Genomic DNA, 57,671 nt, shown 5'->3' on the forward strand with positions numbered 1-57,671 from the left:
AAAAACAAGCTAAAGCAGGCTAAAACCTCGTGAAGTGCCAAAATAAATAGAAAAATAAACGTTCCGTGATTTTTTATCGGACAACAATGATTATTAATAGATTTAAATTGTTAATTAATTGGATCCTGCCTTTGGATACGGGAATTATTAAAATGTTACAAATTACAAAATATTTTTTTTTAAATAATTGATTAGTAAACAGCAAACCTCAATAAACACGAGGTCTAAAATAAAAAAAGAAACACAAAAAAAATCCAAATTTCAACAATTGTTGAAATTTGGATTTTAATATTCCTTGTAAAGACGCAATGCAGTGCAACTCTACCATTCGTCATATTCCTATTAACCAACCAAATTAATAATTTTCCCTGGAACGATAATCACTTTATTTGGTGTCCTTCCTTCTAATTGTTTGATGGTTCTTTCGTCTTTCATTACAATTTCCTCGATTTGATCTTTGGTTAAATCCAAAGGTAAAACCATAGTGAAACGCATTTTTCCATTGAAAGAAACCGGATATTCCTTGCTGCTTTCCACTAAATGTTGCGCATCGAATATTGGAAAATCAACCGTTGCAATCGAACCACTATTTCCTAATAATGACCATAATTCCTCGGCGATGTGTGGCGCATAAGGCGAAATCAAAATCGCTAATGGTTGCAAAATTGCACGAGAATGACAGTTTTGAGTTGACAATTCATTCACACAAATCATAAACTGAGAAACCGAAGTATTGAAAGAGAAATTCTCGATATCCTCCGCTACTTTTTTGATGGTTTTGTGTAAACTTTTTAAGTTGTCTTTTGTGGGTTCATTATTGGTAACAATCAAACCATTTTCATCAAAATACAAACGACATAATTTTTTCAAGAAACCAAAAACTCCCGAAATTCCAGCAGTATTCCAAGGTTTTGCTTGTTCCAATGGTCCTAAGAACATTTCATACAAACGCAAGGTATCTGCTCCGTATTCGTTACAAATATCATCTGGAGTAACTACATTATATTTGGATTTCGACATTTTTTCGATTTCGCGTGAAACAAAAATTTTATCATTATTATTAGTTACAACTTTTCCATTTTCTCCAATAAAAATGGAATTCTTGTATTCACTATACAAAGGATCATTAATAAACTTCTCAATATCCAATTCATTTGTAACTTCATTAATTAATTTAATATTTACATGAATTACCTGTGCGCTTATTTCAATAATTTCTTTGCCGTTTACCTCTAAAATTTGCTCTCCATTTTCAAATTCTAAATAACAACCTCCCTCAATTTTTGTTTTCATTTTTGGCTGATTATTCGCAGATACAAAAACAAATGTTTTACCATCAAGGTTAATATTATAACGTCTAATCATCGCACTCATTCCCAAAATCATTCCCTGATTAATCAGTTTTTTGAAAGGTTCTTCCGTTGGTGCAAAGCCTTTGTCTTTTAAGAATTTATTCCAAAAACGGGAATACAACAAGTGACCGGTTGCGTGTTCGCTTCCGCCAATGTATAAATCCACGCTTTCCCAATAAGCCAAAGCTTCTTTGCTTGCAAATTCGTTTTCGTTGTGCGCATCCATATAACGCATCCAATACCAAGAACTTCCCGCCCAACCTGGCATGGTGTTCAATTCTAAAGGGAAAACGGTATTATTATCTACTAAATCTGTATTGATAACTTCATTGTTTTTGGTATCCCAAGCCCAAATTGTTGCATTTCCTAAAGGCGGTAATCCGTCTTCGGTTGGCAAATATTTTTCTACTTCGGGCAAAATGATTGGCAAATATTTTGAATCAATCATTTGCGGCAAGCCATTCACATAATACACCGGAAATGGTTCTCCCCAATATCTTTGGCGAGAGAAAACCGCATCACGCAAACGGTAATTCGTTTTTCCTTTTCCTTGGTTTAATTTTTCTAATTCCTCGATAACTTTTTGAGTTCCTTTTTTATAATCTAATCCATTTAGGAAATCAGAATCTACCAATTGAAAACCTTCTTTAGCTCCAAAAGCAGCTTCAGATATATCTTTATCAAAAATGTTCTTGATTTCCTGCATTCCGTTTTGACCTTTGAAGAAATTCGCAAAAGCATAATCTCTTTCATCGCCACAAGGAACCGCCATAACAGCTCCTGTTCCGTAACCCGCCAAAACATAATCCCCAATCCAAACCGGAATGCGTTCTTTCGTGAAAGGATGTTCTGCATACGCTCCGGTGAACACTCCCGTAATCGTTTTAACATCGGCCATACGCTCTCTTTCAGAACGTTTTGATGTTTTTTCTATATAGGATTCTACTTCCGATTTTTGTTCTGGAGTGGTGATTTGAGCAACCAACTCATGTTCCGGTGCCAATGTCATAAACGTAATTCCAAAAATGGTATCAGGACGAGTAGTAAACACATCAATAAAAGAGTCTAAAGTCGAAGGTCCAAAGTCTGAAAGTATAGCGTCACTTTCGACTTTCGACTTTTGACTTTTGACTTTAAAGGAAACAGTCGCTCCAACGGATTTTCCAATCCAGTTTCTCTGGCTTTCCTTGATGCTTTCACTCCAGTCAATATCATTCAAACCTTGTAACAAACGCTCTGCATAAGCGGAAATTCGCATACTCCATTGTGTCATTTTTTTACGAACAACTGTAAAACCGCCACGTTCCGAAACACCATTTACGATTTCGTCATTCGCCAAAACCGTCCCTAATCCCGGACACCAGTTTACCTCAGTCTCGGCCAAATAGGTCAATCTATATTGTAAAAGGATTTTCTCCTGCTGTTCTTTTGCGAAAGCGTTCCATTCATTTGCTAAAAAAATCTCTATATTTTCATCGCAAACGGCGTTGACATTTGCATTTCCATCTTTTTCGAAAATCGAAACCAAGGTCGAAATATCTTCTGCTTTGTCGTTGTTTTTATTGTACCAAGAATTGAATAGTTGGATGAAAATCCATTGCGTATGTTTGTAATAATCCGGGTTTGAAGTACGCACTTCACGACTCCAATCGAATGAAAATCCAATTTTATCCAACTGTTTTCTGTATCCGGAAATCTTATTACCTTCCTTATCAACTCCTCCGTCAATATTGACTGACGTGGTATCTTCCGGACGCTGACCTGTCTGAATCGCATATTGTTCCGCTGGCAACCCAAAACTGTCATAACCCATTGGGTGCAAAACATTAAATCCTTGGTGTCTTTTGTATCTGCAATACACATCAGAAGCGATGTAACCCAACGGATGCCCAACGTGCAATCCCGCTCCTGATGGATAAGGAAACATGTCAAGTACGTAATGTTTTGGTTTTTCGGAATTATTTTGTGCGGCAAAAGTTTGATTTTCTGCCCAATATTTCTGCCATTTGGCCTCTATTTCGTTCGGATTGTATTTCATAATATAAGATTCAAAGTAACGGAGTTACTAAGTTGCTGCGTTTTTTAGTGGAAACGTTTATTTTAGGTGCCAAATTTACGTTTATTGTACGAAAGTTAAAACTTTGAGCGTTATTAACTTTAAATAAAGAAATTCTTTATTATTTTTACCCAATAATTTCAATAAACTATGAGTTCTTCCTTTGATAATTTTCAAAAACGTCGGTTAATTTCCTCTTATTTTTCAGTAGTACTAAGTGTGTTCTTAGTCTTATTCCTATTGGGAATACTTGGGTTTTTTATTATAAATTCTAAAAAATTAGCTAACGATTTCAAAGAAAATATTGCGATGACCGTATTTTTCAAGAATGAAGCTAATGACAGTATTTTGAAAAATTTTGGAACTGAATTAAAAGCAAGCCGTTTTGTAAAATCATACGATTACGTAGCCAAAGAAGCTGCAGCAAAACAACATACAGATATTATTGGTGAAGATTTCTTGGAATTCCTTGGCGAAAACCCGCTACAAAACTCCTTTGACATTCATCTAAAAGCAGATTATGTAGTTAAGGACAGTATCGCAAAAATCGAAACTGGCTTGCGCAAAAACACAATGATCTCGGATATCGTTTATGACAAACAATTAGTGAATTTAGTCAATGACAATATTAAAAAAGTAAGTATGTGGATTTTAATCGTTAGTGTTTTTCTAACCTTTATAGCCGTTTTATTAATTAATAGTTCATTGCGTTTATCAATCCATTCGCACCGATTTATCATCAAAACCATGCAAATGGTTGGCGCGACAAAATCATTTATCAGAAAACCATTTGTAATACGAAGCTTAAAACTAGGTCTTTTGGGCGCTGGTTTAGCTATTATTGCGCTGGTAGGTGTTTTAATTTATGTTCAAACTAATTTCCCGAATCTTGGCATTCTTGATGACAAAGTACTAATTGGTTTGGTATTATTAGGCGTTTTAGGAATTGGTATTTTAATTACTTGGTTGAGTACTTACTTTGCTACACAACGTTTCTTGAATTTGAGAACAGACGACCTTTACTAGTATTCCCTGTTCAGTCTCAGTGTTCAGTGAATAAATGCAAAAAATAATAGAATATAAAACATGAAAAATAACGAACAAAACCACGAATTCCTTTTTGAGAAAGTAAATTATAAAATTCTATTAATTGGGATTGGAGTCATAGCACTTGGTTTTATACTCATGTCAGGTGGTGGAAGCGATAACCCAAATGTATTTAGTGAAGACATCTTCAGTTTCAGAAGAATTAGATTAGCACCAACAACTGTACTTATTGGTTTTGGAATCACTGTTTATGCTATTCTTAAAAATCCAAAAAAAGTTTAAATGAATACATTACAAGCTATTGTTCTTGCCATTATTGAAGGAATTACGGAATTTTTACCCGTTTCTTCAACTGGGCATATGATTATTGCCTCTTCTTTTTTTGGCATTGCACATGACGATTTTACCAAGCTTTTTACCATTGTAATTCAATTGGGAGCGATCCTTTCGGTGGTAGTTTTATATTTTAAACGATTTTTCCAATCCTTTGATTTTTATTTCAAATTGCTAGTTGCTTTTATTCCAGCGGTTGTTTTTGGATTGCTTTTCAGCAAAAAAATAGATGCTTTGCTAGAAAGCCCTGTTACAGTTGCCGTTTCTCTTTTGATTGGAGGAATCATTTTATTAAAAGTCGATGATTGGTTTTCGGTTCCCGAAGTTTCTTCGCCAGTAAGCAAAGAAATTACCTATCTACAAGCCTTTAAAATTGGTTTGTTCCAATGTCTTGCCATGATTCCAGGTGTTTCAAGAAGTGGCGCCAGTATTGTAGGCGGAATGTCTCAAAAACTATCTCGAACAACTGCAGCAGAATTTTCATTTTTCCTTGCCGTGCCAACGATGTTAGGCGCAACAGCAAAAAAATGTTATGACTATTACAAAGATGGTTATGTGCTGACTCACGACCAAATCAACTATCTTATTATTGGAAATGTTATTGCGTTTATAGTGGCACTTTTGGCTATAAAATCATTCATAGAATTTTTAAGTAAAAAAGGATTTAAACTTTTTGGTTATTACCGAATTGCGGCAGGAATTATACTATTGATAATCCACTTTTTTATTCATCCCTTGACTATTATTTAATGACAGCCGAAGAATTCTTAGAAGGACAAATTTTACTCATTGACAAACCACTGCATTGGACTTCCTTTCAAGCCGTGAATAAATTAAAATATGCGTTAATCAATAAACTGGGACTTCCAAAGAAGTTTAAGATTGGCCATGCCGGAACCTTAGATCCTTTGGCAACTGGATTGCTATTAGTTTGCACAGGGAAATTTACCAAAAGAATTACCGAACTTCAAGGTCAAGCCAAGGAATATACCGGAACTTTTCACATTGGAGCGACCACGCCTTCGTACGATTTAGAAACAGAAATAAATCAAACTTTTCCAACGGAACATATTGATGAGGCTTTGATTCATGAAACCGTGACACAATTTTTGGGCGAAATAGATCAAAAACCACCTATTTATTCTGCAATAAAAAAAGACGGCGTTCGCTTATACGAGCATGCCAGAGCGGGAGAAACCATCGAAATTGCTTTCAGAAAAACTACAATCCACGAATTTGAAATTACCAGAATAGCGCTACCAGAAATCGATTTTCGAGTCGTTTGCAGCAAAGGAACTTATATTCGCTCATTAGCTTTTGATTTTGGAAAGGCGATGAATTCGGGCTCTCATTTGACGGTTTTACGTCGAACAAAAATTGGTGATTATGATGTAAATGAAGCCATTGATGTCACAGCATTTGAGGATAGTTTAGAGGCAAATGTCTAGTGTTTTGAAATCATTGAAAACCCTCACCCTTTTTTTGTTTTTATCTTTTTCCGTTTATTCTCAAAACAAAAAATTTACTTATATACAATTTGACGTTACAATCCCTATAAGAGGAAATCCAGATAGAAATGTCGAGAATCAATATACCCATGAAAAAGGTTCTTGGTTTCTACCCGATGGTTTGGGAACCAAAATTGGATATGGAATCCATTACAAAAAATGGATTGCACTAGGGATTCATTGCGGAATTAACTGGGAAGTTACTGACAAATTAGTTGCTGTTCCTGTTTTTGCCAATTTTAAATTGAGCCCAAATATTGGTGACGAAACAAGAATTACACTCCAACTTGGTTTAGGAAAAGCAATAGCTCTGGGTCGAGGCGACTTAATGGGAGATTACAAAAAAATAAGTCTTGGTATACAAAACTCTGATGATGTTATACTTTTTATCGAATTAAATCATTATTCTTTCCCCATAAACAATCAAAGAGATTCTGGAAATATAAGTTTAGGTCTATCTCTAGTTACTTTCTAAGTTAAATTAACTTTCTAAATCAGCCATTAAATTAATTAGTTCTTCTTGAGTAGTTAATCCTTTATCATGCAAATACCATAATTGCAAATCGGTTTTTGCCTTTTCATCAAGAGTTCCAAATTCTTTTTTATAGTTTTTGATTAAATCAGCTGCTCCTTTTGGTCTTGGTCCCCAATGTCCCAATAAATTTCCCGTTTCTTTATCAATGATGATTACAATTGGAATTGCTTTTCCTTTATTGGTTAAATACAAATTCATCAGATCTTCATTCTCATCGCGCAAAACGATTTTCAATTCTATTTTACCTGATTCTATAGCCATTTTATTGACAATAGGCATTATTTGTGCGGCATCACCACACCATCCTTCGGAAATAACTAACCAGATGTATTCTCCTTTTAAAGACTTTAATTTAAAACCGTTTTCGTCCGTAATATCCATCGTTTTATCTAAACGATTCATTCGGGTTTCATTTAGCGTACTGTAAAGTGTCAAATCCTCGGATTGCTCATTACCTGTTGATTTATTTTCAAGTAATAAATCGGAAACTAGTTTTCTATATTCTGCGTACGAATGACTATTAAATAATGCTTTAGCTATTTGGACTTTCATAATTGGAAATTTATTTTCACAAAGTTACCATAAAAATGGGGTTTAAATATGACATATATCACTTTCAAATGGACAAAAAGAGTATTTTTATCACAAATAAAGAAAATGGATTTAAAAACAAAATCAATTGGACTGATACTTTCGGGCGGAGGCTCTAAGGGGTTGGCGCATGCTGGAGCAATTAAATTTTTAGAAGAACAAAACATTCGTCCGGCTCGAATAGCTGGGACTAGTGCCGGATCAATTGTTGGCGCCATGTATGCTTGGGGAAAAACGCCTGAAGAAATCCTGGAATTTTTTAAATCGATCTATCTTTTCCATTGGAAACACCTTACTTTCAAGAAAGCAGGATTAATTGATTCCGAATCCTTCAAAAGTTATTTCTACTCTATTTTTAAAGATGCTACATTGGAAGAATTAAAAATCCCAGTACAAATAACAGCAACTAATATGGTAAGAGGGAAACTAAAGGTATTTGGCCCCCATACTAAAATTATTGATGCTGTTCTCGCCTCTTCAGCATTTCCTGGGATTATGTCACCCTATGAGATTAAAGGGGAATTATATAGCGATGGGGGCATTTTAAATCATTTCCCAACAGATATTTTACAAGGTCATTGCGACACTTTAATTGGTGTTTACGTTAGTCCAATTCAAAAAATCGAAGCAAAAGATTTAAATTCCATTAAAGCTGTCACGACCCGAGCTTTTGATATCCTTTCGGCAAATTCAAATATGCACAAGTTCAATAATTGTGATTGGGTAATAGAACCAAAGGCTTTATCTCTTTACAGCACATTCGAAACTAATAAAATTAAGATGGATGCTGTTTTTAATATTGGCTATGAAGCCGCCAAAAAATCCTACGAAAAACTTAATTTATAAAATTTAGGCAACACTATTTTAAAAAAACAGAATATGTCTATATTTGCACCAATCAACTCAACACAACATGAAATACAAAAGAATTCTTCTAAAACTAAGTGGGGAAGCCTTAATGGGCGACTTGCAATACGGAATTGACCCAAAAAGATTAGCTGAATATGCCGATGAAATCAACCAAATCCATGAAAAAGGAGTAGAAATAGCCATTGTGATAGGTGGCGGAAATATTTTTAGAGGAGTTGCCGGAGCAAGTGCAGGAATGGACAGAGTTCAAGGTGATTATATGGGAATGTTAGCGACGGTCATCAATGGTATGGCTTTACAAGGAGCGCTTGAAGACAAAGGAATGAAAACCCGTTTACAAACAGCCTTGAAAATGGAATCCATTGCTGAACCTTATATTAAAAGAAGAGCCGTTCGTCATCTTGAAAAAGGAAGAATCGTAATTTTTGGTGCAGGAACAGGAAATCCATATTTTACTACAGATACTGCTGCCGTTTTGCGTGGTGTGGAAATAGATGCTGATGTGATACTAAAAGGAACTCGAGTTGATGGTGTATATGACTGTGATCCTGAGAAAAATGCCTCTGCTGTGAAATTTGATTTTATTTCATTTGATGACGTTCTAAAAAAAGGATTAAACGTAATGGATACTACCGCATTCACTTTGAGTCAGGAAAACAAACTGCCAATAGTAGTTTTTGACATGAATAAAGTAGGGAATTTATTGAAAATCTGTGAAGGAGAAAATATAGGAACCGTAGTAAATATATAAAAACAAGAAAGCAGTTTTCAGCTAGAATTAAAACTGAAACTGAATACCGAACACTGAATACTAAGAAATTATGACCGAAGAAATTGAATTTATATTAGATAGTACTAAAGAATCAATGACTGGCACTATTGCCCATTTAGAAAAAGAATTCTTGAACATTCGTGCAGGAAAAGCATCACCGGCAATGCTAGGAAGTGTTTTTGTTGATTATTATGGTTCAGCAACCCCGCTTTCACAAGTTTCGAAAATTAGTGTTCCGGATGCCCGAACTATTACATTGCAACCTTTTGAAAAAAACATGTTGCATCATATTGAGAAAGCAATTATGGTAGCGAACATTGGTTTTAATCCAATGAACAATGGTGATTTAATAATCATAAGCGTTCCGCCATTAACCGAAGAAAGAAGACGTGATCTTGCAAAACAGGCAAAAGTAGAAGCCGAAGATGCAAAAGTAGGTATAAGAAATTCTCGTAAAGATGCCAATACCGATATTAAAAAATTGGAAAAAGAAGGAACATCCGAAGATATCTGTAAAGATGCCGAAGAAGAAGTTCAAAGTCTAACTAATACTTTCATTAGGAAAATAGATGAACTTTTAGTTTCGAAAGAAGCTGAAATCATGAAGGTTTAAGCTTGTAATAAATCCATAAAAAAATCCGTCTCATTTAATAATGGGACGGATTTTCATTTGTAACAAAATATTGTTTTAAATTAGTGCTTTAAAATCAAAACTGACGGAACTTCACTTAACCAATCACTTCTCGAATCGACTAAGGCTTTCCAGCTTTCGAGACTAATTAGCATTAAATTCTGCTTGTCTAAAAATTCCTTTTTGACATTTTCTTCTTTTATTAAACCTATATTATTAGGGTATTTTTGTTTTAATGAATTTATAGCACTTTCCATCACAAAATTGGTATTGACAATTCCATTTACATCCAAAATCATGATTTTTGAATCGTTATTATAAATTAATTTTTGCACGTAATCAATCAAGAATGAATCTTCAGGACTAAAAATGGGAATAAAAACTTGGTTTACATTTTGCAAATCTTTGTCAATCAAAATCCCCAAAGGCATTTTAGTTTTGGCAATAATCTGCCTTGTTCTTTCATCAAATGGGGAATTTTCAAAAAGTCCTTCTTTTCCGGTAAATTTATCAATTAAACGATCCGGATTGATAATCCTTGTGGTAAAACCAATTACTTTTCCAAGTATAGTTCCTTCAAAAATTGATTTTCCAAGACCTATTAACAACAAGTCATAATCTCCTTGATTAGCAACATCTGCAATCTCAGTTTCAATGTCCATGGTAGCTTTAAAAATAGTGGTAATGTCTTGATTCAGCAGTTGTGATTCTTCAACAATAGGGTAAAAACTATTTTTTTCTTTGTCTTCCATATTGAATTGGTGCATTTCATCACTTAATGACAAATGCATAACTGTAATACTGGAGGATTCTTTTTGTTTTTTTATAAAACTATTTGCCAATCGCAAGAGTGACTTTCCTTTTTCATTATTTCCAAAAGAAATTAATATTCGATATTTATTGTGCTGGGATGCTTCCAAGGCATCACTGCTATCCTTAGTTTTGAAAATATAATTGATCAAATCTAAAGCCGGACCGGTCATAAAAGTCGTCACCAAGGCCATAATAACCATCATCGTAAAAACTTCTGGAGTCAAAACTTTAAGTTCTAATCCTATGTTCAATACAATTAATTCCATTAATCCTCTAGTGTTCATCAAGGCACCAATAGTGAAGCTATCTCGCCAGTTCTGCCCTACGAATTTAGCCGCCAAAGCGCTTCCAAGAAATTTACCAACAACAGCTACCAAAATAATAAACCCGGTAACTTTCCATAAATATGGATCGTTGATTAGTCCAATTTCTGTTTTTAAACCCGTGAAAACAAAAAACAAAGGCAATAAAAGTATGACGGAAACATCCTCTACTTTTTCGATGAATATGGTTCTGAATTTAGGAACATCGGGCATAATCGCACCTGCCATAAAAGCTCCAAATAAGGCATGAATTCCTATAACTTCAGTTGCGTAAGACGAAAGTATAAGCACCAGAAAAAAGATTGCCACGACTGGTTTTATGATACTGTCTTTAGAACCATATAAATCACCAATTCTTTTCAAAAAAGGCTTCACAATAAACAGCATGGCAACAACATAGATCACCGCTAGCATAATAATATATAAGGAGCTGACAAAAGTTCCCGCTTTTACAATCGCAATTACCACCGCAAGGATACACCAAGCCGTAATATCATCGGCGGCGGCACAAGTAATTACTATGGCTCCAAGTCTGGTTTTATGGATTCCTCTTTCTTGGACTATTCTTGCCAAAACCGGAAAAGCAGTTATACTCATGGCGATTCCCATAAACAAACTGAAAGAAAGAAATTTAACACCCTCAGGAGCAAATCTATTGTAAACAAAATACGCTAAACCAATACCCAGTGCAAAAGGAATAACAATACTAGCGTGGCTTATGACTACGGCTTCATTAGCTTTATTCTTTAGTACTTTCAAATCGAGTTCCATACCTATGACGAACATAAAAAGTATCAAACCTATTTGGCTCAAAAATTTCAAGTTCCCTAAAGATTCTACTGGAAATAAAGCAGCTGAAAATTCAGGAAAATACATTCCCAATAAGGAGGGTCCAAGCACAATTCCTGCAATAATTTCACCTATAACCGACGGTTGCCCAATTTTTTTAAAAACCCATCCAAAAAAACGAGCTACCAGTATTATTGTTATAATTTGTGCCAAAAGTATCGCTAATGGATCTTGTAAACTGTGCGCCATCGAAGTCATAAAATCATTCCAAGAACCGTTTTCAATTCCCGAAACCGGAATTTTTTTACTTACTTCTAAGCTCTTTCCTTTTTTTATAATCCAATAAATTAACGCAGTAAAACCTCCAGTTACACCAAAATAAAATAATGCATTTTTATACTTTTTCATAAATATCTTTAAATATACATTCTCTTCTTTATAAAGCAAAGATGAGAAAATCAAATGTATAATTTATATCGCACAAAATTATGATATTGTAAAATAAAAAAGTCCCTGTTTTCCTAACAGCATCTCCAATATATAGTAGTTATCTTTACGGTTTAATCTGTTTTGATTACATTTGCATCCACTTTAATACATTTATGAAAAAGAAATTAAAAGTTGGTTTTTGGGAAATGATTGCCCGAATTGTACTTACAAACAGAATAGTCATACTTGGAGTAATTCTTGCATTGACCGTTTTCCTGGGACTTCAATGGAAAAACCTAGGAATGACGTACACTGAAGCCAATTTACTTCCAAAAAAACACATCGTAAATCAACAATATGAAGATTTCTTAAGCAAATTTGGAGAAGAAGGTAATCTTATTGTAATTGGTTTCAAAGACAACGCCTTTTTTACTCCAAAAGCTTTTGCTGCTTGGAATGAATTAATGACTGGCTTGAAGAATTCAAAAGAAGTGGAACTGGTGGTTTCTTTGAATGATTTAAAAAAATTACAAAAAAACGAAACCGAAGAAAAATTCGAATTGGTTCCGCTTATTGACCAAAAACAAACAGTAGATCCCGCTTATTTACAGAAAATAAAAAACGAACTTTTCAATAATCTGCCTTTTTACGAAGGTTTGTTGTTCAATAAACAATCCGGAAGTATTCGTTCGGCAGTGTATTTAAATAAGAAAATCGTCAATACTGCGGCTCGAAAAACATTTATTATTGAAAACCTTGTCCCAAAAATTGAAAAATTTGAGAAAACAACTGGTATAGATCTGCGCGTTTCCGGTATGCCTTATATCAGAACCATAAATGCCGAGAATATGAAAGGCGAAATCGGGCTGTTTATTGGCGCGGCATTGTCCATTACTTCATTGATTTTCTTCCTTTTCTTCCGTTCGTTTCGCGCTACATTTATTTCGATTTGTATTTTGCTTTTTGGAGTAATGTGGTCTTTTGGAACGCTCGGATTATTTCATTACAAAATCACCATTCTTACTGCTATAATTCCTCCTTTGATAATTGTCATTGGGATAACCAATTGTATTTTCCTAATCAATAAATACCAGCAGGAAATAAAAATTCACCACAATCAGGCCAAAGCTTTGCAACGTGTGATTTCTAAAATTGGGGTTTCTACGTTGATGACCAATTTAACAACGGCAGCAGGTTTTGCCACCTTTATGATTACCGGAAACGATTTACTTTTCGAATTTGGATTAGTAACCTCAATCAACGTTATTTCCGTTTATCTGCTTACTCTTGTGGTTGTGCCTATTTTTTACAGTTTTATGCCGTTGCCAAAGGAAAAACATTTATACCATTTAAATAAAAATTACATTTCAACTTTATTGGATAGGGTTGAAAATATCGTGAAATACAAACGAAAAACAATTTATATCATTTATGCTTTGTTACTGGTATTTAGCGTAATTGGGGTTTCACAGATGAAAGTTTCAGGAAGTTTGATTGGCGAAATGCCTAAAACTGCTTCTTTCTTTAAAGATATTATTTTCTTCGAAAAAGAATTCAATGGAGTCATGCCTTTGGAAATTATGATTAACACCAAACATAAAAAAGGCGTTATGAAATTGTCCACAATGAAAAAAATGGATGAATTGCAAAAGACGATTTCAGGAATTCCAGAATTGTCGAAACCTATTTCGATTGTGAATTTGGTTAAATACTCCAAACAAGCGTATTACAACGGAAATCCTGAATATTACGAATTACCGACTTCGCAAGAGCAAACATTCATTCTTTCGTACGCCAAAAATGCCACTAAAAATACTAAAGAAAATTTGATGAAAAGCTATGTGGATTCTACGGGACAATACGCCAGAATCACCACTTTCATGAAAGACATTGGCACCAAAGAAATGGCAGTTGTCGAAAAGAAATTGCATCAAAAAATTGACAAAATATTCCCAAAAGACCGTTATGAAGTAACACTTACCGGAAAAGCACTAGTTTTCCAGAAAGGGACATCTTACCTGATAAATAACCTTATCGAATCGCTTATTTTTGCCATTTTGCTAATTGCTGGATTAATGTTTTATTTATTTAGATCCGGAAAAATGGTACTCGCATCCGTAATTACCAATATTTTACCGCTTTGTATTACGTCTGGATTGATGGGTTATTTCGGGATTCCGTTGAAGCCCTCTACGATTTTAGTGTTCAGCATCGCTTTTGGTATTTCGGTGGATAATGCCATTCAGTTTATGGCAAAATACCGTTTGGATTTAATTCAAAACAACGGAAAAGTAAAAAAATCAGTTTTTAGCGCATTGAGAGAAACCGGTATCAGTACTTTTTACACTTCTGTGGTTTTGATTTTAGGATTTGCAACTTTCACGCTTTCGAGCTTCAGTGGAACGATTGCATTGGGCGGATTAATTTCTTGCACCTTGTTATTTGCTATGTTTGCTAATCTACTGGTTTTACCTGCATTGGTGTTGACTTTTGAAAAGAAAAAAGCCAAAAAAGAAGATCTTATTGAGACAGACGTTGACGCTTAATTTTTAATTGTCGTTATGAGAAACGAAGCAATCACGAGCTATTTTCTCTCTTGTTCTAAAGACGAAATTGCAATCTTTACAAATACAAAATCCAGCTTTTCAAATGCTGGATTTTTTTTATTACGAAAGAATTTTCATTACAAACGAAGTTCAATGCGCTACTCAGCTAGTTCAAGTTTTCCTTTTATTCCAAACAAAACAGTAAGAACAAAGAATCCATCGCTAATCATGTCGCATTTAAATCTTCTGATAAAAATTTATGGCTATGCTGACCACACCATTATAGAAATTGACATCAATTAAGCGGGATGCTTTCTCTACCTGAGGAAATTACTGTTTTTTACTAACCTTCTTCAAAGCAACTTCTAAACTTTTATAATCTGATAGAACTTTAGCAATTGTACCTTCTTTATTAATAATAAAATGCGTCGGAAATGCATTGAGTTGTAAGGTCAAATTCATGTAGGTTTTCATATCAGGAACAACCGAATAAGAAAGCGGTTTTTTTTCTAAAAATAACATTAATTGTTCCGGTGTATCTTCTGCTAAACTTATAAAAATCACGTCTTTTCTATCTTTATATTTTTTAACTAAATTATTGACTTCGGGAAATTCTTTAATGCAAGCTGTGCAATGTATATACCAACATTTTATGACAACAATTTTTCCTTTAAGGTTTTCATTTGTAATTAAATTACCGTTTAAATCTTTAAATGAAAATTTTGGAAATGGCTTCCCTTCTTTCTTAAGGTTTTGCTTCTCGTTGAACGCAGCTTCAGAAATTGTAGCTTTTATACTTGTGTCTGAAGTTGGCTCAATCTTAAAAAGTTTGTAATAAAAAACATTCTTGTCTGATTTTAAACGAATTGGAATATAATTCCCTTCACTTAACGCTTGAAGGAAAGCCTGTTTAGTAATTTCTTTTGAATTAGAATCCAATGGTACAAAATCGATAGAAAGCATGATGTTATTGTATTGGTACGTCCACCAGTCCATAAACTTTTTTTGAATTTCAACAGGATTTACCTCAGGCTTTCCTAATTTGGTTTGTTCCGAACAAGATATAAATAGTACAAAAAAAGCGAGGATATAAATTATTTTTTTCATTAGAAATAGATAAGCAACTAATTTAGGTGATTTTTATTAAAAATAGCAACTAGCATTTGTATATTCTCAGAAATTGATTGCTTTGTGGCCCTATAAATTGAAAGACAACGCATCTCATTATTTGGTCTTTCAATTACAAATGTTATGGAATTTTCAGTAATCTACACCGAAAAAACCCAATTGTTTCTATGTACTTAGCCCCGATAGCAGCGGTATCCTTTTACTTTTTGCTGCAAAAAGTAAAAGATATAGCGAATAGCGGGAAATAGCTCCTGATTACATCATTTCTCACTATGACAATTACAAACAAATCATTTATATTTGCATTTCGGTTACAAGACAATTTTTAATATCAACTATATACATAAAATGAGACATACAAAAGTTAAAGACTTACTAAACAGTACCACGACGCTTCATGAAGTAAATGCAAAAGGATGGGTGAGAACTTTTAGAAACAATCAATTTATTGCCTTAAACGATGGTTCGACCATTGATAATATTCAATGTGTAGTCGATTTTGAGAATACGCCAGACGAAACCTTGAAGAGAATTACGACTGGTGCAGCGATATCGGTAACGGGAACTCTAGTGGAAAGTAAAGGTGCCGGACAAAAATTTGAGATTCAGGTAGCTAAACTGGAAATCCTTGGAGATTCGGATGCGGAGAAATTCCCGATACAACCAAAGAACAAACCGAGCTTGGATTTCTTGCGTGAAAATGCGCATTTAAGAGTTCGTACCAATATGTTTGGAGCGATTATGAGAGTACGTTCCGTATTATCGTATGCGGTTCACAGTTATTTTCAAGAGAAAGGTTTTGTATATGTAAACACGCCAATCATCACCGGATCTGATGCAGAAGGTGCCGGTGAAATGTTCAAAGTTACCGCTTTGCCATTTGACGGAACGCCAAGAACTGAAGACGGAAAAGTAAATTATAAAGAAGATTTCTTCGGAAAAGAGACCAACTTAACGGTTTCGGGACAACTGGAAGGAGAAACTTTTGCGATGGCTTTGGGTCAGATTTATACTTTTGGACCTACGTTTAGAGCCGAAAACTCGAATACTTCGCGTCACCTTGCAGAATTTTGGATGATTGAGCCAGAGGTGGCTTTCAATGATTTGAATGACAACATGGATTTGGCAGAAGACTTTATTCAGTACGTGATTAAATACACCTTGGACAAATGTCCTGAGGATTTAAAATTCTTGGAAACACGTTTATTGGACGAAGAGAAATCGAAACCAGCTGCTGACAGAAGCGAAATGCCTTTGTTGGAAAAATTAAATTTTGTGTTGGAAAATAATTTCAAACGTGTTTCTTATACGGAAGCGATTGACATTTTGAGAGATTGTACGCCAAATAAAAAGAAAAAATTCAACTATATTATCAACGAATGGGGCGCTGATTTACAAAGTGAACACGAGCGTTATTTAGTAGAGAAACATTTTAAATGTCCGGTAATCTTGTTTGATTATCCAGCCAATATCAAAGCATTTTACATGCGTTTGAACGAAGACGGAAAAACGGTTCGCGCAATGGATATCTTGTTCCCTGGAATTGGAGAAATCGTAGGAGGTTCTCAAAGAGAGGAACGTTTTGATGTTTTAGTCGAAAAAATGAAAGCCTTAGGAATTGACGAGGAAGAGTTATGGTGGTACCTAGATACGCGTAGATTCGGTTCAGCAGTTCACTCTGGTTTTGGACTTGGATTCGAGAGATTGGTATTATTTGTAACGGGAATGACAAACATACGCGACGTAATTCCGTTCCCGAGAACACCAATGAATGCAGAATTTTAAAAATTTGTTTCAGGTTTAAAGTTTAAAGTTGTTGAACGTTCTGCAACCTTAAACTTTAAACCTTAAACTTTTAAACAATAAAAATGCTAAAGCAATTCTTAAATTTAAAATTATCCCAGAAATTATCTCCTCAACAAATTCAGTTGATGAAGTTAATTCAATTGCCTACGCAAGCTTTTGAGCAACGATTACTCGAAGAAATGAATGAAAATCCAGCCTTGGAAACTGGAAAGGAAGAGGATGAGTATGAAAAAGACGAGTTCGAAAACGAAGATTACGATGATTATGATGACGCCGAATCAGAGCGAATTGATGCCGAAGACATAAACATAGACGAATATTTAAGTAACGACGAAACTCCCGATTACAAAACACAAGCGAACAATTATAGTGACGACGATGAAGATCGCGAAACACCTTTTGCAGCTCCAGTAAGTTTTCACCAAGATTTAATCAATCAGTTGAATACGTTCATCTTGAATGACGAAGAGCGTGAAATTGCCGAATTCCTAGTGGGAAGCATTGATGACATGGGTTATATCCGTCGCAGTGTTCCTGATATGGTGGACGATATGGCCTTTACTCAAGGTATTTATACTGATGAGAAAATGGTGGAAAAAATGTTACAAGTTATTCATGAACTAGAACCATCAGGTGTGGGAGCGCGGGATTTGCAGGAATGTTTATTGTTGCAATTAAAGCATAAAACCCCAACGGAATATGTGGAATTGGCTACTGATATTATCGAAAATCAGTTTGATGCTTTTACCAAAAAACATTACGAAAAACTAATCCAAAAATATAATGTTTCGAATGAGCAACTTAAAAAAGCCATTTATGAAATCGAAAAACTGAATCCGAAACCGGGTGGTGCTTTCACCGGAAACAATAAAATTACCGAAAATGTAGTTCCTGATTTTGCTATCAGAATTGTGGACGGCGAGCTGGAATTGACTCTAAACGGAAGAAATGCTCCTTCTCTGCATGTTTCCAAAGATTATCAAGAAATGATGCAAACCTACAAGGATTCCCGCGATAAATCAGCACAGCAAAAAGATGCAGTGCAATTTATCAAACAAAAACTGGATTCGGCAAAGTGGTTTATCGATGCGATACGCCAGCGTCAAGAAACGCTGTTTGTGACGATGAATGCCATCATGCATTATCAGGAAGAATACTTCCTTGATGGAGATGAAACCAAGTTGAAACCCATGATTTTAAAAGACATTGCTGACATGGTGGGTCTTGACATTTCGACGGTTTCTCGTGTGGCAAATAGTAAATACGTAGAAACGCCGTATGGCACCAAACTGATAAAAGAATTCTTCTCGGAATCCATGAAAAACGATCAAGGCGAAGATGTTTCAACACTGGAAATCAAGAAAATTCTTCAGAATACGATTGAGGAAGAAGACAAGAAAAAACCACTTCCGGACGATCAGTTAGCCGAAATTCTAAAAGAAAAAGGCTATCCAATTGCTAGAAGAACGATTGCAAAATACAGAGAACAACTCGATATTCCTGTAGCGAGAATGAGGAAGAAGATGTAAGAAATTGCGCATTTATAAATACTTGAATAGGAGAAATATGTTTTGAAACACGTTTCTCCTATTCAAGTATTTTTTTTTAAAATATCATTAAAAGTGGGTATTGCGTACGGATTTAAAAAACTTACCTTGCGATTGTGATTTAAGAAGAATTTAACAGGGAAGCCGAAAACTGTATCTTTAAAGAGTAAGCGTTATAAAAATATTTATTATGGGAAGATTCGGAATTTCAGAGATTTTTATATTAATAATCATCCTTGCAGGGATTGCTTATTTTGTAAGTAAAAATTCAAGTTCAAATATGTCAAGTTCAACAAAATCGAGTTCAGTTGCCTATCTGTTATGGTTTTTAAGTTTTTTTGGTGTATTGGGATTTCATCGATTTTACCTCGGTAAAATAGGAACTGGTTTATTGTGGCTTTTTACTGGGGGCATTTTTGGTTTTGGGGCATTTATTGATTTATTCACTTTAGGAAATCAGGTCGCCCAATACAACACAAATGAAGAATTGAAAACATTAAGGTCAGCTACGCTTTCTAATGCTCAACAAATAAATAAATCCAAATCAATTACTGAAAACGTTTCAAATTCACCTTATATAGAAACGGAAAATAAAACTTTAAATATTGAACCACATCAAGAAAAAATAGAAAATCTACAAAATTTAAAATCATTATTGGACGATGGAATTCTCACACAAGAAGAGTTCGAAAAACAAAAAAGAAAAATTTTAGGATAGTTTTTATGGAAAAAAATATTTACGAAACAATACAAGATTGGCACGATTTATTAAAAAATGGAGTCATTACAGAGACGGAATTTATTGCTAAAAAAAACGAACTTTTAAGTAAAGAAAAAACTTTTGCTGACGTTATTGAAGTCGCACCTGAAACAAATAAAAATGAAGCTAATTTTCATTCTAATTACGAAAAAAATCAAGAGGAAGAGGAGAACGAAAGTTTTTTATCAAAATATTTGTTATTCATCATTTTAGGAATAATTTGTATTGTGATTTTTTCTTTTTACTATTATACAAAAAATCATAAAAGTGCAGAAGTATTACCAGTAAAAGAAGCCGTTGAAGAAACAAGCCCTAGTACAAATGAAACAGCTAGTAATAATGATAAATTGTATTTTGATTTAGTTAAAGAGTTTTTAAAAAAAGAATGGAGTAAAACAGATAATCCAAGCGGTAATCCTGAAATAAAAGCAATTTCTTTTTCCGTAGAAGACGGGAAAGATGATGGCGATGTTTTTTTAAGTGTTGAAACTAAAACTGTAGATGGAAGTGGAAGCTGTGAATATATATTTTCCAAAAGCATAAAAGGGGATTTAGACGACGACGGTATTGACGAAGTCTTATCTACCGTACAGCAAGAAGGAGATGGAACAGGTGGTAATTTTTTTGGTAATGTAAGTTTCATATTAAAGAAAAACAATTCTGAAGGATATGATGTAAACTATTTATCATTACCTGAAAATCCTGAAAACTTATCCGAACCACAATCTCATATGGAATACACGTTTTATTCTGTCGATAAAATAGATAACGGATTCGTTTATTTATCTATTGGAAATCCCGGTCATTACTATAAAGACGAAAATGGTGAAGATCAACTTGAAGAAGTTATAGTAAAATGTAAATTGACAGGTAATAAATTAAAAGTCGTAAACTAAAAATAAAATGAGAATTATAGCTTTAAGAGGAAGTGACAGATGTGGTAAGACAACAACGTTAAATATCATTTACAAAAGAATAGTTGAAAATGGAGGAAATCCTATGTGTAAAAAAACGGAAGGAAATCCCATATATAATGATTTTTCAGATATTGTAAATTATGAGGGCTTAAAAGTTGCTTTTTTTACGATGGGAGATTATTCTAATGAATCAACAAGAGTAATAAAAGAATATCAGGCTCTTAATGTTGACGTTTTGATTCTTGCCAGTAATATTAAATTTAAAAAGCCTATTAAATTAATTAAAAACTATGAGCATCAATTGGTAGTAAAAACAATTGCAACACCTAATTCAGAGAACAACCAGCTAACAGCGAATACTTCAGATGTTAAGACGATTTTTGGTTTAATTTAAGAATTACAAAGCGTTCGATTTTTCATATCAACAACCCTTTAAGAGTTTAAAACTCTTAAAGGGTTGTTTTTGTAAATCTACTTCTCCTGATCTTTCCGTAGCGCATGGTAATATTTAGCACGGCTAAATAAATCGTATTTTCGGATTCGCCTAACATGACGAGTTTATCATTGTCGGTTTTACAAGAATTGTAATTCGACTGATTTTCAATACAAGACAAAATAGTATGTTTTTTAGTAACTTTGTAAAAAAGAAGTTTTATGATAACAGATATCAATCAATTAGATTTAAATAAAACCTATTCCTATGCGGATTATTTAACTTGGCAGTTTCAGGAAAAACTGGAATTACTAAGGGGAAAGATTTTTAAAATGAGTCCCGCACCAAGTACTACACATCAAAGAATTTCCATGGAGCTGGCAGGTGTTTTATATAATTTTTTCAAACCGCATCCTTGTAATCTTTTCGCAGCTCCTTTTGATGTTTGTTTATTAGACAAAAAGAAATATACACCGTAGTTCAACCTGATCTTTGTATCATTTGTGACGATTCTAAAATTGATGAGCGAGGCGCGATTGGGGCACCTGATTTAGTGATTGAAATCTTATCCCCAGGGAATTCGAATAAAGAAATGAAGTATAAATTTGATTTATATGAAGAAGTTGGAGTTCTTGAATAGTGGATAGTAAACCCAGCCGATAAAACGGTTTTTATTTATGTTTTAAAAGACGATGAATTCATAGGAATGCATCCGTTAATTGCGGAAGACACTATTCAGAGTAAATTATTTCCTGAACTGGATTTTACATTAGAAACCATATTTAACTAAAAAATAAACCCTTTCAAAATGTAAAAATTTGAAAGGGTTTATTTTTTCAATCCAGTTCCGGCTCCCTCACTTTTGGAGCGTCGGGAGAGGAGAGGATTACTTTTCCTGATCCTTCTTCATTGCATGAAAATAAGCTGCCCGGCTCAACGGCTCATATTCTTCGGTTTCGCCTAGCATAACGAGTTTATCATTATCGGTTTTACGGAAACTATAATTAGCCAGATTTCCAGTGCGCGTGCATACGGCGTGAACTTTGGTCACATATTCGGCAGTTGCCATTAATGCGGGCATCGGACCAAAAGGATTGCCTTTGAAATCCATATCCAATCCGGCAACAATTACCCGAATCCCCTGATTGGCAAGATCGTTACAAATTTTTACAATTTCGTCATCAAAAAACTGTGCTTCATCAATCCCTACCACATCACAGCCTTGCGCTAAAATAGCAATGTTTGCGGCGGCTGGAACTGGCGTAGACCGAATTTCATTGGCATCATGAGATATTACCATCTCGTCATGATAGCGCGTGTCAATGGCTGGTTTAAAAATTTCCACTTTTTGTTTGGCAAATTGTGCTCTTTTCAAGCGACGAATGAGTTCCTCGGTTTTACCCGAAAACATGGATCCGCAAATGACTTCGATCCAACCAAATTGTTCTTTATGATTTACTGTATTTTCGAGAAACATTTTGTATTTTTCTACCTTTAAAAATGAATAGTTTTTATTACTTTGTAACGGTAACAAATTTATTAAAAAAGACCTGCCCTACTCACTATAATCTCAAAAGTTATGAAAAAAAAATTGGAAGCCGATTTAATCAGCATTGCACACAGAATATTACAGCTAAAAAATAAATCTGACATCAATCAATTATATTTGGAAACACAGAAATTATATGAAAAACTTTCTGTCTTACGATTTGTAGAGGAGCATTTTGGGGATGTAAAACCTACTATTGGAACTCTTGAAATAGAGAAACAAATAGAACAGGCTTTTGATAAACAGGAAACGGCACAACTGGAAACGCACCCAGTAATCGATGAAGTGAAAGAAGAAGTTGTTATTGAAGCGCCTTTAGAACAAGCTTCAGAAACTACTGGAATATTGCAACCTCCAGCAAATATAGTTGTTGACGAAATAATTTCAGAAGAAAAAGAGGAAGAGGAAAAAGTTATTAAAACGCCTATAAATGATTTTGAAGAAATTGAAGAAATGGTTACTGATGGAGAAATCCTATCAGAAGAAAAAACAGACTCTCAAATTCCTCCATTCCTTCCATCTTTCGAATTAGAACAAGAAATAAAAGAAATTGAAGCCGAAATCGAAGTGCCAAAGAAAAATGAAGCAATTCAAATTTCTTTCGAAGATTTATTAGGTGGAAATTATCATGATACTCAATTTGTAAAAGTGCAACAAATTGAAAATATTCCAACTGCAGTAGTAATTGAAACCCCTACAGAAGTTGAATCGGAGGAGAAAAAACCAGAAAGTTTTCTTGAAGACACAACTGAAAATGTTGAACCAAAAATAGTTTCCTTAAACGAGAAGTTAGCGAAAGGAATCAATATAGATTTGAATGATCGTATTGCATTTACAAAACACCTTTTTGGTAATAGCAGCGAGGAGTACAACCGTGTTTTAAATCAATTAATTACGTTTGATACATTCTACGAAACCCGAGATTTTATTCAAGATATGGTGAAACCAGATTACAACAACTGGAAAGGAAAAGAAGATTATGAAGAACGTTTTATGGATATTATTGAGAAAAAATTTCTCTAAAAAATCAACATTATAGCAATTAGCAATCCTTTTTGTTACTTTTTGAAATACACTTTTAGTTTTAAATTCGTGTTTAAATATTATGTCAAAATTATATATTGTTCCTACGCCAATTGGCAATCTCGAAGATATGACTTTTCGAGCCATTCGAATTCTTAAAGAAGTCGATTTGATTCTTGCCGAAGACACTCGCACCAGTGGTAAATTACTGAAGCATTTCGAAATTGGCACACACATGTATAGCCATCACATGCACAACGAACACAAAACGGTAGAGAATTTAATTTCCCGATTGAAAGCCGGAGAAAACATCGCCCTGATTTCGGATGCGGGAACTCCTGCTATTTCCGACCCTGGTTTTTTATTGACTAGAGCTTGTGTCGAAAATGGAGTTGAAGTAGAATGTTTGCCGGGAGCCACAGCATTTGTTCCAGCATTAGTCAATAGCGGTTTACCCAATGATAAATTTGTTTTCGAAGGATTTTTGCCTGACAAAAAAGGGAAACAAACCCGTTATTTGGCTTTAGCCGAAGAAACGCGAACTATGATTTTATATGTTTCTCCCCATAAATTATTGAAAACATTAGTCGAATTTATCACTTATTTCGGTGAAGACAGACCCATTTGCGTATGTAGAGAATTATCAAAACTACACGAAGAAAATGTTCGAGGAACAGTAAGAGAAGTTTTGACTCATTTCGAAAAAATAGCTCCAAGAGGAGAAATCGTGGTAGTTGTAGGCGGAAAAACAATAATCAAAGAGCCGAAAAAGAATAAATTTTCGGAAGAAGAGTAAAAAATGAGTAAACCAAAAGTTATAATCATTGGTGCCGGACTAACTGGTTTAGCGACTGCTTATTTGTTGCTGAAAAAAGGAATTGAATTCATAGTATTAGAAGCGAATGAAATAATTGGTGGACGAATAGAAACAATCACTGGCTCACATGCCACAACCATGGAAATGGGCGCTACTTGGTTTGGAAGACAACATCCTCAATTAATTAAATTGCTCGATGAATTAAAATTGGACTATTTCAAACAACACACACAAGGCGTTTCTTTATTTGAAACCATGTCTTTTGTGCCTCCGCAAAAATTTGAAATTCCAGATTCTGAAGAACCCTCTTATCGCATTGTTGGCGGTACAAAAATGTTAATTGAAAAATTAGTATCGCAGGTGGGTTTGCAGAACATCAAGACTCAAACTAAAGTGATTTCGATAAAAGAAATAGGAAATCAATTAGAACTAACTGATTCTCATGGCGACCGATATTTAGCATCTCAAGTAATATCCACATTACCCCCTAATTTATTGGTAAAAACCATCCAATTTGAGCCTAATTTACCTGAATCATTCGTACAATTAGCACAAGAAACACATACTTGGATGGGAGAATCTATAAAATTTGCTGTCGAATATGCTAAGCCATTTTGGAGAGAAAATGGTTTTTCTGGGACTTTATTTAGTCAAGCCAGCATCATTAATGAAATGTACGACCACTGCACTTTTGACACTACTGGTTTTGCGTTAAAAGGATTTCTGAATGGTGGTACCAATACGCTTTCTAAAGAAGATCGAAAAGCAAAAGTTATCGCTCAACTAATAAAAGGCTTTGGTCCCGCGGCTGCAGATTACATAGAATACCACGAGAAAGTTTGGCGAGAGGATTCGCTGGCCTTTTATCCTTACGAAACTCTTGTTATGGGACATCAAAACAATGGTCATGTTCTCTATAAAAACGCATTACTAAACGAAAAACTATATATTTCAGGTTCAGAAACGGCTTCTCAAAATCCAGGTTATATGGATGGAGCAATTGTTGCTGCTAAAACTATAGTTTCAAAATTTCAATAAAATAAAAATGTTTTTTATGAATATTACATCCTTTTTAGAAAAATTAAATCTAACTCCTGAAGCTATCACTTTTGCAGAAACCATTGCGGCAATTGAAGCAAACTATGATTTTACTGCAACTGCATTCGAAAACGGATTGCAACACAATGCAGCAGGAGAAAACTCAGGCTCTTGTAAATTGTTTGCTTTCGCCGAAATCCAAAACTTATCAGAAGCAGCCACATTATCCTGTTTTGGAGCTTATTACTACGATGAAGTTTTAGGAGATCCCGAAGGAACGAATCATCAAAACATTCGCAATTTCATCAAAACAGGTTGGGACGGAATTGCATTTTACGGAAGTGCTTTGACTTTAAAACACTAAAAATTGTTATTTAAAACTAACAGTTATTTTGAAAATTGTTGTCTACAGATAACAAAAAAACATAAAATTGTTATGCATATATAACGATTTTTAATACATTTGGTATCTAAAATAAACAAAATGGAAAATCTATTATTAGAGTTTCAACAAAAAATAACCCGAACATCATTAGAATTTCAGCGATATTTGATTGACGAAATCGACTGGGATAACCAATTAATCGCCGTAAAAGGAGCGAGAGGTTCCGGCAAAACCACCATGTTGTTGCAGTATATCAAAAAACATTTGAACCTAAAGACCAGCTTATTTGTTAGTCTCGACCATTTGTTTTTTATTGAAAACACCATAATTGGCTTGGCGAAAGATTTTTCTAAAATTGGAGGGACCCATTTGTTGCTAGACGAAGTTCATAAATACCCGAATTGGTCGAGAGAATTAAAATTGATCTATGACGATCTTCCCGAATTAAAAGTGATATTCACCTCCTCTTCGATGTTGGAAATATACAAATCTGAATCTGATTTGAGCAGACGAGCCGTGACTTATGATTTGAAAGAAATGTCTTTTAGAGAATTTATTGTTTTCGAAACCGGACTCGATTTAAAATCGCACACCTTAGAAGATTTATTAGAAAATCATACTGAAATTGCCAATTCGCTTTTGCAGCAAATAAAACCGATTCCGTTATTTTTGAAATATCTCGAGTTTGGAGCGTATCCTTACTACAAGGAAAACATCAAATTGTACCATCAGAAATTATTAAACACTATTAATTTAATAATTGAAGTGGATATAAATGCGGTAGATCACATCAGTTACGATTTGATTATTAAACTCAAAAAATTATTATTTGCCATTGCCACTAGCGCTCCTTTTACGCCGAACATCACCAAATTGAGCGAAAGAATCGGAGCTTCAAGAGCGGTATTGATTCAAGCCATAAAACAATTGGAAAGAGCGGGATTAGTAAACGAATTGTACCGTCCGACCAAAGGAATTGGCGTATTGACAAAACCTGAAAAACTTTTCCTGAACAACACCAATTTGATGTACGCTTTGGCAAAAGGAAATACTAATGTGGGTAATTTGAGAGAAACTTTTTTTGTAAATCAATTCAAAAATCTAGCTGTAATTCACTTGGCAGATCAGGGTGATTTTTTAATTGATGAAAAATATACTTTTGAAATTGGAGGAAAAAACAAAACACAAGTACAAATTCATAACGTCAAAAATAGTTATATTGCTAAAGACAATATTGAAGTTGGAATTGGAAATATTATTCCAGTTTGGCTTTTTGGCTTTTTGTATTAATTTCATGTAAACAGCAAGACAAACGCTTTAAATTTAAGACTTTAAAAAAAATTAAACCATTAAGAAATTAAGAGAATTAAAGGGTAATGAATCTTAATTCCTTAATGGTTATATAAAAAACCCGCTTTATAGCAATCTCAAATTCGAAAAATTATGCGCTGGACCATCAAACCAAAACCTTCCGAAGAAAAAATCGATCATTTGGCGAAAGCATTGAATGTAGAAGATTTTGTGGCGACCTTATTAGTGCAACGTGGTATTGAAACATTCGAAGAAGCTAAAGCCTTTTTTCGCCCCTCTTTAGACCACTTGCACGATCCTTATCTGATGAAAGATATGGACAAAGCAGTTGAACGAATAGAAAAAGCCATTTCAAAACAGGAGAATATTCTCGTTTTTGGCGATTATGATGTCGATGGAACGACGGCAGTTTCTCTCGTTTCTTCGTATTTTAGAACGTATTATCCCAATGTGGCGACTTATATTCCAGATCGTTATGACGAAGGTTACGGCATTTCTTTTAAAGGAATTGATTTTGCCGATGACAATGAATTTTCATTGATAATTGCTTTAGATTGCGGTATAAAATCCATCGATCATGTGGATTACGCCAAAGAGAGAAACATCGATTTTATCATTTGTGACCACCATAGACCTGGCGAATTCTTACCCGATGCCATTGCGGTTCTCGATCCAAAACGAGACGATTGTACTTATCCATATGATGAATTATGCGGTTGCGGAATTGGTTTTAAATTGATTCAGGCTTTAGCCAAAAATAGAAACCAAACCATTGAGGATTTAATTCCTTATTTGGATTTAGTTGCTGCTGCCATTGCTGCCGATATTGTTCCGATGACTGGTGAAAATCGCGTTCTCGCCTATTTTGGTTTGCAAGTCATCAACTCTGAACCCAGACCCGGAATCAAGGCTTTGATTCACCAAATAAAAAAACAAACTTTAGACATTACCGATGTCGTTTTTATTATAGCTCCAAGAATAAATGCTGCTGGACGCATCAAACACGGCAATCACGCAGTAGAATTATTAACCGAATTCGATTTTGAACAAGCCCAACAATTTGCCTCCGAAATCGAGTCTTATAATTCGGAGCGAAAAGATTTAGACAAATTAATTACCAAAGAAGCGCTGCTGCAAATCCATGACAATGAGGAAAAAGAACGATTTACCTCCGTAGTTTTTCAAGAGGATTGGCACAAAGGCGTGATTGGAATTGTAGCTTCAAGACTTATAGAAACTTATTATCGTCCAACACTGGTTTTTACCAAAAGTGGCGATAAATATGCAGCATCCGCAAGGTCTGTTAAAGGTTTTGATGTGTACAATGCATTGGAAGCGTGTTCGGAACATTTGGAGCAATTTGGAGGACACATGTATGCAGCTGGAATGACTTTGAAGGAAGAAAATTATTTACTATTCAAAGAGGCTTTTGAAAAAGAAGTGGAAAAAACCATACATCCCGATATGCTAATTCCAGAAATTGCAGTCGATGCCGAAATTAATTTTGCTGATATTACTCCAAAATTAACTCGGATTCTCAAACAGTTTGAGCCTTTTGGACCTCAAAATATGACTCCGGTTTTTTTGACAAAAAATGTAAAAGATACGGGATACGGAAAACCAATGGGACAAGAAGAGGAACATTTAAAACTATTTTTAAAACAACCCCAAAGCTTCGACATCGGAGGTATGGCAGCAATTGGCTTTGGTTTAGGAAACAAATTCGATTTGACTACCAATCAAAAAACATTCGACGCCGTATATTGCATTGATGAGAACGAATGGAACGGAAAAATTAGTTTACAATTAAGATTAAGAGATATAAAATAATAGATTACCCATTAGATGAAGAAGAAAAACGACCCTTATGCAGCCTTGCGTTATAAAGAATTCAATATCTTTTTAATATTACGTTTCGCCATGGTTTTTGCTTGGTCCATGCAATTTATTATTATTGAATGGCAAGTATATAGCTTAACCAAAGATCCGCTTTCACTAGGAATTATTGGTTTAATGGAAATAGTTCCGGCGATTGCAATGGCTTTGTTTGCAGGACATATTGTCGATCAAAAAGAAAAAAAAGGATTACTTCTCAAATGTATTTTGGGGTTTTCGGTGATTAGTTTTGGGTTGTTTTTACTGACATGGCCAACATTCATAAGTGATTTTTCTACCAAAATGGTTTTATATGGTATTTACTTTTTAGTGTTTTTAGGAGGAATCGTAAGATCGTTCCTAGGACCAACCATATTTTCACTTTTGTCATTAATTGTTCCTAAAAATTTATATCCTAATGCCGCTACATGGAGTAGTACCGTTTGGCAAATTGGTTCCGTTCTAGGACCCGCGGTGGCTGGTTTTTCTATCACTTGGATTGGGGTTCACTGGTCGATGTGTTCTGTATTTGCGTGTTCTATTTTTGCTTTACTTGCTTTATCCCAAATACCTACTAAACCTATTTTGAATCCTAAAATTGGAGAACCCATTATGGACAGTTTGAAAGAAGGGGTGAAATTTGTTTTCCAAAATAAAACCATCTTAAGTGCTTTATCGCTCGACATGATAGCCGTTCTTTTTGGTGGTGCTGTGTCTCTTTTACCCATATTTGCACAGGATATTTTAAAAGTGGGACCCGAAGGATTTGGCGTTTTAAGAGCTGCTCCAGCTGTTGGTTCGTTTTTGATATTGATTGTTTCAGCTTATATTCCCTTCAATAAAAATGCGGGAATGAAGCTTTTATCAGCGATTTTTGCCTTTGGAATTTGTATTATCGTCTTTGGAGTTTCTACCATCTTTTGGTTATCTGTCGCCGCTTTATTTTTAAGTGGAGTTGTCGATGGCGTTTCTGTGGTGATACGCCAAACTATTTTACAACTTAAAACTCCCGATCATATGCGAGGCAGGGTTTCGGCAGTGAATTCTATATTTGTGGGTTCTTCAAATGAGTTGGGTGCTTTTGAAAGCGGATTGACCGCAAAATTAATGGGAACGGTAACGTCAGTGGTTTTTGGGGGAACAATGACACTTATAACCGTACTTATTACTGGAGCAATATCGCCAACATTTAGAAAACTGGATTTGCAAAAAGACATTGACGAACACGAAAATCACAAGGAATAAATCTATTTTGCATTACACCACTCGACTCTGGATTAAAATAAATGTGATTTACAGCGGGGCGTTGCGCAAGGGATTGCAGTGGAAATCCTTTGTGGGTCCGTTTTTTAACGAGACCCACAAAGATTGTAGCGTAAAGCCCGACCCAACTTTTTCGGCGGGATGCGCCCAAATAATCTGTATTTAAGAATATTTCTTGATTTCAAAATTTTCTCCATCAAAAACACCGTACGTGAAATAACTGATCCAATCGCCCAGATTAACATATTCTGAGTTTTCACCTACCGTTATTTTCATAGGCAGATGGCGGTGACCAAAAATGAGATAATTATAATGCTTGGTTTCTAATTTTCTTTTCGAATAAAGGATAAGCCATTCATTCTCTTCGCCAAGAAAATTTACATCTTCATCACCCGAAATCAATTTGTTTTTCACCGAAAGATATTGAGCCAAACCTACTCCAATATCCGGATGAAGCCATCTAAAAAGCCATTTTGAAAACGGATTTGTGAATACTTTCTTCATTCGTTTGTATCCCATATCGCCTGGTCCTTTTCCGTCCCCATGACCAATGAGAAATGTTTTGTCTCCAAAAGTATATTCCTGGTTATCGTGATACACTGGGATATTTAATTCTTTCTGGAAATAATCCTCCATCCATAAATCGTGATTTCCTACGAAGAAATAAATAGGAATGCCGCTATCTCGGATTTCGGCTAGTTTGCCTAAAACCCGAACAAATCCTTTTGGCACAACTGTTTTGTATTCGAACCAAAAATCGAACAAATCGCCTAATAAAAATATCGCTTCCGCATCTACTTTTACCTCATCAAGCCAAGCCACAAATTTTTTCTCTCTGGGAAAACTTAATTCGGGAGTTGGGGCGCCAAAATGCTGATCAGAGGCGAAATATATCTTTTTGTTATTTGGTAATTGCATGAATCTAAAGTATGGATTTTTGATTGTCGCTTGCGTACCATTCTGCAAAAGAGGAATCCGTTTCTTGAAGTTTTAAAGAAAAAAGGGTAATTCCATCGGGTAATCTATTTTTTATTCTTTGTGAGAAATCAATCACCATATTCTCGCTGGTAGGCTGATAATCTACTAAAATAACGTGATGACCGCGTTGTATTAATTCGTTTGCCAGTTCAATATGTGGTGTTGTTTCATTAAAAACCGTTGCATGGTCAAATTGATCCACAATTTCTTCTTTTACAATTTTTTTTAAATCTGTAAAATCGATTACCATTCCAAATTTTACATTATTTCTATCCGTGATTGGAGTCCCAATTACGGTTACTGACAATTTATAACTATGTCCATGAACATTTTTACATTTTCCGTCATAACCATATAAGGCATGGCCAGTTTCGAAACCAAATTGTTTTGTAATTCTGATATTGCTCATCGAGATTTTATTTTGATTGCAAATTTAGTGAATAATTACCCGTTTTTATCTCTTTTTTTTGCATTGGAATACATCCAATACGCCAACCCGATTAAAATTACAAAGGGGACAAATGACCCAATAATAACCCCAGTCTGATAACTGTTATCGGTAGCATGCTTCAGTTTTTCGGCAATATTTACTTGTTGAGCGAGTGCTATAATTGTCATGTTAATTTATTTTTTAAATTGAGTTAATGCCTTTCTCGAATAGTCAGAAAGCACTAATTTTCCCGTAATCGCAGCGCGCTCGAACAAAAGTGTTTCCCAGTGATCTGTTCCTTCCCAAAGGACTTTTTTCATTTCGCTTAAGGCTTCCGGATTATAACCAGCTAATTTCGAACAGAAATTTTCTAATGCTTTATCAAGATCCTCGGTGTTTTCAAAAACATCTGCATACAATCCTTTGGATGCAGCCCAATCGGCCGTTTTCCATTCGTGAGCCGCCAAAGTCATTTCAGCCAATGCTGTTTTTCCTATTTTTCTCGAAACTGCGGGTTCTATAACAAAAGGACCGATACCAATCGCTAATTCTGATAATTTTATAGAAGCGCTTTTGGTTGCCAATACATAATCACAGGCTGAAGCAATCCCAACGCCCCCACCTACGGCTTTCCCATGAATACGTCCTACAATTATTTTGGTACACTTGCGCATCGCATTGAGTAAGTGAGCAAATCCCGAGAAGAATTTTGTTCCTTCTTCTTGATTCGAAACCGCTAAAAGTTCATCAAAAGAAGCGCCGGCACAAAAAGCTCCTGCACCTTCACTTTTCATAATAATGACAGAAACTTCTGGATTACTACTTAAATCGTGGAGTGCATTTGTTAAACGGTCTAACAATTCCCGCGGAAAAGAATTACTCGCCGGATGCCCGAATTCGATCGTAGCGATTTTATTTTCTATTGTTGTAATGAGCGAACCGATTGAATTTTGCGTTATCATAGCACCTATTTTGCTGTAAAGTTAAAAAAATAGCCGATGCTTTTGGTCTTTTTTCAAATAGAATGGATTTGTCTTTTTGAAATTTGCTTTTTGCTATATTTATATGTTATATTTGTCAAATAATCATCAGAATCCAGCTTAGTTGGCTAGACCATTCTGAATGATTTTAGGAAAATTTCCGTTTTAGATTAAATTTTGGGGGATTAGCTCATTTGGCTAGAGTGCTTGCCTGGCAGGCAAGAGGTGACCGGTTCGAATCCGGTATTCTCCACAAAAAACCGCAATTACTTGTTTTAAAAGTGATTGCGGCTTTTTATCTTTTAACCCAAAAGAAAAAGGTAGGGTAAAAGTCTTAACTAAACAGTTTTTTAATATTTAATTTTTCCCACATGTCTCATTATGCGGACAATTTTAGATTTTCTATTATTGATATAGGAAGAAGAACTTGTCGCTGAATACTTTCTTGGATTCGGCAAAATAGCTGCTATTCCCGCAGCCTGCTGTGGCGTGAGGCTCGATGCACCTTTTCTGTACCAATGTTCTGCCGCTGCTTGGGCTCCATAAACCCCATCACCCATTTCAATACTATTCAGATAGACTTCCATAATGCGTTCTTTGCCCCAAATCAATTCAATCAAAACCGTAAAATAAGCTTCCAGGCCTTTTCTAAAATAACTTTTTCCTTGCCACAGAAATACATTTTTAGCCGTCTGTTGAGATATAGTACTTCCGCCTTTTATTCTTCTACCTCGCTCATTATTCTTATATGCTTTTTGCAAGGCAGCAAAATCGAAACCGTTATGACTTAGAAAGGTCCCATCTTCACTGGCAATAACTGCTTTTTGTAAATTGACAGAAATATTTTCAATGGACTCCCAATCGTGACTAAAATGGTTTTCTTTTCCTGCCATCTTATTTTCAATCCCGCGGATTACCATCAAAGGCGTAAACGGTACGGGCAAAAATTTAAATAGAACCACAAAAAAGAGTGACAAGCCAATAAACCATAATAATATTTTGAATAGAAATCGGGTCAATTTACTCATAAACGGAGTTGTGTCTTTTTTTACTGGTTTTTTTGCTTTATTTACTGGTTTTCTTGCTGTTATTTTGGTTGCCATTATATTAAATCTGCTAATTCTTGTCCTATTAAACTTCCTATCGCTACTCCCATTCCTCCTAATCTTACTCCACAATACACATTTTCGGACAATTGGGAAACTATAGGATTCTTGCTGTTTCCTATTCCCATTATACCACTCCAGCGATGGGCAATTTCAAATTTATGGTTTGGCAAAATTACTTCTTTTAATAGCTGTTCCAATTTATTTTGCACAATTTCTGTTTGACCAAATTCTGTTGTAGTTTCGGTATCAAAATCAAGATTTCTACCACCACCAATTAAAATTCGATCCCCAATATTGCGGAAATAATAATACCCTCTGTCTAGGTGAAAAGTTCCTTTAATATCTAAATTTTCTATAGGCTCCGTAATTAAAACTTGGGCTCTGGCAGGTTTTACAGCTCCATCCGTCAATACATTTGCAAATCCGTTGGTCGCAAACAATATTTTTTTTGTGCTAAAACTAAAATCACCAAGCGCTACTTCAACACCATTTCCTTTATCCAAATATGACGTTACCGTTTGCTGATTTAAAATCAAAATATTTTCAGAAACTGCTTGTTTCATCAAAGCCTGCATCATATTCCCCGTATCAATCTGTGCTTCAAATGGATTAAAAATAAGGTATTCCTGAATGCCACCAAATCCAAAATGATCGACCTCTTTAGCAAAAACATCGGCTTTAAAAAGTGGTTTTAGGATTTCATTTATAAAAGATAATTTACCGACACATTCGGAATAAGCACTTTCATCATCTGTTAAAAACAACTCATAACCACCATAAGGTTTAAAATCTATTGCTGCATCACCAAGTGTTTTTCTTAATAGTTGCAAACCGTTCCAGCGTTTTTTTACAAGATTCACAACCTCCTCTTCCGAATGGGATTTTAAATCATCCATAATTTCTGAAAGACTGCCAAAACAAGCGAAACCAGCATTTTTTGTACTGGCGCCTTGCGGTAATATTCCCTTCTCTAAAACCAGAATTTTACTGTCTGGGAATCTTTCGCGCAAGCGCAATGCAGTATGGAGACCTACAATACCGCTTCCAACTATAGTGTAATCTACATTTGAAAACCAATTTTTTAATTCCCAATAACTTAAATCCATATCGCAAATAATTTTTATAAAAATAATATTTTTTACCTCTGATAAGCTATTGAATAAAAATAATTATTAAAAATTAAACAAAGTATTCCATTCCTAAAACGCTCCAAAAATCATTTGTAATACTATTAACTTAAAATTTACATTAAAATCAGTGTTAAACACATATAAATGGAATTTTGTTATAAAATTTCGTTAAAACGGCAAATTAATTATATATTTGAAACGTTAAATTTAACCAAATACCACAATCCTATTTATGAAAAAAAATCTACTTTCAATTGCATTAATTGCAATTACCAGCTTTTCTTATGCCCAAGGAGGAGCTCTGTGGAAAACCAGTATTAAGAAAAACGGTTCAACTGTTTTTGAAAACAAATCATTAATATCGAACCCTAACTTATTTGAACTAGATGTAAATGAACTACAAAAAAGTCTTATAAATTCTCCTAAACGAAATGCAACAACAGCTAAATCAAGCGTAATTGTTTCTTTTCCAAATGCTGATGGAAAATTAGAACGTTATAGAATTTTTGAATCTTCCAATATGGATCCTGCTTTAGCGGCAAAATATCCAGAAATTAAGTCCTACGTAGGAAATGGAATTGACAATCCTACATCTTCAATCTATTTTAGCACCTCTCCTCTTGGTGTTCAAACCATGGCTATTAATGCAGATAAATCAGCCGTATTTATAGAACCTTATACAAAGGATTTAAACACTTATGTGGTCTATAAAAAATCAGATAAAGTCGCTTCATTGTCAAAATTTGAATGTACGATAATAGAGAATGCCAAAAAAGATTTAAAGAACAATAGTCTTTTAAACAGACCTAATGCAGATGATGGAAATCTAAGAACTTTTAGATTAGCACAGTCTGTGACCGGCGAATACACTACTTATTTTGGTGGCACAAAAGCTTTGGCTTTAGCAGCAATAAACAATACTATGACACGTGTAAATGGAGTCTTTGAAAAAGATTTCGGCGTTCATATGAATCTTATTGCTAATAATGATTTAATAATTTACACAACCGCTTCTACAGATCCTTACTCTGCTTCAGCGTCTAAAGCAAATTGGAATCAAGAATTGCAAACTAACCTTACAAATGTAATAGGTAGCGCTAATTATGATATTGGTCACTTATTTGGTGGTGATGGTGGTGGTGGTAATGCAGGTTGCATCGGTTGTGTCTGTAAAAACCCAAGTACTACTGTACCATTAGGAAAAGGAAGCGGATATACTTCCCCGGGTGATGGAATTCCTCAAGGAGATAATTTTGACATTGACTATGTTGCTCACGAAATGGGACATCAATTTGGTGGAAACCACACTTTCACTCATAGTAATGAAGGAACTGGAGCTCAAATGGAACCGGGTTCAGGTTCTACAATTATGGGTTATGCGGGTATTACTGCATTAGATGTTCAACCACATTCTGATCCTTTTTTCCATGCGGAAACAATTCAACAAGTAACCAATTACGTAAAAACAACTACTTGTCAAACTACAACTCTTACTGGTAATGCCGTTCCAACAGCTAGCGCTGGTTTAGATTATACTATTCCAAAAAGCACTCCTTTTATGTTGACGGGTGCTGGAACTGATGCAAACGGTGACGTTCTTACTTATGATTGGGAACAAATGGACAATGGTACAACTGCCGCTGCACCAAGTGCTACTAAAACAACGGGACCAAATTTCAGATCTTATGCCCCTAGCGCTTCAACAGTTCGATATTTTCCTAAAATGTCATCCGTATTGACAGGAGCAACAACTACAGCAGGAACTGAACTTACGGTAGAGGCTTTGTCTTCTGTGGCGCGTACATTGAACTTTAGATTAACTGTTCGTGACAATCATGCTGGTGGACCGGCAAACAATAGTGATGATGCTTTAATTACCGTAAATGCAACTGCGGGACCTTTTTCTGTTAGTTCTCCAAACACTGCAGTTTCTTATGTAGGTGGATCATCTCAAACTATAACTTGGAATGTTGCAGGTACAACTGCAAATGGAGTTAATACTGCAAATGTTGATATTCTTTTATCAACTGACGGAGGAAATACGTATCCTATTACACTACTTGCTGCAACTCCAAATGATGGGACACAAGCGGTAACAATTCCTAATACTGCCGGAACACTAAATAGAATCATGGTAAAAGGAACTAATCATATTTTCTTTGATGTTTCAAATACCAATTTTACTATTACAACAGGTTCTTCTGATACAGTTGCTCCATCTGCACCAACAACATTGGCGGCAGCCGGAACTACAGCTACAACTACTAATTTATCTTGGACAGCTTCTACTGATAATGTAGCTGTAACAGGTTATGATGTTTACCAAGGAGCAACTTTGAAAGCAACAGTTACAGGAACAACATATGCTGTAACAGGATTAACAGCTTCAACTGCCTATACATTCTCAGTAAAAGCAAAAGATGCTGCCGGAAATATTTCTGTTTCAAGTAATGCAGTAAATGTTACAACTTCAACTACATCTATCACTTATTGTGCTTCTCTAGGAAGCAGTACCGCTGATGAAAAAATTGGAAAAGTAGTTTTAGGAACTATTAGCAACACTTCAACTGGAACAGCAGGTTATGAAGACTTTACTTCATTATCTACAAATGCTACCAAAGGAACTGCAAACACGATTACAGTTACACCATCTTGGACAGCCACAGCTTACCCAGAAGGATATGCAGTTTTTATTGACTACAATCAAAATGGATTATTTACTGATGCTGGTGAATTAGTGTGGTCTAATGCTGCATCTACTACAACTCCAGTTTCTGGTTCATTCACAATTCCATCAACAGCAACATCAGGCGCTACACGAATGAGAGTTTCAATGAAATACAATGCAATCCCAACTGCTTGCGAAACTTTCCCTTATGGTCAAGTTGAAGATTATACGATAAATATTGTTGCAGGAACACCTGACACAACGGCTCCTACTACACCTGCGGCTTTAGCTGCTTCCGGGACTACTCAAACTACAACAAATTTAACTTGGACAGCCTCTACAGACAATGTAGCCGTAACAGGTTATGAGGTATATCAAGGCGCTACTCTAAAAGCTACTGTTACAGGAACAACTTATGCTGTTTCAGGATTAACCGCTTCAACTGCCTATACTTTTTCAGTAAAAGCTAAAGATGCTGCCGGAAATATTTCTGCTTCAAGTAATATAGTTAATGTTACCACTTTAGCTGTTGTCGTTTCTACTTATTGTACTTCTCAAGGAAACAGTGTTGCTGATGAAAAAATTGGTAAGGTGGTTCTTGGAACTATCAACAATACTTCAACTGGAGGAACGGGTTATACTGATTTTACAAGTATTTCAACAAATCTAACTCTTAACACAGCCAACACTATTACTATTACTCCAGCATGGACTAGTACCGCTTATTCAGAAGGATATTCTGTTTGGGTTGATTATAATCAAGATGGAGATTTTGCTGATGCTGGGGAACAAGTTTGGACTAAAGCCGCTTCAACTACGACTCCTGTTTCTGGAACATTCACCATTCCTGCAACCGCAACAATTGGTTCAACAAGGATGAGAGTTTCGATGAAATACAATGCAATTCCAACCGCTTGTGAAGCTTTCTCATATGGACAAGTGGAAGATTATACCATAAATATAGTTTCTGGAGCAAAACAATCTGAAACATCACGAAACACGATCACAGATATTAAATTATACCCTAATCCAACCTCTTCAATTATAAATGTAACTTCAGTTTCTGAAAATGCTACATTTAAAGTGTATAACTTATTGGGACAAATGATTATCAATGGTAAATTATCTAACGGTTCAATCGATGTTTCGAATATTAATGCTGGTAATTATATTTTAGAAATTACTGATAAGGAAACAACTTCAGTAAAACGCTTTATCAAACAATAACAAATAAAAACGCATTTTTCCTCCCTCTAATTTGGAAAGTCCTAATACTACCAAAAGGAGCAAGAAATTAAAACTAAAAACTATCTCAATTGAGGTAGTTTTTTTTTGGACTTAAATGAGTAATTTTATCCTTTATAAAAAATCAATTTTAAAATGAAAAAAATACTTTTTTTAACTCTAACAATGATTAGTTTGAATGCAGTAGCACAAAATGTAATGACCCCCGAATTACTTTGGAAACTAGGAAGAATAACCCCGTTAGGTATTTCCAAAGACGGAAAAAACATCGTCTATAAAGTTTCCACTCCATCTATTGAGGAAAACAAATCAAACTCAAAATTTTACACTTTACCAGTAATTGGGGGAAATCCAACCGAGGTAAAAGACACTAAGGAAATTTTAAAAGACAAGAACATTTCGCCAGACGGCAAATACATTGTTTACAATGAAGAAGTGAAAGTCGATAAAGTACTTGGTAAAGATTTTTATCCTCAGTTAGAAAAGTCAGAAGTTCAAATCTACAACGGCCTCGATTATCGTCACTGGGATACTTGGAATGAAGGTAAATTCAATCATGTTTTTTACAAAGAAAACAAGGAAGGTTCTGTTGGAATTGACATTCTTAAAGGTGAAAATTTCGATAGCCCACAGAAACCTTTTGGTGGAGACGAAGATTACATTTGGTCCCCAGACAGCAAAAACATTCTTTACGTGAGTAAGAAAAAAGCAGGAACACAATATGCTATTTCCACAAACACCAATATTTTCGAGTACAATCTGGAAACTGGAAAAACCATAAACAGAACCGAAGAAAATCTTGGGTATGACATGGCCCCGCAATTTTCGCCAACAAGAAATCTGACTTGGCTACAAATGAAACGCGATGGCTACGAAGCGGACAAAAATGACTTAGTTGTTAGTTTCAAGGGAATGAAGATGAATTTGACTGCCAATTGGGATGGTACTGTGGATCATTTTATGTGGAGTAGCGACGGCAAAAAAATCTATTTTGTTGCGCCAATCGATGGAACAAAACAATTATTCGAAGTTAATTTTCCAGGTTTGACTAAAATAGCTGTTAGGGTCAGCCAAATTACAAATGGTGATTTTGATGTAAACGATTTACTTGGATTTTCCGGCGAAAATATCATCGTAACTAGAACAGACATGAATCATGCGGCTGAAATTTTTTCATTTAATTTAAAGAAAAAAAATTGGAAACAATTATCAAATATAAATACGGCAACTTATAAGTCTTTGGCGTTAAGCAAAACCGAAAGAAGATACGTTACCACAACAGATGGCAAGAAAATGTTAGTTTGGGTAATTCTTCCTCCAAATTTTGATGCTTCAAAAAAATATCCAACGCTTTTATATTGCCAAGGAGGACCACAATCTCCGTTAACACAAAGCTATTCTTTTCGTTGGAATTTTCAATTAATGGCAGCAAACGGTTACGTTGTTGTAGCGCCAAACCGCCGCGGAATGCAAGGTCATGGCGTAGCTTGGAACGAACAAATAAGCAAAGATTGGGGCGGACAAGTCATAAATGATTATCTATCTGCAATTGACGATGTCGCCAAAGAAAACTATGTAGATAAAAGAAGATTGGGATGTGTTGGTGCCAGTTATGGTGGTTATTCCGTATTTTATTTAGCTGGAATTCACAACAACAGGTTTAAAACTTTTATCGCTCACGATGGAGTTTATAACACCCAAAGTATGTTTGGCACCACAGAGGAAGTTTTCTTTAACAACTGGGATTTTGGTGGAGCATATTGGGAAAAAGACAATGCTGTTGCCCAAAAAACCTACACGACTTTTAACCCTATGACTATGGTAGAAAAATGGAATACACCTATATTAATCATTCAAGGTGGAAAAGATTTTCGTGTGCCAATAGGACAAGGACAGGAAGCTTTTCAAGCGGCACAATTACGAGGTATAAAAAGCAGATTCTTGTATTTCCCAGAAGAAAACCATTGGGTGTTAAAACCTCAAAATGCTCAAGTTTGGCAAAAAGAGTTTTACAAATGGTTGAAAGAAACTTTGTAAATTTACATATGGATGGAAAACTAAAAACCTCGCTTTGCAGCGAGGTTTTTTTATAAATAGAATTCCTTTATTCTGGATCGTTCATTTTAAAAGTATCCATAAAAGCAGTTGTATAATTCCCTGCAATATATCTCGGATCATCCATTAACTGTCTGTGGAATGGAATAGTTGTTTTTATTCCTTCAATTACAAATTCATCTAAGGCTCTTCTCATTTTGCTAATTGCTTCTTCTCTTGATTGCGCCGTAGTAATTAACTTTGCAATCATAGAATCGTAATTTGGCGGAATGGTATAACCGGAGTAAACATGTGTGTCTAAACGAACACCGTGTCCTCCTGGCATATGAAGAGTTGTGATTTTTCCTGGAGAAGGACGGAAATCATTATAAGGATCTTCCGCATTAATTCTACATTCAATGGCGTGCAATTGTGGTAAATAATTCTTACCTGAAATAGGAATTCCAGCTGCAACCATTATTTGCTCACGGATTAAGTCATAATCAATAACTTGTTCCGTAATAGGATGCTCCACCTGAATACGGGTATTCATTTCCATGAAGTAAAAGTTACGGTTTTTATCAACCAAAAACTCTACTGTTCCTGCACCTTCGTATTTAATATATTCAGCTGCTTTTACAGCTGCTTCACCCATTTTTTGACGCAATTCATCGGTCATAAATGGAGATGGAGTCTCTTCAGTTAATTTTTGATGACGTCTTTGAACAGAACAATCTCTTTCTGAAAGGTGACAGGCTTTCCCATAAGAATCACCAACAACTTGAATTTCAATATGACGAGGTTCTTCGATTAATTTTTCCAGATACATTCCATCATTTCCAAAAGCAGCAGCAGATTCCTGACGGGCATCTTCCCAAGCTTTTAACAAATCTTCTTCTTTCCAAACCGCTCGCATTCCTTTTCCACCACCACCAGCAGTCGCTTTAAGCATTACTGGAAAACCAAAATCTCTCGAAAGCTGTAAAGCTTGTTCATAAGATTCTAATATTCCTACTGAACCTGGAACACAAGGAACACCAGCTTCAATCATGGTTGATTTAGCAGAAGCTTTGTCTCCCATTCGATCAATCATTTCCGGAGAAGCGCCAATGAATTTGATTCCGTGTTCTTGACAAATTTTAGAAAATTTTGAATTTTCAGAAAGAAATCCGTATCCTGGATGTATAGCATCTGCATTGGTAATTTCAGCAGCGGCAATAATATTGGACATCTTTAAATAAGACAAGTTACTTGGAGGCGGCCCTATACAAACTGCTTCGTCAGCAAACTTTACATGAAGACTTTCAGCATCAGCAGTAGAATAAACAGCTACAGTTTTGATACCCATTTCCTTGCATGTTCTAATTACGCGAAGCGCAATTTCTCCCCTATTTGCAATTAATATTTTTTTAAACATCTATTTTGAGTTATGAGTTATGAGTTATGAGTTTTTTAAAATTATGATTGATCAAAAACCAATTCATAATTTATAATTCATAATTTATAATTAATTTAAGATGGGTCTACTAAGAATAAAGGCTGATCAAATTCTACAGGTGACATATCATCCACCAATATTTTTACAATTTTACCAGATACTTCAGATTCAATTTCATTAAACAACTTCATAGCTTCAATAACACAAAGCACGTCTCCTTTAGCAATAGTTTTACCTACTTCAACAAACATAGGTTTGTCTGGCGATGGTTTTCTATAGAAAGTTCCAATAATTGGAGATTTTATAGTGATGTAATGAGCATTTTCTGCCACCGGAGCTTCTGCCACTGGAGCAACCGCAGCAATTTGCTGAGGAGCTACTGCTTGTTGAAGGGGAGCATGATTTGGCATTTGTTGTACATACGTCGTCTCGGTTACATTTCCTTCTAAAGTTGTTCTAATAGTGATTTTAACATCATCCATTTCTAATTTAACTTCTGCAACTCCAGAATTAGCTACAAACTTGATTAAATTTTGAATTTCTTTTAAATCCATAATTGGTTATTTTTAGTTTAAATTTATTTTTTATCGTATGCCCATTTTAGATAAATGGATCCCCAAGTAAATCCGCCTCCGAAAGCTGCCAAAATAATTGTATCTCCTTTTTTGAACAAATGCTCAAAATCGTAGAGTACTAATGGCAAGGTCGCTGATGTTGTATTTCCGTATTTTTCGATATTGATTAGAACTTTAGAATCCTCTAAATTCATTCGATTAGCAGTGGCATCAATAATACGTTTATTAGCCTGATGCGGCACTAACCAATCGACATCTTCATTAGTTAGGTTATTTCTTTTCAAAATTAACTCACTGGCATCAGCCATGTTCGTTACAGCATATTTGAAAACAGTCTTCCCATCTTGTATGATATTGTGTCTGTTTTCTTTTATTGTTTCTGAGGAAGCTGGATGAAGAGATCCGCCGGCATCAATTTTTAAAAAATCCCGACCAATTCCATCGCTTCGCAAATATTCATCTTGTAGTCCTAATCCTTCGTAATTAGGTTCGAATAAAACTGCTCCTGCACCATCTCCAAAAATTATACAGGTTGATCTATCAGTATAATCGACTATAGATGACATTTTATCCGCACCAATTAAAAGTACTTTTTTGTACCTTCCAGATTCTATGTAAGCTGCAGCAGTAGACATTCCGAATAAAAAGCTGGAACATGCTGCTTGCAAATCATAAGCAAATGCATTTGTGGCTCCTATTTCAGTAGCTACATATACTCCTGTCGCCGCTACTGGCATGTCCGGTGTAGCAGTTGCCATTATTACTAAATCGATTTCTAAAGGGTCAATATTGGCTTTAGCTAATAAATCCTGAGCTGCCTTAATAGCAAGAAAGGACGTTCCTTTGTCCTTATCTTTAAGGATTCTTCTTTCTTTTATTCCTGTTCGAGAAGTAATCCACTCGTCATTTGTGTCAACCATGGTTTCCAGAATTTTGTTTGAAAGCACAAATTCTGGTACATAGCCTCCAACAGCGGTAATTGCGGCCGTAATTGTATTCATTGTATTCGCTTATTACTAGTCAAATGTTGCCATTTGAAAATTTTTAAAAGACCTTAAAATTACAAAAAAAATCCAAAACATACCGTTTTAAGACTTCTTATTTAAATGGAAATTAGAAACAACAAAAAAACTCTCACGATGTGAGAGTTCGAATATCATTTACAAAAATGTATTAAGCAACAGCTACAGATTTATCTATAACAACTTGCCCTCTGTAATACATTTTTCCTTCATGCCAGTAGGCTCTGTGATACAAGTGTGCTTCGCCAGTTATAGGGCAAGTAGCGATTTGTGCTACAGTAGCTTTGTAATGTGTTCTTCTCTTATCTCTTCTTGTTTTGGAGATTTTTCTCTTAGGATGCGCCATTTTACTATATTATTTATCCGTTAATAGTTGCTTTAATTTGTCCCAACGCGGGTCAATATTTTCTTCTTTTTGTACTTCTTTTTTATGCTCTTTTTTTTGTTCTTTTATTGTCAATTCTTTCAGCTTTGTTAAGGCTTCAGTATTTAAACTTCCATCTTTAACTCCTGGATGAACTCGTCTTAGAGGGACGGAGAGCACTACCATTTCATAAATAGATTGTGAAACATCTATTTCAAACTCACCAAATGGTAAAATAAGCAAATCTTCATTGTCATTATTATACGTTTCTCCAAAACGCACAATCAATTTAATCTTGCCTTTAATTGGCAAATCAAAATCTTCACTTGTAAGATCGCAAGGAACATTTACAGTTCCTGCATGCTTGAAACTAAGCTCTAGCATGTTGCTTTTCTTCTCTAAAACTACATTAACTTTGATATTTGAATTTTGAAATTCAGTATAATCAAAGATTTCAAAGAACGCATTATTGATTTGATATTCAAATTGATGTTTGCCTAGCTTTAATCCTACGAAAGGAATTAAATATTCTTTTGTCTTGTTCATTTCAACAACAATTTACCCTAATCTTCGGGAGTGCAAAGATATAAAATTATTGCAAAACAAATAATCTTATTCACCTTTTTTTGTTTATAACTGTCTTTCTTTTGTTTTCAGCGGTTTTTCACTGATTTCCTTGTACTGATTTCTGGAATTATAAACATCAATAGCCAGATAAACCGCTTCTTTAAATGAATTATAGTCCGCAATACCTTTCCCTGCTATATCATAAGCAGTCCCGTGATCAGGAGATGTTCTGATTTTATTTAATCCCGCGGTATAATTGACTCCTTTACCAAAAGACAATGTTTTAAACGGAATCAACCCTTGATCATGATAAGCCGCAATAACAGCATCGTATTTTTCATATTGGTTGCTACCAAAAAAACCATCAGCAGCAAAAGGACCAAATACCAAGGTGCCTTTTTCAAATAATTTTTTCAAAGCAGGCTTTATTATTGAATCATCTTCCTTACCAATTACCCCACCATCACCACAATGTGGATTTAAACCTAAAACAGCAATCTTGGGCTTAGTGATGCTAAAATCCTGGATTAATGATTGTTTTATTGTTTGGATTTTTTTTATGATCAACTCTTCCGTAAGTTTAGATGCCACTTCGCTTACTGGAATATGATCTGTCAATAAACCAACTCTTAAATTATCTTGAACCATTAACATTAAAGCGTCACCTTCTAACTCTTGATCCAAATAATCTGTATGTCCCGGAAACTTGAATGTTTCTGATTGTATATTATACTTATTTATAGGCGCAGTTACTAATACATCGACAAGGCCTTCTTTCAAAGCATTAGTCGCAGCTATAAACGATTTTATTGCATATTGACCAATTTTCTCATCGTTCACTCCAGGATTTAAATCAACCCCTTCTTTCCAAAGATTTAAAACATTTATCTTCCCTACAACGATTTGATCTAGCTTATCAATTCCGTGAAGCATTGACGTTGACTCAAAACTTTTTTTTACGAATGACATTATTTTCACATTAGCAAAAATAACTGGCGTACATAGTTCCAACATCCGTGAATCCTCGAATGTCTTTAAAACAACTTCGCTTCCAATACCGTTTAAATCTCCAATTGAAATTCCAACGATTATATTTTCTGCCTTTTTCATCATGACCTAACGTTATTTATTGCTAATTTTGAAGTGCAAATTTAGTAAAATAAAACAAGAAATGTTTACAGGAATAATAGAAACACTTGGTGTAATCCAAGAAATAGAAAAAGACAAAGACAATATTCATATTACAATTGATTCCTCCATTACTGGCGAACTTAAAATTGACCAAAGCGTAGCTCATAACGGAATCTGTTTGACTGTTGTAGCTTTAAAAGATACTTTTTACACCGTAACAGCTATTGACGAGACAATTAAAAAAACAAATTTAGCATCTTGGAAAATAGGAGACAGTGTGAATCTTGAAAGAGCCATGAAACTTGGTGACCGTCTTGACGGCCATATCGTGCAAGGCCACGTTGACCAAACCGGAACTTGCATTGTTGCAAAAGAAACTAATGGAAGCTGGCTTTACACGTTTGAATACGACGAAACACTAAACAATATGACTATTGAAAAAGGTTCTATAACCGTAAATGGCGTTAGCTTAACTGTAGTAAATTCAGAGAAGAATCAATTTAGCGTGGCCATTATTCCTTACACTTATGAACACACCAATTTTAAATCATTTGAAGTAGGTACAAAAATAAATCTGGAATTTGACGTAATTGGGAAATATGTCTCTCGATTATATGCTAATAAATAACGCAAGAACTTTATAAAAACAAAAACTCCAATTTAAATTGGAGTTTTTGTTTTTAATCTATGACTGTAAATAATATAAATTCCAAAAAGCAATGCAATTATTATTAGCGTAAGAATATTCTCATCAATAGGTAATCCTGGCGGCGGAGGTGGCTTACGTCTTCCAGTAAGTGGCGGTGGCGGTGGATTTTCCGCAATAGCATATAACGTCCCAAATAGGAAGGCAATAAAAAGATAAAATTTGTTTGGCAAAATGTTCATAATTTCCAAAAATAGTAAATCAATCGTTCAAAAAAAGTAATTTCAGCTATTTATTATCAATCTTTATTAAATTTAGCAAAAAAAAATCAATTTATCCCGAAAACCAGTCCTTATTATACAAAGGTTTGCATCTTGCATGCAGTCCTATTTCGATATACACAAAAATATAAAACCCCTCAAAATCAATAAATTTTGAGGGGTTTTTTGTGGTCCCACCTGGGCTCGAACCAGGGACCACCTGATTATGAGTCAGGTGCTCTAACCAGCTGAGCTATAGGACCGGTTAAGAGTGTGCAATATTACCACTATTTTTCATTTGCTCCAAATATTTTTGACTTAGATTTTAATATAGTTCAATTATTAACTTTTTTCAAACAGAAACCAACTGAATATTAGAATACTACACTCTTATCTACCAAAGAATTATTTTATTTCTTGACACAATTCAATCAAAACACCATTAGTGCTTTTTGGATGCAAAAACGCAACTAGCTTATTATCAGCTCCTTTTTTAGGGATTTCGTTCAAGACAATAAATCCCTCTTTCTTTAAACGCGCTATTTCCAGCACAATATCTTCTACATCAAAAGCAATATGATGTATACCCTCCCCTTTTTTCTCTATAAATTTAGCAATAGGACTATCCGAATTAGTAGCGGCTAGAAGTTCTATTTTATTTGGACCAACATTAAAAAATGAAGTACTTACCCCTTCACTTTCTACATCTTCAAATTTATAAGGTGGAGCGCCCAGTAATTTTTCGAAAATTAAATTGGAAACTTCTAAATTTTTAACTGCAATTCCTATATGTTCAACTTTTCTCATCATTTAAATATTTAACCATAATTTAGCTACGAAGTTAAAAAGTATACCAAGTGTATATCTTAAAAACCTCAAAATTTCTTCTGCGGTAAATTTACACATTAAAAGCTAAAAAGAATAAGAAGAATCCTAAAAGTAAACCTACTTAAGCATCCATAATAATTTCATAAAAGTTTCAATTCCATTAATTATAATTGTTATTTTGTAGATTCTAATTCTAATTTGATATGTTGAAAAACAATTTAAGATATATTTCCCTGATTTTGATTCTGTTAGTAATCAGTTGCGCCAAAAGAGGAACGATAACCGGAGGCTCAAAAGACACACTCGCACCTGTTTTAAAAATGAGTTTCCCTGAAAATTTCAGTACTAATTTCAAAGGAAATGAAATTAAATTGGTCTTTGACGAAAACATCATATTAAAGAATCTTAATAAGCAGTTAATCATATCTCCACCAATGAAACAGGAGCCATTGATATTACCAACCACCGCCAGTAAATTCATAACTATTAAAATAAAAGACACGCTGCAACCTCATACAACGTATAGCTTCAATTTTGGTCAAAGTATCTCTGACAACAACGAAGGAAATCCATACAATCAATTTAAATATGTATTTTCAACTGGAGACCATATCGATTCATTGTCTCTCAGCGGGAAAGTCAGAGACTCCTACAATAAAGAAGCAGAGCCATTTGTTTCTGTAATGCTTTACGAAATAAATGACAAATTTAAGGATTCAGTAGTTTATACCGACAATCCAAGATACATAACAAACACCCTTGATAGTTTAAAAACCTTTAAAATAGAGAATTTAAAAGCTGGAAAATACCTTCTTGTGGCAATGAAAGATTATAATAGCAACAATAAATTTAATCCAAAAAAAGACAAAATTGGATTTAACAAACAGTTTATCACCATTCCAAACGACAGCGTTTACGAATTACAATTATTCAAGGAAGTTCCCCCATTTAAAGCTTACAAACCTAGTCAAGCTTCTGGAAACAGATTAGTCATGGGATATGATGGAAAAGTAAGTTCATCGAGTGAAAGACCGAAAATAATCTTAAAAAACAGGGATGATTCCGACGCTTCAGGACTTGCAATTGTTATTACTCAATTACCAAAAAAGGATTCTCTCCAAATTTGGTACAAACCTATAAAAGTAGATTCATTATCTTTAGCTGTTGCCAAAGATAAATACATAGAAGATTTCAAATTCAAAATTAAAGATCAGAAAAAAGACACTTTGAACATTACCGCTTTACAAAATGAAACTTTAAATTTCAGGGATCGAATGACTTTTGAAACAACCACACCATTAGTTAAATTTGATAATTCAAAAATCAAATTAGTCAACAAAGCCGGAACTTCAATTCCTTTCACTTCTGAATATGACGAATTTAATCAAAAACTGTATTTAGATTTTAAGAAGGAACCTTCTGAAGATTACGGATTTACCATTCAACCTGGAGCGCTGATTGATTTTTTTGAAAAGTCAAATGATACTTTGGAATATAAAATAAAAACAAAAAGTTTCGCTGAATTTGGAAACCTTAGTGTGTCTTTGCAAAATGTGAAGCAATTTCCTATAATTGTAGAACTAACTAATCCAAAAGGAGAAGTTTTAGCCACTGAATATTCAGACAAAAACACTTCGATAGATTTTAATTTAATCGAACCAACTTTATATTCTCTTCGTGTGATTTATGATGTGAACAATAATAAGGAATGGGATTCAGGTAATTATTTAGAAAAACGTCAAGCCGAAGAAGTTATTTATCTATCAAAAGAAATTGATGTTCGCGCGAATTGGGATGTAAATCAAGTATTTGATTTGAGTCTTCCCTATATTCCTGAACCGAAAAAGAAAACGGACAACAAGAATAAATAAATTATTAACTTTTAATTTCAAAAGCATCCCTATCATTCAAAAAGCCTAATTTTTGTCTTGTCAGCATCATTTTCTCTTTGTCTAGTTCGATGGAGAAAACAGCTTCGGATTCAGTAGGTTCCACTAAATACTCTCCAAGAACATCGACAACTTGGGAGTGTCCCGTGTATTCATATCCATTATCATCCTCGCCTATTCTGTTAACCCCAATAGCATAACTCATGTTTTCTATTGCACGAGCTTTAATCAAGGCATCCCAAGCATTTATTCTGATTTTTGGCCAACTCGCCACATAAATTAAAAGTTCATAATCTTCCGAATTTCGAGAAAACACAGGGAATCGCAAATCATAACACACTTGGAGACAAATTTTCCAGCCTAAATAATTGACGATAACTTTTTGTGTTCCGCTGGTGTACACTTTATCTTCCCCGGCCAATGTAAATAAATGTTTTTTATCATAAAACTGAATTTCCCCTGAAGGAAAAACAAACAACATCCTATTATAGAAAGTATTATTTTCTTCAATAACTACACTACCTGTTATGGCAGAGTTTTTGGCTTTCGCCAAAGACCGCATCCATAAAACAGTTTCGCCTTGCATGGTTTCAGCAACAGCTCTGGGATTCATGGTAAAACCGCTCGTAAACATTTCAGGAAGTACAATCAGATCTGTCGTATTAGAAATCGAATTTATTTTTCCTTCGAAATAGCTTCGGTTTCGTTTTGGGTTTTCCCAAATTAAAGGCGATTGGATTAAGGTAACTTTCATTTAAAATTATTTTTATAAAGATAAAAAAAACGCATTCAACTTTTAAATTGAATGCGTTTAATAAATATTAGATATTAGTTTATCCTTTCAAACTCGCAGATAAATATTCTCTGTTCATTCTGGCAATATTTTCAAGAGAAATTCCTTTTGGACATTCTACTTCACATGCTCCAGTATTAGTACAATTACCAAAACCTTCCGCATCCATTTGCGCTACCATATTCATTACACGGTCAGCAGCTTCCACTTTACCTTGTGGCAATAACGCAAACTGAGATACCTTTGCAGAAACAAATAACATAGCTGATGAGTTTTTACAACTTGCTACACAAGCTCCACAACCGATGCAGGTTGCTGCGTCAAAAGCTCTATCTGCGTCATGTTTAGGTATAGGAATTGTATTTGCATCAATAGTGTTCCCAGATGTGTTTACAGATATAAAACCTCCAGATTGCTGGATTCTGTCAAATGCACCTCTATCAACTACTAAATCTTTAATTACTGGGAAAGCTTTTGCTCTAAATGGCTCGATAAAGATAGTGTCTCCATCCTTAAATTTACGCATGTGCAATTGACAAGTGGTAACTAAACGGTCTGGACCATGCGCTTCACCATTGATGTATAAAGAACACATCCCACAAATTCCCTCACGGCAATCATGGTCAAATGCAACAGTATCCTCTCCTTTTACGATTAATTCATCGTTCAAAATGTCAAGCATTTCAAGAAAAGACATGTCTGGTTCAATTCCGTCAATAGGATATTCTACAATTTTACCCTCTGCAGCGGCATTTTTCTGACGCCATATTTTTAATGTAAGTTTCATATATTTTTAGTTTGAAAGTCTGAAAGTCTAAAATCGAAAGCCTTTACTTTAAGACTTTTGACTTTTAACTTTTGACTAAATTCTATTTATAACTTCTTTGAACTAGTTTAACGTTTTCGAATATCAATTCTTCTTTGTGCAACACTGCATCGCTAGGATTACCTTTGTATTCCCATGCTGCAACGTACGCAAAGTTTTCGTCATCACGTTGTGCTTCTCCCTCGGGTGTTTGATATTCTTCACGGAAGTGACCTCCACATGATTCGTTTCTATGCAATGCATCTTTGGCAAACAACTCTCCTAATTCAAGAAAATCTGCAATACGAAGTGCTTTAGCCAGCTCAGGATTAAAACTATCCGCTGTTCCAGGAATTTTCACTTCTTTATAAAACTCTTCTCTAATTGCTGCAATTTCGCTTTGTGCTTCCGTTAACCCTTTAGCATTACGCGCCATTCCAACTTTATCCCACATGATTTTTCCTAATTTTTTATGGAAATAATCTGCTGGTTTAGAACCTCCGTTATTCATTAAAGCTTCAATCTGTTGCGTAACATTTTTCTCTGCTTGTTCAAATTCTGGAGAATCAGTAGAGATAGTACCCATTTTAATATCTGGTGCCAAATAATCTCCAATGGTGTAAGGCAATACAAAATAACCATCTGCCAAACCTTGCATCAGTGCAGAAGCTCCCAATCTATTTGCTCCGTGATCAGAAAAGTTAGATTCTCCAATAGAGAAACATCCCGGAATCGTAGTTTGTAAGTTATAATCAACCCAAGTTCCTCCCATGGTATAATGTACCGCAGGATAAATCATCATAGGTGTTGCGTATGGATTTTCATCAACGATTTTCTCATACATTTGAAACAAGTTACCGTATTTATTGGCAACTACTTCCGTTCCTAATTTTATAACTAAAGCAGCGTCTTTTTCGTCTAAATGCTTTAGTCTTGCCTGGTCAACTCCATATCTTTGGATAGCTGCAGCGAAATCTAAATAAACAGCTTCTCCTGTTTTATTTACTCCAAAACCAGCATCACATCTTTCTTTAGCTGCACGAGAAGCAATATCTCTAGGCACTAAATTTCCAAAAGCTGGATATCTTCTTTCTAAATAATAATCTCTGTCAGCTTCCGCAATTTGGGTTGGTTTTAATTTTCCTTCACGAATTGCTTTAGCATCTTCTAACTTTGCAGGAACCCAAATACGCCCATCATTACGCAACGATTCAGACATCAATGTCAATTTCGCTTGGTGATCTCCAGAAACCGGAATACAAGTTGGGTGAATTTGTGTATAACAAGGATTTGCAAAATACGCCCCTCTTTTATGAATTTTCCAAGCCGCAGTAACATTACTTCCCATCGCGTTAGTCGAAAGGAAAAATACGTTTCCGTATCCTCCAGAAGCAATAACAACTGCATGAGCCGAATGTCTTTCTATTTCTCCAGTAATCAAGTTACGCGCTATAATTCCTCTTGCTTTTCCGTTTACGATTACTAAATCCAGCATCTCGTGACGGTTGTGCATTTTAATTTTTCCACGACCAATCTGGCGATTCATTGCTGAATACGCACCTAATAATAATTGTTGTCCAGTTTGTCCTTTTGCATAAAAAGTTCTTGAAACTAATGTACCTCCAAAAGAACGGTTGTCCAATAACCCCCCATATTCACGAGCGAAAGGAACACCTTGAGCCACACACTGGTCAATAATATTTGTAGAAACCTCCGCAAGACGATGTACGTTTGCTTCACGCGCACGATAATCTCCCCCTTTTACAGTATCATAAAATAAACGGAAGGTTGAATCTCCATCACCTTGATAATTTTTTGCAGCGTTGATTCCACCTTGAGCAGCAATAGAGTGCGCACGACGCGGTGAATCTTGAAAGCAAAATGCTTTTACGTTATATCCTAATTCTGCTAATGTAGCAGCAGCAGAACCTCCAGCTAGACCTGTACCAACTACAATAATATCTAAATTACGTTTGTTAGCAGGGTTTACTAAATTAATATGATCTTTATAATTTGTCCATTTGTCCGAAATTGAACCACTAGGAATTTTTGAATCTAATGCCATTATAATTTAATATTAATGATTAAAATGATGAAATAATGCAATGAAAATGAAACCAAAAGGAACTACAATTGCAAAAGCATATCCTAATGTATGCAAAGATTTTGAATATTTGTTATTGAATCCTACTGATTGAAAAGAAGAATTGAAACCATGCCACAAGTGCAATGACAATAAAAGGAATGACAAAGAATACAATCCTGTACGTACTGGACTTTCGAATTTTTCAGCTAATTCATGAAAATATCTTGTTGGCTCCAATGGATTAACATCAACATATTTATAAACCATTTCTGGGAACCAAAAATCGTAAAAGTGCAATGCAAGAAATGCCAAAACAACTGAACCAGAAATAATCATATTTCTTGAAGCCCAAGAAGAATTAGCCGCGCCGTTGTTCTTTGCGTAAGAAATTGGTCTGGCAGCTCGGTTTTGAAAATCTAGAACAAAACCCATAATAAAGTGAAAAACAACCCCTATAATTAAAATTGGCTGAATAACGAATTGAACTAAAGGGTTATTTCCCATAAAATGGGATATTGAATTAAAAGTATCGGCACTGAAAACCGATGTCATATTGATAAAAAAGTGCTGTGCTAGAAACAACATCAAAAAAAGTCCTGAAAGTGCCATAGCTACTTTTTTTGCTATTGACGATTTCAATAATGCAGATTTTGCCATAAGATTTATATAAATTGTTTTTAAAAATGCTACAAAAATAAAGCAAATAGTAAAGAACTACAACCTTTTCGCTGTTATTTATAATGATTTTAAAGTGTTAAACACAACCCATTAAAAGAGCTTCTGAAACTGCAGCGTACCGCGCCAAACCATAGTGATTCAATTGAACAAATGCGAAAAACTGAGGATTCCATTTTTATGAATTTCACCAATAATTAGAATCAAATTATCGAATCCATAATTTTGAATGTTATCTATTTTTAAATCCATAAAATAGTTCAAAAAAAATCCTTTACATTTTTAAAAGATTGTGATTTTTTAACACCATTTGCAAGCAAAACATTTAAAAAAGTAACAAGAAATTGGAATACGAAAATGCATTTTTCAACAAAAAGTCTGATTAAGCTAAAAACATTAAAATTGGAAAACCCAAAAAAAGGCCTAAACATCTTCCAAATTGAATAGAAGCAAACAAATTAACTGAATTTAGTCATGTATTGTTGCACTATTAAATCTGTATTTTCATTTCGGGTTTTCTGCTCTAACTGAATTGGTGGAGATGCTCTTTCTAGGCAATTTTTAACCGCACACGTTTCACAAGTTACGCCCACAATTTGTTTTTGGATGGATTTATTATCAATGAACTTGAATTTTTTCTTCACACTCGGAGTGATCAATATTCCCACCGAAATACTTCTTAAACAATCTTTTTTGAACGGATCCAATGTTGCTGAAGAAAAGACTAAATACTCATTACTACTATTGTCATAACGCGAAATTTGCGCGTCAAAAAAGTGACTTTTATTTTGTTTCATTGCATTCTCTATCGTCTTGATTGAAACCCATCTTCGGCAATAATGCTCATTCATTTCATTAGCATGGGGCTCTTGCTGATTCGTAATATGCAGTTCCTTTTTAATTTGATAAGTATCAGCACCAATTTTATGAGACAATCGCAGAAAAAATAGATTCTTTAATTGAAAATCTTTTGGTAAGATATTAGTCAATCTTTGATAAAAAGATTCCGGTGAAACATTGAATTTACCCATCAACTGAATCATTTCCTGTGGTTTTGGATCTGTTTTCATTAAGAATAAATTCAACTCATCAATCAGTTGTTGTCTAGGAATAAGTAATGCTCCGGCAAAATACGAAGCATAGAAATTATTAAGAACCTGGTCGAAATTATCAAATTTTATCCAACTAAAAGTATACAGTCTTTCGGTTATTTCAAGGTAATTATAAGCAATTTCTTTGGCCAAAATAAATGCTTTTTGAGGCTCATCAATATCTAATGAAAGCAACAAAGTCTTGCTTTTTGGAACAAAAATCGATCTTAAATCCCCCAATTGTTCTTGTTCCGAAAAAACGAGTTCCTGAATGGTATAACCATATTCCTCAATTAGTATAGCAGATAATTCTTCAATTGAAATTTTAGTGTCAATATTTATATGAAAGGCTTTCGAAAACTGCAATACTTTTTGTTCCAAATCTTCAAAATAATTATTATGCGCTTCTTGATAAGAACGTAAAGCAGCCAAGAAAAAACTTTCCCGAGTTAAATTATAATGCTGGGCAATTTCAATAATGGTGCTTATGAACGCATTTACTTTCGCGGGAGCATTCGCAATGATATCAATAAGATCATTTTCCTGAATCCCGAAAATTTCCAAAGGAATCTCCTTTAAAATCCCTGATTTTAAAATTTCACCGATAGGCGCCAAATTATTATCCAGTTTTAAAGAAACCATATGGTCGTATGAAACATCCAATTTTTCAGACAGAAGAATAATCTTATCTGTTTTAGGATATTTTTTTCCTTTTTCGATTTCGTTTAAGTACGATTTTGAAAGGTCGGTAATCTTAGCTAAACCAAATAACGACAAGTTCTTGTTTGTACGAGCCTGCTTGAGCTTGAGCCCAAAAATCAACTTTATATAATCCTTTTCTATGTTCATAAAATCAAAGATACGCTAAAAAACAAAAACGTCAAAAAAATATTTTTTACATTTTTAGCGTACGTTCGCTTGTTTTGTAAAAAACTTTTTGTACTATTGTCATGTAAAACGAATTAACCATGATACATCAAACCGAAACAACAGAAAAAATGTTACAGTTTTCAACTGAAACAAATGGCCATTATCCAGAAATATTGACGGATGAGGCAATTGATTTTTTAACAGACTTGCACCAAAAATTTAATGACAAAAGACTTTTGTTATTAGAAGACAGAAAAAAACAACAAGTCTTGTTTGACCAAGGAGCATTACCAAGTTTTCCTGCCGAAACAAAAAGCATTAGAGCAAGCAATTGGCAAGCTGGAAAAACTCCAAAAGATTTATTAGACAGAAGAGTCGAAATAACCGGTCCTGTTGATAGAAAAATGGTTATTAATGCACTTAATTCGGGGGCAAAAACTTTCATGGCAGATTTTGAAGACAGTACTTCACCAACCTGGAGTAACTTGATTAGCGGGCAACAAAACTTGAAAGATGCCGTAAACAGAACAATCGCTTTAGAAGACACTAAAAAAAATAAAAAATACAGTCTAAACGAAAAAACGGCAGTATTAATAGTTCGACCTCGAGGATTGCATTTACCAGAAAAGAACATTCTGATTGATGGTCAACAAACTTCAGCATCACTCATTGATTTTGGCTTGTACGCTTTTCACAATTACAAGCAATTGATAGAAGATGGAACGGCGCCTTATTTTTATATTCCAAAATTGGAACATTATTTAGAAGCAAGATGGTGGAATGAAGTTTTTGAATTTACACAGGAATATTTGGGAGTACCAAACGGAACATTCAAAGCGACCGTTTTAATTGAAACCATAACGGCCAGTTTCCAATTGGATGAAATCATTTTTGAATTGAAGGATCACATCGTTGGTCTTAATTGCGGCAGATGGGATTACATTTTTTCATACATCAAAAAATTAAGAAACAATCCAGCATTTATTGTTCCAAATAGAGATCAAGTGACTATGACTTCACCTTTCATGAGCGCTTATTCACAACTGGTTATTCAAAGATGTCATAAAAGAAACATACATGCTATAGGCGGAATGGCCGCTCAAATTCCGATAAAAAATGACGACGAAGCTAACGCAATTGCTTTCAACAAAGTAATAGCCGACAAAGAACGTGAAGTTAAAAATGGTCACGACGGGACTTGGGTAGCGCATCCGGATTTGGTTTCATTAGCCATGAAAATTTTCGACAAACACATGCCAACGGAAAATCAAATTCATATAAAAAGAGCAGATTTACAGGTTACCGAAAAAGATTTGTTAGAAACTCCAAAAGGAACAATCACCGAAGAGGGCGTTAGAAAAAACATTAGCATTTCTGTTTTGTATATCGCTTCCTGGCTAAACGGACAAGGTGCTGCGGCCTTACACCATCTTATGGAAGATGCCGCTACTGCCGAAATATCAAGATCACAATTGTGGCAGTGGCTTAAAAATGAAGTGGTATTAGACAATCAAAAAGTATTAAACGAGAAATACTACCACCGAATGGCAATGGAAGAATTTGAAAAAATAAGAAAAATTGTTGGAGATGAAAATCATGAAAAACAAAAA

The 57,671-nt window shown here is 34.7% G+C and carries 51 protein-coding genes, 2 tRNA genes and 1 pseudogene (1 of these 54 running past the window's edge); 29 read left to right on the plus strand and 25 right to left on the minus strand.

From position 1 onward, the window contains the following. Positions 1 to 342: 342 nt before the first annotated feature. Positions 343 to 3,390 (minus strand): leucine--tRNA ligase, encoded by a 3,048-nt coding sequence (locus IWX84_RS13000; RefSeq protein WP_196851194.1) that lies wholly within the window; start codon positions 3,388 to 3,390, stop codon positions 343 to 345. A gap of 168 nt (positions 3,391 to 3,558) precedes the next feature. Between IWX84_RS13000 and IWX84_RS13005 the strand changes: the two genes are divergently transcribed. The 5 genes from IWX84_RS13005 to IWX84_RS13025 are packed head-to-tail and all read left to right on the plus strand — an operon-like array spanning position 3,559 to position 6,771. Continuing rightward, positions 3,559 to 4,434, plus strand: a complete 876-nt coding sequence (locus tag IWX84_RS13005; RefSeq protein ID WP_196851195.1) for a cell division protein FtsX — start codon at positions 3,559 to 3,561, stop codon at positions 4,432 to 4,434. Between the two features lie 60 nt (positions 4,435 to 4,494). After that, on the plus strand, positions 4,495 to 4,737 hold the full coding sequence (locus tag IWX84_RS13010) for a DUF3098 domain-containing protein (RefSeq protein ID WP_196851196.1): 243 nt from the start codon (positions 4,495 to 4,497) through the stop codon (positions 4,735 to 4,737). Further along, on the plus strand, positions 4,738 to 5,538 hold the full coding sequence (locus tag IWX84_RS13015; protein ID WP_196851197.1) for an undecaprenyl-diphosphate phosphatase: 801 nt from the start codon (positions 4,738 to 4,740) through the stop codon (positions 5,536 to 5,538). Continuing rightward, complete coding sequence (gene truB / locus IWX84_RS13020; protein WP_196851198.1) at positions 5,538 to 6,236, plus strand: tRNA pseudouridine(55) synthase TruB; 699 nt, start codon at positions 5,538 to 5,540, stop codon at positions 6,234 to 6,236. Before IWX84_RS13015 ends, truB begins: the two co-directional genes overlap by 1 nt. Before the next feature lie 34 nt (positions 6,237 to 6,270). Further along, positions 6,271 to 6,771, plus strand: a complete 501-nt coding sequence (locus IWX84_RS13025) for a hypothetical protein (protein ID WP_231385495.1) — start codon at positions 6,271 to 6,273, stop codon at positions 6,769 to 6,771. Positions 6,772 to 6,777: 6 nt separating this feature from the next. Here IWX84_RS13025 and IWX84_RS13030 read toward each other — a convergent pair whose 3' ends face one another. Continuing rightward, positions 6,778 to 7,383, minus strand: coding sequence for a thioredoxin family protein (locus IWX84_RS13030; RefSeq protein WP_196851200.1), 606 nt, complete (start codon positions 7,381 to 7,383; stop codon positions 6,778 to 6,780). Between the two features lie 105 nt (positions 7,384 to 7,488). Here IWX84_RS13030 and IWX84_RS13035 point away from each other — a divergent pair, with 105 nt between their 5' ends. From IWX84_RS13035 to frr, 3 genes are all read left to right on the plus strand, one after another. Further along, the gene (locus IWX84_RS13035; protein ID WP_196851259.1) at positions 7,489 to 8,268 is read left to right on the plus strand and encodes a patatin-like phospholipase family protein; all 780 of its coding nucleotides are present in this window, start codon (positions 7,489 to 7,491) and stop codon (positions 8,266 to 8,268) included. A gap of 67 nt (positions 8,269 to 8,335) precedes the next feature. After that, complete coding sequence (pyrH, locus tag IWX84_RS13040) at positions 8,336 to 9,043, plus strand: UMP kinase (protein WP_196851201.1); 708 nt, start codon at positions 8,336 to 8,338, stop codon at positions 9,041 to 9,043. A gap of 70 nt (positions 9,044 to 9,113) precedes the next feature. Further along, complete coding sequence (gene frr, locus IWX84_RS13045) at positions 9,114 to 9,677, plus strand: ribosome recycling factor (protein WP_196851202.1); 564 nt, start codon at positions 9,114 to 9,116, stop codon at positions 9,675 to 9,677. Positions 9,678 to 9,757: 80 nt separating this feature from the next. Here the strand turns inward: frr and IWX84_RS13050 are convergent, their stop codons facing one another. After that, positions 9,758 to 12,028 carry a cation:proton antiporter gene (locus IWX84_RS13050; RefSeq protein ID WP_196851203.1) on the minus strand — a complete coding sequence of 757 codons (2,271 nt, stop codon included), beginning with the start codon at positions 12,026 to 12,028 and terminating at the stop codon, positions 9,758 to 9,760. A gap of 194 nt (positions 12,029 to 12,222) precedes the next feature. Between IWX84_RS13050 and IWX84_RS13055 the strand changes: the two genes are divergently transcribed. After that, positions 12,223 to 14,595: an efflux RND transporter permease subunit gene (locus IWX84_RS13055; protein ID WP_196851204.1), complete on the plus strand. Its 2,373-nt coding sequence runs from the start codon at positions 12,223 to 12,225 to the stop codon at positions 14,593 to 14,595. Between the two features lie 15 nt (positions 14,596 to 14,610). Next, positions 14,611 to 14,898, plus strand: a complete 288-nt coding sequence (locus tag IWX84_RS13060; protein WP_196851205.1) for a hypothetical protein — start codon at positions 14,611 to 14,613, stop codon at positions 14,896 to 14,898. 27 nt (positions 14,899 to 14,925) lie between these two features. On the opposite strand, the gene IWX84_RS13065 is transcribed toward IWX84_RS13060, so the two are convergent. Then, positions 14,926 to 15,702, minus strand: a complete 777-nt coding sequence (locus IWX84_RS13065; RefSeq protein ID WP_196851206.1) for a TlpA family protein disulfide reductase — start codon at positions 15,700 to 15,702, stop codon at positions 14,926 to 14,928. Between the two features lie 369 nt (positions 15,703 to 16,071). Here IWX84_RS13065 and asnS point away from each other — a divergent pair, with 369 nt between their 5' ends. The 6 genes and pseudogenes from asnS to IWX84_RS13095 all read left to right on the plus strand — a co-directional run bounded on the left by asnS (position 16,072) and on the right by IWX84_RS13095 (position 21,976). Next, positions 16,072 to 17,508 carry an asparagine--tRNA ligase gene (gene asnS / locus IWX84_RS13070; RefSeq protein ID WP_196851207.1) on the plus strand — a complete coding sequence of 479 codons (1,437 nt, stop codon included), beginning with the start codon at positions 16,072 to 16,074 and terminating at the stop codon, positions 17,506 to 17,508. Positions 17,509 to 17,591: 83 nt separating this feature from the next. Beyond that, a complete protein-coding gene (gene rpoN, locus IWX84_RS13075; protein ID WP_196851208.1) occupies positions 17,592 to 19,058 on the plus strand; it encodes an RNA polymerase factor sigma-54 in 1,467 nt (488 codons plus the stop codon). A 208-nt stretch (positions 19,059 to 19,266) separates the two neighbouring features. After that, positions 19,267 to 19,794 carry an NINE protein gene (locus IWX84_RS13080; protein WP_231385496.1) on the plus strand — a complete coding sequence of 176 codons (528 nt, stop codon included), beginning with the start codon at positions 19,267 to 19,269 and terminating at the stop codon, positions 19,792 to 19,794. Between the two features lie 5 nt (positions 19,795 to 19,799). Next, complete coding sequence (locus IWX84_RS13085) at positions 19,800 to 20,732, plus strand: hypothetical protein (RefSeq protein ID WP_196851209.1); 933 nt, start codon at positions 19,800 to 19,802, stop codon at positions 20,730 to 20,732. A 7-nt stretch (positions 20,733 to 20,739) separates the two neighbouring features. Next, a complete protein-coding gene (locus tag IWX84_RS13090; protein ID WP_196851210.1) occupies positions 20,740 to 21,147 on the plus strand; it encodes a hypothetical protein in 408 nt (135 codons plus the stop codon). A gap of 260 nt (positions 21,148 to 21,407) precedes the next feature. Beyond that, positions 21,408 to 21,976: pseudogene (locus IWX84_RS13095) on the plus strand (Uma2 family endonuclease). A gap of 96 nt (positions 21,977 to 22,072) precedes the next feature. Here the strand turns inward: IWX84_RS13095 and IWX84_RS13100 are convergent. Further along, entirely contained in the window at positions 22,073 to 22,663 is a 591-nt protein-coding gene (locus IWX84_RS13100; RefSeq protein ID WP_196851211.1) for a thymidine kinase, read from the minus strand. A gap of 102 nt (positions 22,664 to 22,765) precedes the next feature. Between IWX84_RS13100 and IWX84_RS13105 the strand changes: the two genes are divergently transcribed. The 7 genes from IWX84_RS13105 (at position 22,766) to IWX84_RS13135 (ending at position 30,429) form a co-directional block, all read left to right on the plus strand. Next, positions 22,766 to 23,758: a hypothetical protein gene (locus IWX84_RS13105; RefSeq protein ID WP_196851212.1), complete on the plus strand. Its 993-nt coding sequence runs from the start codon at positions 22,766 to 22,768 to the stop codon at positions 23,756 to 23,758. 82 nt (positions 23,759 to 23,840) lie between these two features. Further along, positions 23,841 to 24,554 (plus strand): 16S rRNA (cytidine(1402)-2'-O)-methyltransferase, encoded by a 714-nt coding sequence (gene rsmI / locus IWX84_RS13110; protein WP_196851213.1) that lies wholly within the window; start codon positions 23,841 to 23,843, stop codon positions 24,552 to 24,554. A 3-nt stretch (positions 24,555 to 24,557) separates the two neighbouring features. Then, positions 24,558 to 25,613 carry a flavin monoamine oxidase family protein gene (locus tag IWX84_RS13115; protein WP_196851214.1) on the plus strand — a complete coding sequence of 352 codons (1,056 nt, stop codon included), beginning with the start codon at positions 24,558 to 24,560 and terminating at the stop codon, positions 25,611 to 25,613. Between the two features lie 16 nt (positions 25,614 to 25,629). Next, positions 25,630 to 25,977, plus strand: a complete 348-nt coding sequence (locus IWX84_RS13120) for a HopJ type III effector protein (RefSeq protein WP_196851215.1) — start codon at positions 25,630 to 25,632, stop codon at positions 25,975 to 25,977. Positions 25,978 to 26,097: 120 nt separating this feature from the next. Continuing rightward, positions 26,098 to 27,288, plus strand: a complete 1,191-nt coding sequence (locus tag IWX84_RS13125; protein WP_196851216.1) for an ATP-binding protein — start codon at positions 26,098 to 26,100, stop codon at positions 27,286 to 27,288. A gap of 153 nt (positions 27,289 to 27,441) precedes the next feature. Next, entirely contained in the window at positions 27,442 to 29,139 is a 1,698-nt protein-coding gene (recJ, locus tag IWX84_RS13130) for a single-stranded-DNA-specific exonuclease RecJ (RefSeq protein WP_196851217.1), read from the plus strand. Between the two features lie 15 nt (positions 29,140 to 29,154). Then, positions 29,155 to 30,429 (plus strand): MFS transporter, encoded by a 1,275-nt coding sequence (locus tag IWX84_RS13135; protein ID WP_196851218.1) that lies wholly within the window; start codon positions 29,155 to 29,157, stop codon positions 30,427 to 30,429. A gap of 180 nt (positions 30,430 to 30,609) precedes the next feature. Here the strand turns inward: IWX84_RS13135 and IWX84_RS13140 are convergent, their stop codons facing one another. From IWX84_RS13140 to IWX84_RS13155, 4 genes are read right to left on the minus strand one after another with little or no spacing between them, the layout of a single operon-like run. Beyond that, entirely contained in the window at positions 30,610 to 31,365 is a 756-nt protein-coding gene (locus IWX84_RS13140) for a UDP-2,3-diacylglucosamine diphosphatase (protein ID WP_196851219.1), read from the minus strand. A gap of 4 nt (positions 31,366 to 31,369) precedes the next feature. Then, positions 31,370 to 31,834: a 6-pyruvoyl trahydropterin synthase family protein gene (locus IWX84_RS13145; protein ID WP_196851220.1), complete on the minus strand. Its 465-nt coding sequence runs from the start codon at positions 31,832 to 31,834 to the stop codon at positions 31,370 to 31,372. Positions 31,835 to 31,869: 35 nt separating this feature from the next. After that, positions 31,870 to 32,043, minus strand: coding sequence for a hypothetical protein (locus IWX84_RS13150; RefSeq protein WP_196851221.1), 174 nt, complete (start codon positions 32,041 to 32,043; stop codon positions 31,870 to 31,872). Positions 32,044 to 32,049: 6 nt separating this feature from the next. Further along, positions 32,050 to 32,817, minus strand: a complete 768-nt coding sequence (locus tag IWX84_RS13155) for an enoyl-CoA hydratase/isomerase family protein (RefSeq protein WP_196851222.1) — start codon at positions 32,815 to 32,817, stop codon at positions 32,050 to 32,052. Between the two features lie 197 nt (positions 32,818 to 33,014). Here IWX84_RS13155 and IWX84_RS13160 point away from each other — a divergent pair. Continuing rightward, positions 33,015 to 33,088: transfer RNA gene (locus tag IWX84_RS13160), tRNA-Ala, on the plus strand. Positions 33,089 to 33,185: 97 nt separating this feature from the next. Here the strand turns inward: IWX84_RS13160 and mtgA are convergent. Next, complete coding sequence (gene mtgA, locus IWX84_RS13165) at positions 33,186 to 33,938, minus strand: monofunctional biosynthetic peptidoglycan transglycosylase (protein ID WP_196851223.1); 753 nt, start codon at positions 33,936 to 33,938, stop codon at positions 33,186 to 33,188. Beyond that, positions 33,938 to 35,050, minus strand: a complete 1,113-nt coding sequence (locus IWX84_RS13170; protein WP_196851224.1) for an NAD(P)/FAD-dependent oxidoreductase — start codon at positions 35,048 to 35,050, stop codon at positions 33,938 to 33,940. Before IWX84_RS13170 ends, mtgA begins: the two co-directional genes overlap by 1 nt. Before the next feature lie 256 nt (positions 35,051 to 35,306). Here IWX84_RS13170 and IWX84_RS13175 point away from each other — a divergent pair, with 256 nt between their 5' ends. After that, positions 35,307 to 38,969, plus strand: a complete 3,663-nt coding sequence (locus IWX84_RS13175) for a GEVED domain-containing protein (RefSeq protein WP_196851225.1) — start codon at positions 35,307 to 35,309, stop codon at positions 38,967 to 38,969. Positions 38,970 to 39,122: 153 nt separating this feature from the next. Next, positions 39,123 to 41,024 carry an alpha/beta hydrolase family protein gene (locus IWX84_RS13180; RefSeq protein ID WP_196851226.1) on the plus strand — a complete coding sequence of 634 codons (1,902 nt, stop codon included), beginning with the start codon at positions 39,123 to 39,125 and terminating at the stop codon, positions 41,022 to 41,024. Between the two features lie 67 nt (positions 41,025 to 41,091). Here the strand turns inward: IWX84_RS13180 and accC are convergent, their stop codons facing one another. The 6 genes from accC to pdxA form a co-directional block, all read right to left on the minus strand. Further along, positions 41,092 to 42,438 carry an acetyl-CoA carboxylase biotin carboxylase subunit gene (gene accC, locus IWX84_RS13185; RefSeq protein ID WP_073209026.1) on the minus strand — a complete coding sequence of 449 codons (1,347 nt, stop codon included), beginning with the start codon at positions 42,436 to 42,438 and terminating at the stop codon, positions 41,092 to 41,094. Positions 42,439 to 42,533: 95 nt separating this feature from the next. Then, the gene (gene accB / locus IWX84_RS13190; protein WP_196851227.1) at positions 42,534 to 43,013 is read right to left on the minus strand and encodes an acetyl-CoA carboxylase biotin carboxyl carrier protein; all 480 of its coding nucleotides are present in this window, start codon (positions 43,011 to 43,013) and stop codon (positions 42,534 to 42,536) included. A gap of 23 nt (positions 43,014 to 43,036) precedes the next feature. After that, a complete protein-coding gene (locus IWX84_RS13195) occupies positions 43,037 to 44,035 on the minus strand; it encodes a beta-ketoacyl-ACP synthase III (RefSeq protein ID WP_196851228.1) in 999 nt (332 codons plus the stop codon). Between the two features lie 172 nt (positions 44,036 to 44,207). Further along, positions 44,208 to 44,402, minus strand: a complete 195-nt coding sequence (gene rpmF, locus IWX84_RS13200; RefSeq protein WP_007137315.1) for a 50S ribosomal protein L32 — start codon at positions 44,400 to 44,402, stop codon at positions 44,208 to 44,210. A 9-nt stretch (positions 44,403 to 44,411) separates the two neighbouring features. Then, positions 44,412 to 44,966: a YceD family protein gene (locus tag IWX84_RS13205; RefSeq protein ID WP_196851229.1), complete on the minus strand. Its 555-nt coding sequence runs from the start codon at positions 44,964 to 44,966 to the stop codon at positions 44,412 to 44,414. Positions 44,967 to 45,050: 84 nt separating this feature from the next. Continuing rightward, positions 45,051 to 46,100, minus strand: coding sequence for a 4-hydroxythreonine-4-phosphate dehydrogenase PdxA (pdxA, locus tag IWX84_RS13210; RefSeq protein ID WP_196851230.1), 1,050 nt, complete (start codon positions 46,098 to 46,100; stop codon positions 45,051 to 45,053). 58 nt (positions 46,101 to 46,158) lie between these two features. On the opposite strand from pdxA, the gene IWX84_RS13215 reads away from it, so the two are divergent. Further along, entirely contained in the window at positions 46,159 to 46,746 is a 588-nt protein-coding gene (locus IWX84_RS13215; protein ID WP_196851231.1) for a riboflavin synthase, read from the plus strand. Between the two features lie 32 nt (positions 46,747 to 46,778). Here IWX84_RS13215 and IWX84_RS13220 read toward each other — a convergent pair whose 3' ends face one another. From IWX84_RS13220 to mce, 3 genes are all read right to left on the minus strand, one after another. Next, positions 46,779 to 47,006 (minus strand): hypothetical protein, encoded by a 228-nt coding sequence (locus IWX84_RS13220; protein WP_196851232.1) that lies wholly within the window; start codon positions 47,004 to 47,006, stop codon positions 46,779 to 46,781. 207 nt (positions 47,007 to 47,213) lie between these two features. Then, a tRNA-Ile gene (locus IWX84_RS13225) sits at positions 47,214 to 47,287 on the minus strand. Between the two features lie 142 nt (positions 47,288 to 47,429). Beyond that, a complete protein-coding gene (gene mce / locus IWX84_RS13230; RefSeq protein WP_196851261.1) occupies positions 47,430 to 47,831 on the minus strand; it encodes a methylmalonyl-CoA epimerase in 402 nt (133 codons plus the stop codon). Between the two features lie 224 nt (positions 47,832 to 48,055). Here mce and IWX84_RS13235 point away from each other — a divergent pair, with 224 nt between their 5' ends. Then, entirely contained in the window at positions 48,056 to 49,723 is a 1,668-nt protein-coding gene (locus IWX84_RS13235) for an Ig-like domain-containing protein (protein WP_196851233.1), read from the plus strand. A gap of 4 nt (positions 49,724 to 49,727) precedes the next feature. Here IWX84_RS13235 and IWX84_RS13240 read toward each other — a convergent pair whose 3' ends face one another. The 5 genes from IWX84_RS13240 to IWX84_RS13260 all read right to left on the minus strand — a co-directional run bounded on the left by IWX84_RS13240 (position 49,728) and on the right by IWX84_RS13260 (position 56,040). Then, a complete protein-coding gene (locus tag IWX84_RS13240) occupies positions 49,728 to 50,495 on the minus strand; it encodes an amidohydrolase (RefSeq protein ID WP_196851234.1) in 768 nt (255 codons plus the stop codon). Between the two features lie 79 nt (positions 50,496 to 50,574). After that, on the minus strand, positions 50,575 to 51,321 hold the full coding sequence (locus IWX84_RS13245) for a succinate dehydrogenase/fumarate reductase iron-sulfur subunit (protein ID WP_196851235.1): 747 nt from the start codon (positions 51,319 to 51,321) through the stop codon (positions 50,575 to 50,577). A gap of 82 nt (positions 51,322 to 51,403) precedes the next feature. Continuing rightward, complete coding sequence (locus tag IWX84_RS13250) at positions 51,404 to 53,404, minus strand: fumarate reductase/succinate dehydrogenase flavoprotein subunit (RefSeq protein ID WP_196851236.1); 2,001 nt, start codon at positions 53,402 to 53,404, stop codon at positions 51,404 to 51,406. A 12-nt stretch (positions 53,405 to 53,416) separates the two neighbouring features. After that, positions 53,417 to 54,082, minus strand: a complete 666-nt coding sequence (locus IWX84_RS13255; protein ID WP_196851237.1) for a succinate dehydrogenase cytochrome b subunit — start codon at positions 54,080 to 54,082, stop codon at positions 53,417 to 53,419. Between the two features lie 476 nt (positions 54,083 to 54,558). Then, positions 54,559 to 56,040: a helix-turn-helix domain-containing protein gene (locus tag IWX84_RS13260; RefSeq protein WP_196851238.1), complete on the minus strand. Its 1,482-nt coding sequence runs from the start codon at positions 56,038 to 56,040 to the stop codon at positions 54,559 to 54,561. Positions 56,041 to 56,159: 119 nt separating this feature from the next. Between IWX84_RS13260 and aceB the strand changes: the two genes are divergently transcribed. After that, positions 56,160 to 57,671, plus strand: partial view of a malate synthase A gene (gene aceB / locus IWX84_RS13265; protein WP_196851239.1) — the 5' portion only. Its footprint extends 90 nt past the window's final position; the window shows 1,512 of its 1,602 coding nt (coding positions 1–1,512); its start codon is at positions 56,160 to 56,162; its stop codon lies beyond the right edge, outside the window.

It is taken from the genome of Flavobacterium sp. CG_9.10, assembly GCF_015752245.1.
In the GTDB taxonomy this organism is placed as follows: Bacteria; Bacteroidota; Bacteroidia; order Flavobacteriales; family Flavobacteriaceae; genus Flavobacterium.

Coding starts and splice junctions, on each gene's coding strand:
- IWX84_RS13035 (WP_196851259.1), top strand. CDS start 7,489: ATGGATTTAAAAACAAAATCAATTGGACTGATACTTTCGGGCGGAGGC.
- rpmF (WP_007137315.1), bottom strand. CDS start 44,402: ATGGCGCATCCTAAGAGAAAAATCTCCAAAACAAGAAGAGATAAGAGA.
- accB (WP_196851227.1), bottom strand. CDS start 43,013: ATGGATTTAAAAGAAATTCAAAATTTAATCAAGTTTGTAGCTAATTCT.
- pyrH (WP_196851201.1), top strand. CDS start 8,336: ATGAAATACAAAAGAATTCTTCTAAAACTAAGTGGGGAAGCCTTAATG.
- IWX84_RS13120 (WP_196851215.1), top strand. CDS start 25,630: ATGAATATTACATCCTTTTTAGAAAAATTAAATCTAACTCCTGAAGCT.
- IWX84_RS13015 (WP_196851197.1), top strand. CDS start 4,738: ATGAATACATTACAAGCTATTGTTCTTGCCATTATTGAAGGAATTACG.
- IWX84_RS13195 (WP_196851228.1), bottom strand. CDS start 44,035: ATGAATACAATTACGGCCGCAATTACCGCTGTTGGAGGCTATGTACCA.
- recJ (WP_196851217.1), top strand. CDS start 27,442: ATGCGCTGGACCATCAAACCAAAACCTTCCGAAGAAAAAATCGATCAT.
- IWX84_RS13180 (WP_196851226.1), top strand. CDS start 39,123: ATGAAAAAAATACTTTTTTTAACTCTAACAATGATTAGTTTGAATGCA.
- truB (WP_196851198.1), top strand. CDS start 5,538: ATGACAGCCGAAGAATTCTTAGAAGGACAAATTTTACTCATTGACAAA.
- IWX84_RS13050 (WP_196851203.1), bottom strand. CDS start 12,028: ATGAAAAAGTATAAAAATGCATTATTTTATTTTGGTGTAACTGGAGGT.
- pdxA (WP_196851230.1), bottom strand. CDS start 46,100: ATGATGAAAAAGGCAGAAAATATAATCGTTGGAATTTCAATTGGAGAT.
- rpoN (WP_196851208.1), top strand. CDS start 17,592: ATGCTAAAGCAATTCTTAAATTTAAAATTATCCCAGAAATTATCTCCT.
- IWX84_RS13175 (WP_196851225.1), top strand. CDS start 35,307: ATGAAAAAAAATCTACTTTCAATTGCATTAATTGCAATTACCAGCTTT.
- IWX84_RS13215 (WP_196851231.1), top strand. CDS start 46,159: ATGTTTACAGGAATAATAGAAACACTTGGTGTAATCCAAGAAATAGAA.
- mce (WP_196851261.1), bottom strand. CDS start 47,831: ATGAGAAAAGTTGAACATATAGGAATTGCAGTTAAAAATTTAGAAGTT.
- IWX84_RS13140 (WP_196851219.1), bottom strand. CDS start 31,365: ATGCAATTACCAAATAACAAAAAGATATATTTCGCCTCTGATCAGCAT.
- IWX84_RS13105 (WP_196851212.1), top strand. CDS start 22,766: ATGAAAAAAAAATTGGAAGCCGATTTAATCAGCATTGCACACAGAATA.
- mtgA (WP_196851223.1), bottom strand. CDS start 33,938: ATGGCAACCAAAATAACAGCAAGAAAACCAGTAAATAAAGCAAAAAAA.
- IWX84_RS13005 (WP_196851195.1), top strand. CDS start 3,559: ATGAGTTCTTCCTTTGATAATTTTCAAAAACGTCGGTTAATTTCCTCT.
- IWX84_RS13000 (WP_196851194.1), bottom strand. CDS start 3,390: ATGAAATACAATCCGAACGAAATAGAGGCCAAATGGCAGAAATATTGG.
- IWX84_RS13250 (WP_196851236.1), bottom strand. CDS start 53,404: ATGGCATTAGATTCAAAAATTCCTAGTGGTTCAATTTCGGACAAATGG.
- IWX84_RS13240 (WP_196851234.1), bottom strand. CDS start 50,495: ATGAAAGTTACCTTAATCCAATCGCCTTTAATTTGGGAAAACCCAAAA.
- IWX84_RS13100 (WP_196851211.1), bottom strand. CDS start 22,663: ATGTTTCTCGAAAATACAGTAAATCATAAAGAACAATTTGGTTGGATC.
- IWX84_RS13065 (WP_196851206.1), bottom strand. CDS start 15,702: ATGAAAAAAATAATTTATATCCTCGCTTTTTTTGTACTATTTATATCT.
- IWX84_RS13220 (WP_196851232.1), bottom strand. CDS start 47,006: ATGAACATTTTGCCAAACAAATTTTATCTTTTTATTGCCTTCCTATTT.
- IWX84_RS13170 (WP_196851224.1), bottom strand. CDS start 35,050: ATGGATTTAAGTTATTGGGAATTAAAAAATTGGTTTTCAAATGTAGAT.
- IWX84_RS13145 (WP_196851220.1), bottom strand. CDS start 31,834: ATGAGCAATATCAGAATTACAAAACAATTTGGTTTCGAAACTGGCCAT.
- IWX84_RS13245 (WP_196851235.1), bottom strand. CDS start 51,321: ATGAAACTTACATTAAAAATATGGCGTCAGAAAAATGCCGCTGCAGAG.
- IWX84_RS13090 (WP_196851210.1), top strand. CDS start 20,740: ATGAGAATTATAGCTTTAAGAGGAAGTGACAGATGTGGTAAGACAACA.
- IWX84_RS13010 (WP_196851196.1), top strand. CDS start 4,495: ATGAAAAATAACGAACAAAACCACGAATTCCTTTTTGAGAAAGTAAAT.
- asnS (WP_196851207.1), top strand. CDS start 16,072: ATGAGACATACAAAAGTTAAAGACTTACTAAACAGTACCACGACGCTT.
- IWX84_RS13060 (WP_196851205.1), top strand. CDS start 14,611: ATGAGAAACGAAGCAATCACGAGCTATTTTCTCTCTTGTTCTAAAGAC.
- IWX84_RS13125 (WP_196851216.1), top strand. CDS start 26,098: ATGGAAAATCTATTATTAGAGTTTCAACAAAAAATAACCCGAACATCA.
- frr (WP_196851202.1), top strand. CDS start 9,114: ATGACCGAAGAAATTGAATTTATATTAGATAGTACTAAAGAATCAATG.
- rsmI (WP_196851213.1), top strand. CDS start 23,841: ATGTCAAAATTATATATTGTTCCTACGCCAATTGGCAATCTCGAAGAT.
- IWX84_RS13030 (WP_196851200.1), bottom strand. CDS start 7,383: ATGAAAGTCCAAATAGCTAAAGCATTATTTAATAGTCATTCGTACGCA.
- IWX84_RS13205 (WP_196851229.1), bottom strand. CDS start 44,966: ATGAACAAGACAAAAGAATATTTAATTCCTTTCGTAGGATTAAAGCTA.
- IWX84_RS13150 (WP_196851221.1), bottom strand. CDS start 32,043: ATGACAATTATAGCACTCGCTCAACAAGTAAATATTGCCGAAAAACTG.
- IWX84_RS13135 (WP_196851218.1), top strand. CDS start 29,155: ATGAAGAAGAAAAACGACCCTTATGCAGCCTTGCGTTATAAAGAATTC.
- IWX84_RS13255 (WP_196851237.1), bottom strand. CDS start 54,082: ATGGCAAAATCTGCATTATTGAAATCGTCAATAGCAAAAAAAGTAGCT.
- IWX84_RS13235 (WP_196851233.1), top strand. CDS start 48,056: ATGTTGAAAAACAATTTAAGATATATTTCCCTGATTTTGATTCTGTTA.
- IWX84_RS13115 (WP_196851214.1), top strand. CDS start 24,558: ATGAGTAAACCAAAAGTTATAATCATTGGTGCCGGACTAACTGGTTTA.
- IWX84_RS13260 (WP_196851238.1), bottom strand. CDS start 56,040: ATGAACATAGAAAAGGATTATATAAAGTTGATTTTTGGGCTCAAGCTC.
- IWX84_RS13055 (WP_196851204.1), top strand. CDS start 12,223: ATGAAAAAGAAATTAAAAGTTGGTTTTTGGGAAATGATTGCCCGAATT.
- IWX84_RS13085 (WP_196851209.1), top strand. CDS start 19,800: ATGGAAAAAAATATTTACGAAACAATACAAGATTGGCACGATTTATTA.
- IWX84_RS13080 (WP_231385496.1), top strand. CDS start 19,267: ATGGGAAGATTCGGAATTTCAGAGATTTTTATATTAATAATCATCCTT.
- accC (WP_073209026.1), bottom strand. CDS start 42,438: ATGTTTAAAAAAATATTAATTGCAAATAGGGGAGAAATTGCGCTTCGC.
- IWX84_RS13155 (WP_196851222.1), bottom strand. CDS start 32,817: ATGATAACGCAAAATTCAATCGGTTCGCTCATTACAACAATAGAAAAT.